The organism is Lachnospira hominis (ex Liu et al. 2021) (assembly GCF_014287955.1).
Classification (GTDB): domain Bacteria; phylum Bacillota; class Clostridia; order Lachnospirales; family Lachnospiraceae; genus Lachnospira; species Lachnospira hominis.
Window position 1 is genome coordinate 230,686 of the sequence record NZ_JACOPD010000004.1, and the last position, 57,671, is coordinate 288,356.

At 35.7% G+C, this 57,671-nt stretch carries 49 protein-coding genes (2 of these 49 only partly in view); 33 read left to right on the plus strand and 16 right to left on the minus strand.

From position 1 onward, the window contains the following. From H8S01_RS07155 to gltX, 8 genes are all read left to right on the plus strand, one after another. Positions 1-1,004 carry the 3' portion of an acetyl-CoA carboxylase biotin carboxylase subunit gene (locus tag H8S01_RS07155; protein WP_186836705.1) on the plus strand. Its footprint begins 346 nt before the window's first position, so the window shows 1,004 of its 1,350 coding nt (coding positions 347-1,350); the start codon falls outside the window, past its left edge; its stop codon occupies positions 1,002-1,004. Between the two features lie 72 nt (positions 1,005-1,076). Beyond that, positions 1,077-2,786, plus strand: a complete 1,710-nt coding sequence (locus H8S01_RS07160; RefSeq protein WP_186836706.1) for an acetyl-CoA carboxylase carboxyltransferase subunit alpha — start codon at positions 1,077-1,079, stop codon at positions 2,784-2,786. Continuing rightward, positions 2,764-3,867, plus strand: a complete 1,104-nt coding sequence (locus H8S01_RS07165; protein WP_186836707.1) for an NAD(P)H-dependent flavin oxidoreductase — start codon at positions 2,764-2,766, stop codon at positions 3,865-3,867. The genes H8S01_RS07160 and H8S01_RS07165 overlap by 23 nt, the downstream gene beginning before the upstream one ends. A 91-nt stretch (positions 3,868-3,958) precedes the next feature. After that, positions 3,959-5,836, plus strand: coding sequence for a hypothetical protein (locus H8S01_RS07170; protein WP_186836708.1), 1,878 nt, complete (start codon positions 3,959-3,961; stop codon positions 5,834-5,836). Positions 5,837-5,973: 137 nt separating this feature from the next. Beyond that, positions 5,974-6,747, plus strand: coding sequence for a pyruvate formate-lyase-activating protein (gene pflA, locus H8S01_RS07175; RefSeq protein WP_186836709.1), 774 nt, complete (start codon positions 5,974-5,976; stop codon positions 6,745-6,747). Positions 6,748-6,886: 139 nt separating this feature from the next. Further along, on the plus strand, positions 6,887-7,903 hold the full coding sequence (gene add / locus H8S01_RS07180; RefSeq protein WP_186836710.1) for an adenosine deaminase: 1,017 nt from the start codon (positions 6,887-6,889) through the stop codon (positions 7,901-7,903). Between the two features lies 1 nt (position 7,904). Beyond that, positions 7,905-9,737: a hypothetical protein gene (locus H8S01_RS07185; RefSeq protein WP_186836711.1), complete on the plus strand. Its 1,833-nt coding sequence runs from the start codon at positions 7,905-7,907 to the stop codon at positions 9,735-9,737. A 51-nt stretch (positions 9,738-9,788) separates the two neighbouring features. Further along, complete coding sequence (gene gltX, locus H8S01_RS07190; protein ID WP_186836712.1) at positions 9,789-11,447, plus strand: glutamate--tRNA ligase; 1,659 nt, start codon at positions 9,789-9,791, stop codon at positions 11,445-11,447. 351 nt (positions 11,448-11,798) lie between these two features. On the opposite strand, the gene H8S01_RS07195 is transcribed toward gltX, so the two are convergent. Beyond that, positions 11,799-12,479 (minus strand): GntR family transcriptional regulator, encoded by a 681-nt coding sequence (locus H8S01_RS07195; protein ID WP_186836713.1) that lies wholly within the window; start codon positions 12,477-12,479, stop codon positions 11,799-11,801. Positions 12,480-12,732: 253 nt separating this feature from the next. Between H8S01_RS07195 and H8S01_RS14290 the strand changes: the two genes are divergently transcribed. After that, positions 12,733-13,584 carry an NUDIX domain-containing protein gene (locus H8S01_RS14290; RefSeq protein ID WP_186836714.1) on the plus strand — a complete coding sequence of 284 codons (852 nt, stop codon included), beginning with the start codon at positions 12,733-12,735 and terminating at the stop codon, positions 13,582-13,584. A gap of 34 nt (positions 13,585-13,618) precedes the next feature. After that, a complete protein-coding gene (locus H8S01_RS07205; protein WP_186836715.1) occupies positions 13,619-14,161 on the plus strand; it encodes a prolyl-tRNA synthetase associated domain-containing protein in 543 nt (180 codons plus the stop codon). An 83-nt stretch (positions 14,162-14,244) separates the two neighbouring features. Here H8S01_RS07205 and H8S01_RS07210 read toward each other — a convergent pair whose 3' ends face one another. Next, complete coding sequence (locus tag H8S01_RS07210; protein ID WP_186836716.1) at positions 14,245-15,567, minus strand: MATE family efflux transporter; 1,323 nt, start codon at positions 15,565-15,567, stop codon at positions 14,245-14,247. Between the two features lie 193 nt (positions 15,568-15,760). Between H8S01_RS07210 and thiE the strand changes: the two genes are divergently transcribed. The 9 genes from thiE to H8S01_RS07255 all read left to right on the plus strand — a co-directional run bounded on the left by thiE (position 15,761) and on the right by H8S01_RS07255 (position 28,702). Further along, positions 15,761-17,038 carry a thiamine phosphate synthase gene (gene thiE, locus H8S01_RS07215; RefSeq protein WP_186836717.1) on the plus strand — a complete coding sequence of 426 codons (1,278 nt, stop codon included), beginning with the start codon at positions 15,761-15,763 and terminating at the stop codon, positions 17,036-17,038. Next, on the plus strand, positions 17,032-18,108 hold the full coding sequence (mnmA, locus tag H8S01_RS07220) for a tRNA 2-thiouridine(34) synthase MnmA (protein WP_186836765.1): 1,077 nt from the start codon (positions 17,032-17,034) through the stop codon (positions 18,106-18,108). The genes thiE and mnmA overlap by 7 nt, the downstream gene beginning before the upstream one ends. Beyond that, positions 18,105-18,539, plus strand: a complete 435-nt coding sequence (locus tag H8S01_RS07225; protein ID WP_021866305.1) for an RrF2 family transcriptional regulator — start codon at positions 18,105-18,107, stop codon at positions 18,537-18,539. Before mnmA ends, H8S01_RS07225 begins: the two co-directional genes overlap by 4 nt. A gap of 153 nt (positions 18,540-18,692) precedes the next feature. Beyond that, a complete protein-coding gene (locus H8S01_RS07230; protein WP_186836718.1) occupies positions 18,693-20,003 on the plus strand; it encodes an O-acetylhomoserine aminocarboxypropyltransferase/cysteine synthase family protein in 1,311 nt (436 codons plus the stop codon). Between the two features lie 394 nt (positions 20,004-20,397). Next, positions 20,398-22,164, plus strand: a complete 1,767-nt coding sequence (thrS, locus tag H8S01_RS07235; protein WP_186836719.1) for a threonine--tRNA ligase — start codon at positions 20,398-20,400, stop codon at positions 22,162-22,164. Between the two features lie 67 nt (positions 22,165-22,231). Continuing rightward, positions 22,232-23,740 carry a glycerol kinase GlpK gene (gene glpK, locus H8S01_RS07240; protein ID WP_186836720.1) on the plus strand — a complete coding sequence of 503 codons (1,509 nt, stop codon included), beginning with the start codon at positions 22,232-22,234 and terminating at the stop codon, positions 23,738-23,740. A 167-nt stretch (positions 23,741-23,907) separates the two neighbouring features. Continuing rightward, entirely contained in the window at positions 23,908-24,795 is an 888-nt protein-coding gene (locus tag H8S01_RS07245; protein WP_021866301.1) for an ABC transporter ATP-binding protein, read from the plus strand. Positions 24,796-24,812: 17 nt separating this feature from the next. Then, positions 24,813-25,934, plus strand: coding sequence for an exonuclease SbcCD subunit D (locus H8S01_RS07250; protein WP_186836721.1), 1,122 nt, complete (start codon positions 24,813-24,815; stop codon positions 25,932-25,934). Then, on the plus strand, positions 25,931-28,702 hold the full coding sequence (locus tag H8S01_RS07255; protein ID WP_186836722.1) for an AAA family ATPase: 2,772 nt from the start codon (positions 25,931-25,933) through the stop codon (positions 28,700-28,702). The genes H8S01_RS07250 and H8S01_RS07255 overlap by 4 nt, the downstream gene beginning before the upstream one ends. A 92-nt stretch (positions 28,703-28,794) precedes the next feature. Here the strand turns inward: H8S01_RS07255 and H8S01_RS07260 are convergent, their stop codons facing one another. Next, the gene (locus H8S01_RS07260; RefSeq protein ID WP_186836723.1) at positions 28,795-30,033 is read right to left on the minus strand and encodes an NAD(P)-dependent oxidoreductase; all 1,239 of its coding nucleotides are present in this window, start codon (positions 30,031-30,033) and stop codon (positions 28,795-28,797) included. Positions 30,034-30,167: 134 nt separating this feature from the next. Next, a complete protein-coding gene (locus tag H8S01_RS07265; protein ID WP_186836724.1) occupies positions 30,168-31,568 on the minus strand; it encodes an MATE family efflux transporter in 1,401 nt (466 codons plus the stop codon). A gap of 176 nt (positions 31,569-31,744) precedes the next feature. Here H8S01_RS07265 and H8S01_RS07270 point away from each other — a divergent pair, with 176 nt between their 5' ends. The 6 genes from H8S01_RS07270 (at position 31,745) to H8S01_RS07295 (ending at position 37,024) form a co-directional block, all read left to right on the plus strand. Next, complete coding sequence (locus tag H8S01_RS07270; RefSeq protein ID WP_186836725.1) at positions 31,745-32,899, plus strand: AI-2E family transporter; 1,155 nt, start codon at positions 31,745-31,747, stop codon at positions 32,897-32,899. Positions 32,900-32,919: 20 nt separating this feature from the next. Beyond that, entirely contained in the window at positions 32,920-33,483 is a 564-nt protein-coding gene (locus H8S01_RS07275) for a DUF5662 family protein (RefSeq protein ID WP_021866295.1), read from the plus strand. An 11-nt stretch (positions 33,484-33,494) separates the two neighbouring features. After that, positions 33,495-34,292, plus strand: a complete 798-nt coding sequence (locus H8S01_RS07280) for a class I SAM-dependent methyltransferase (protein ID WP_186836766.1) — start codon at positions 33,495-33,497, stop codon at positions 34,290-34,292. Positions 34,293-34,492: 200 nt separating this feature from the next. Beyond that, a complete protein-coding gene (locus tag H8S01_RS07285; protein ID WP_021866293.1) occupies positions 34,493-34,711 on the plus strand; it encodes a cation transporter in 219 nt (72 codons plus the stop codon). A gap of 26 nt (positions 34,712-34,737) precedes the next feature. Next, positions 34,738-36,600: a heavy metal translocating P-type ATPase gene (locus tag H8S01_RS07290; protein ID WP_186836726.1), complete on the plus strand. Its 1,863-nt coding sequence runs from the start codon at positions 34,738-34,740 to the stop codon at positions 36,598-36,600. A gap of 25 nt (positions 36,601-36,625) precedes the next feature. Next, entirely contained in the window at positions 36,626-37,024 is a 399-nt protein-coding gene (locus tag H8S01_RS07295) for an ArsR/SmtB family transcription factor (protein WP_021866291.1), read from the plus strand. Positions 37,025-37,135: 111 nt separating this feature from the next. Here H8S01_RS07295 and H8S01_RS07300 read toward each other — a convergent pair whose 3' ends face one another. Beyond that, positions 37,136-38,458, minus strand: coding sequence for an MATE family efflux transporter (locus H8S01_RS07300; protein WP_186836727.1), 1,323 nt, complete (start codon positions 38,456-38,458; stop codon positions 37,136-37,138). Between the two features lie 172 nt (positions 38,459-38,630). Between H8S01_RS07300 and H8S01_RS07305 the strand changes: the two genes are divergently transcribed. From H8S01_RS07305 to H8S01_RS07315, 3 genes are all read left to right on the plus strand, one after another. Continuing rightward, positions 38,631-40,028, plus strand: coding sequence for an NCS2 family permease (locus tag H8S01_RS07305; RefSeq protein ID WP_021866289.1), 1,398 nt, complete (start codon positions 38,631-38,633; stop codon positions 40,026-40,028). Positions 40,029-40,184: 156 nt separating this feature from the next. Beyond that, positions 40,185-41,963: a bifunctional homocysteine S-methyltransferase/methylenetetrahydrofolate reductase gene (locus H8S01_RS07310; RefSeq protein WP_186836728.1), complete on the plus strand. Its 1,779-nt coding sequence runs from the start codon at positions 40,185-40,187 to the stop codon at positions 41,961-41,963. A gap of 372 nt (positions 41,964-42,335) precedes the next feature. Continuing rightward, on the plus strand, positions 42,336-42,503 hold the full coding sequence (locus H8S01_RS07315; RefSeq protein WP_186836729.1) for a hypothetical protein: 168 nt from the start codon (positions 42,336-42,338) through the stop codon (positions 42,501-42,503). A gap of 90 nt (positions 42,504-42,593) precedes the next feature. Here the strand turns inward: H8S01_RS07315 and H8S01_RS14230 are convergent, their stop codons facing one another. After that, positions 42,594-42,716, minus strand: coding sequence for a hypothetical protein (locus H8S01_RS14230; protein WP_279287871.1), 123 nt, complete (start codon positions 42,714-42,716; stop codon positions 42,594-42,596). Between the two features lie 59 nt (positions 42,717-42,775). Here H8S01_RS14230 and H8S01_RS07320 point away from each other — a divergent pair, with 59 nt between their 5' ends. After that, positions 42,776-42,931, plus strand: a complete 156-nt coding sequence (locus H8S01_RS07320; RefSeq protein WP_186836730.1) for a TnpV protein — start codon at positions 42,776-42,778, stop codon at positions 42,929-42,931. 22 nt (positions 42,932-42,953) lie between these two features. On the opposite strand, the gene H8S01_RS07325 is transcribed toward H8S01_RS07320, so the two are convergent. From H8S01_RS07325 to H8S01_RS14295, 3 genes are read right to left on the minus strand one after another with little or no spacing between them, the layout of a single operon-like run. Next, positions 42,954-43,547 (minus strand): DUF4230 domain-containing protein, encoded by a 594-nt coding sequence (locus tag H8S01_RS07325; protein ID WP_207723036.1) that lies wholly within the window; start codon positions 43,545-43,547, stop codon positions 42,954-42,956. Further along, positions 43,541-44,092 (minus strand): DUF4230 domain-containing protein, encoded by a 552-nt coding sequence (locus H8S01_RS07330; protein ID WP_186836731.1) that lies wholly within the window; start codon positions 44,090-44,092, stop codon positions 43,541-43,543. Before H8S01_RS07330 ends, H8S01_RS07325 begins: the two co-directional genes overlap by 7 nt. Positions 44,093-44,141: 49 nt before the next feature. Continuing rightward, positions 44,142-45,074: an SHOCT domain-containing protein gene (locus tag H8S01_RS14295; RefSeq protein WP_186836732.1), complete on the minus strand. Its 933-nt coding sequence runs from the start codon at positions 45,072-45,074 to the stop codon at positions 44,142-44,144. Positions 45,075-45,458: 384 nt separating this feature from the next. On the opposite strand from H8S01_RS14295, the gene H8S01_RS07340 reads away from it, so the two are divergent. Together H8S01_RS07340 and H8S01_RS07345 are read left to right on the plus strand one after the other, a co-directional pair. Beyond that, positions 45,459-45,710, plus strand: a complete 252-nt coding sequence (locus tag H8S01_RS07340; protein WP_243204273.1) for a Mor transcription activator family protein — start codon at positions 45,459-45,461, stop codon at positions 45,708-45,710. Positions 45,711-45,726: 16 nt separating this feature from the next. Then, positions 45,727-46,575, plus strand: a complete 849-nt coding sequence (locus H8S01_RS07345) for a hypothetical protein (protein WP_186836734.1) — start codon at positions 45,727-45,729, stop codon at positions 46,573-46,575. Here H8S01_RS07345 and H8S01_RS07350 read toward each other — a convergent pair. The 6 genes from H8S01_RS07350 to H8S01_RS07375 form a co-directional block, all read right to left on the minus strand. Then, positions 46,493-47,374, minus strand: coding sequence for a hypothetical protein (locus tag H8S01_RS07350; RefSeq protein WP_186836735.1), 882 nt, complete (start codon positions 47,372-47,374; stop codon positions 46,493-46,495). The genes H8S01_RS07345 and H8S01_RS07350 overlap by 83 nt on opposite strands. A gap of 174 nt (positions 47,375-47,548) precedes the next feature. Continuing rightward, on the minus strand, positions 47,549-48,556 hold the full coding sequence (trpD, locus tag H8S01_RS07355) for an anthranilate phosphoribosyltransferase (protein WP_186836736.1): 1,008 nt from the start codon (positions 48,554-48,556) through the stop codon (positions 47,549-47,551). Between the two features lie 429 nt (positions 48,557-48,985). Next, positions 48,986-50,197, minus strand: coding sequence for a flagellin lysine-N-methylase (gene fliB / locus H8S01_RS07360; protein WP_186836737.1), 1,212 nt, complete (start codon positions 50,195-50,197; stop codon positions 48,986-48,988). Next, on the minus strand, positions 50,190-50,678 hold the full coding sequence (ybaK, locus tag H8S01_RS07365) for a Cys-tRNA(Pro) deacylase (protein ID WP_021866603.1): 489 nt from the start codon (positions 50,676-50,678) through the stop codon (positions 50,190-50,192). The genes fliB and ybaK overlap by 8 nt, the downstream gene beginning before the upstream one ends. 72 nt (positions 50,679-50,750) lie before the next feature. Continuing rightward, a complete protein-coding gene (locus H8S01_RS07370) occupies positions 50,751-52,307 on the minus strand; it encodes an ABC-F family ATP-binding cassette domain-containing protein (protein ID WP_186836738.1) in 1,557 nt (518 codons plus the stop codon). 72 nt (positions 52,308-52,379) lie between these two features. Further along, positions 52,380-53,324 carry a tyrosine-type recombinase/integrase gene (locus H8S01_RS07375; protein ID WP_186836739.1) on the minus strand — a complete coding sequence of 315 codons (945 nt, stop codon included), beginning with the start codon at positions 53,322-53,324 and terminating at the stop codon, positions 52,380-52,382. A gap of 217 nt (positions 53,325-53,541) precedes the next feature. Between H8S01_RS07375 and H8S01_RS07380 the strand changes: the two genes are divergently transcribed. Then, on the plus strand, positions 53,542-54,939 hold the full coding sequence (locus tag H8S01_RS07380) for a hypothetical protein (protein WP_021866606.1): 1,398 nt from the start codon (positions 53,542-53,544) through the stop codon (positions 54,937-54,939). A 794-nt stretch (positions 54,940-55,733) separates the two neighbouring features. Then, on the plus strand, positions 55,734-56,954 hold the full coding sequence (locus H8S01_RS07385; protein ID WP_186836740.1) for a hypothetical protein: 1,221 nt from the start codon (positions 55,734-55,736) through the stop codon (positions 56,952-56,954). 669 nt (positions 56,955-57,623) lie between these two features. Here the strand turns inward: H8S01_RS07385 and H8S01_RS07390 are convergent. Next, positions 57,624-57,671, minus strand: partial view of a ParB/RepB/Spo0J family partition protein gene (locus tag H8S01_RS07390; RefSeq protein WP_186836741.1) — the end only. 1,149 nt of this gene lie beyond the right edge of the window; only the last 48 of its 1,197 coding nucleotides appear in the window; the start codon falls outside the window, past its right edge; its stop codon occupies positions 57,624-57,626.

Below are 57,671 nucleotides of genomic sequence, written 5' to 3' on the forward strand. Positions count from 1 at the left end.
AACAGGAAGCAAGAAATACTATGATAAAAGCAGGTGTTCCGGTTATTCCGGGAACTAAAGAACCTGTAATGGATGCCGGAAGGGGAAAAGAGATTGCCGCTTCAATCGGGTATCCTGTTATGATAAAAGCTGCTCTAGGCGGTGGTGGCAAGGGCATGCGTGCTGTATATGATGAAAAAGATTTTGAAAAAGAGTTTAATAATGCACAACGTGAAGCCATAAATGGATTTGCCGATGGTACTATGTATATTGAGAAGTATATAGAGAATCCACGTCATATAGAATTTCAGATACTTGCTGATAATTATGGAAATGTAATTCATCTTGGGGAGAGGGATTGTTCGATACAGAGAAATCATCAGAAAATGGTTGAAGAATCACCATCTGCTGCCCTTGACGAAAAAACGAGGCAGCAAATGGGCGAGATGGCAGTAAAAGCAGCGAGAGCAGTAGGATATACTAATGCCGGAACTGTAGAATTTCTGCTTGATAAAAATAAAAATTTTTATTTTATGGAAGTAAATACGAGAATTCAGGTTGAGCACGGCGTCACAGAGATGATGACAGGCGTTGACCTTATAAAAGAACAGATAAAAATAGCATCCGGGGAGCATCTTGCAATAAAGCAGCAGGATGTAAAGCTTTCAGGTGCTGCAATAGAAATGAGGATTAATGCAGAAAATCCTTATAAAAAATTTGCTCCATGTCCGGGAAAAATCAGTGATTTGCATATTCCGGGAGGAAATGAAGTGCGGATTGATACGGCAGTGTATACAGGATATACAATTCCACCGTTTTACGACTCAATGATTATGAAAATTATAGTTCACGATAAAGATCGCAGACAGGCAATCAATAAAATGAAAAGCGTTCTGGGTGAAGTAGTTATAGATGGTATTACAACAAATCGTGATTTTCAATATGAAATCTGCAATAATAAGCGGTTTGAGACAGGTGATATAACAACTGACTTTATTGCACAGGAATTTCCTGACTTTATATAATATATATCAGTATTATTTTATACCGGTATATTGTATACATGAATTTTGATGTTGTGAAAAGGAGAGAACATCATGCATCTTAATTTTTTATTTAAAAAAGATAATGATAATATATCAAAAAAAGGAAAAGTTAATGTTCCGGACGGGCTGTTTACCAAATGTCCGAAATGCTCAAAGATGATACTTACAGATGAGCTTTTCCTTGATAATTGTGTGTGCCATTCATGCGGATATTACTTTAAAATAGATGCGAAAACAAGAATATCAATGGTTATAGACAAAGACACGTTTGAAGAATGGGACACAGGCATAGAAGAAAAAAATCCGTGTGATTTTGAAGGATATATACAAAAAACGGCTGATTTAAAGTCTAAAACAGGGCTTGACGAAGCAATAGTTACAGGAAAAGGGAAAATAGACGGAAAAGATACAGTAATAGGGGTCTGCGACACACGTTTTCTTATGGGAAGCATGGGAAAAGTTGTAGGTGAGAAGCTTACAAGGGCATTTGAAAAGGCTACACAATTAAAACTTCCTGTTATTGTATTTACATGTTCAGGCGGTGCAAGGATGCAGGAGGGCATAATTTCTCTTATGCAGATGGCAAAGACAAGTGCTGCAATAAAAAAACATGATGAGGCAGGACTTTTGTATACAGTGGTGCTTACTGACCCGACAACCGGCGGCGTTACGGCAAGCTTTGCAATGCTTGGAGATGTCATTCTTGCGGAACCGGGGGCTCTTATTGGGTTCGCAGGACCGCGTGTAATAAGACAGACAATAGGACAGGAACTTCCTAAGGGATTTCAGCGTGCGGAATTTCTTCTTGAACACGGAATTATTGACAATATTGTTGAAAGAAAAGATTTAAAGCATACACTGTCGCTTATAATAAAGCTTCACAGTAAATGCGACAATAAAATGGAAGATTATAAAAAATATCTCAGTGATAAGATGAATGAACTGAAATATAAATATGAATATGATGAAGATAAAAATAATTTGAATTCATGGGAGAAAGTGCAGGCGGCAAGAAGCAGCATGCGTCCTACGGCTCTTGAATATATTGACAGGCTCACAAAGAATTTTTATGAACTTCACGGAGATAGATTGTATGGAGATGATAAGTCTGTAATTGGGGGAATTGCAATGTTCGGCAAACAGCCCGTTACTGTTGTCGGACTCCAGAAAGGTATGGATACAAAGGATAATATATACAGAAATTTTGGAATGCCACAACCGGAGGGGTATAGAAAATCACTGCGTCTGATTAAACAGGCGGAAAAATTCCACAGACCTGTAATATGTTTCGTTGATACACCGGGTGCATATCCGGGAATGGGAGCAGAAGAACGTGGACAGGGTCGTGCAATTGCTGATAATCTATTTGAAATGTCAGATATAAAAACGCCTGTACTTACAATTGTGACAGGCGAAGGCGGAAGCGGTGGTGCATTGGCACTGGCTGTTGCTGATGAAGTATGGATGATGGAAAATTCCATTTATTCAATACTATCGCCTGAAGGATTTGCAAGTATTCTTTATAAAGATGCAAAAATGGCAGAAAAAGCAAGCGAAGATATGAAAATCACAGCAAAAGACCTGTTTGACATGGGCGTGATAGAAAAGATAATTCCCGAATATGGAATCATGACAAGAGAAAAATTAGGTTTTATTGGATTATATATGAAAACCGCTATAGCGGATTTTCTTATAAAAATACAGAAAATGACGCCGGAGGAGCTTATTTGTAAAAGATATGACAGATTTAGGAAGTTTTAATAAACATATTTTACTAAAAGAAAAAAATATTATTCCGCTTATGCAGGGCGGGATGGGCGTAGGAGTAAGTTTTTCGGGGCTTGCAGGAGCAGTTGCATCATGTAATGCCATAGGAATTATATCAACTGCACAGGCCGGTTTTGCAGAACCTGATTTTGAGACAAATACGCTTCAAAGCTGCCTTAGGGCAATAGACAGACAGATAAAAAGAGCAAAAGAAATAGCACAGGGACGTGGACTTGTAGGTGTGAATGTGATGACTGCGTTAAGACATTACAAAGAGCATGTAGCACAGGCAGTAAGAAGCGGTGCGGACATTATTGTATGCGGAGCCGGGCTTCCGCTTGATTTGCCGGGAATTGTCCGTGACGAATGTGAAATGTCGGGTGTTAAAAAGCCTCTTATAGCACCTATTGTATCATCTCAGCGTGCGGCAAAGCTTATATTGAAGCACTGGAGTGCAAAATATAATGACAGTCCGGATATTGTGGTTGTCGAAGGCCCTCTTGCGGGAGGACATCTAGGTTATACAAAGGATGAAGCACAGAATCCCGCAGCAGTTGATTTTTATAAGATAATAAAAGATGTAGCGGAATGTGTAAAAGAATATAGTGAAAAATTTTCAAAAAAAATTCTTATAGCAGCAGGAGGCGGCATTTACACAAAAGAAGATGCACAGAAAGTATTAGAGAGCGGTGCGGATATGATTCAGGTTGCAAGCCGTTTTGTTGCCACATACGAGTGTGATGCTGCACCGGAATATAAAAATGCTTATATAAATGCCACTCAAAAAGATATCCAGATTATAAAAAGTCCGGTTGGCATGCCGGGCAGGGCGATAAGAAATAAATTTGTCCAAAGAATCGAAAAAGAAAATGTACCTGTAAAAAAATGTCTTTCGTGTCTTTCACACTGTAACCCATCGCAGATACCATATTGCATAACCAATGCACTTATCAATGCGGTAAAAGGTGATGTGGATAACGGACTTATTTTCTGCGGAGGCAGAGTCGGAAGCATTGGCAGGCTTCAGACGGTAAAAGATGTAATTGAGGAACTTGGGATAAATGTATCACAGTAAATATGCGGGTTGATACATATGTCACCTGTTATAAATCTTCCTTTTTTTGTAATATTCTATTGTAAAAATTACAACAAAAGGAGGATTTTTTATGTGTGCAAAAAACAAAAAATTAAAAAAATTTCTTTGCTTGTCTGCGGCGGCCATGCTGGCATTTTTAATGTGTGCAGCATGTCTGTTAGTTCCTGCAAAGGGAGAAAATGGTCCGTGTGATACGGGTGATCGGGCATTTGCTTATATTTCAGTCGAAAACGATGGAGATTCGAGCAATCCGCAGGGAGAATACAAGACTATCTATTCTGTCAACTCAAAAGATATTTCAACAGTGGAAGGAATATCTTACGACAGAGCTTCAAACACCCTTACAATCGAAAATTACAATAATACAAAAAACAGAATTGCAATGAATATGATGGGTGATGATTTCAAAATCAACATAAAAGGTGAAAATCATATCGGAGAACTTACTTCATACGGTGATGGCTGGGGAGGAAGCATAACGCTTACCGGAAACGGTACATTGTACATTAATGAAAACAAGTACTACGAAACAGGTATTTATATGAATGCCGAGAATACAAAATCAGTGATTACTGTCGGACCTGAATGTAGTGTATATGTATATTCGGGACAAAATGCCATCGTATCTTCATCAAATACTACAAGTGATATAATAAAAGCGGAAGGCAAAATTAGTACACAGCTTCAGACAGAAGTAACTCATCCTGTAAAAATGACAATGATATTTGCAGGTTATTTCAGCGATACATTAGAACCTTGGGAAGGTAATGTGTATACAAAGGAAGGCGACAGTGCAAAATATGACTGTATACAATCAACAAAATCTGACGGAACAGTAACTTATTGTTATTATGAATTAAAGAAATACGACGGTTTCGACAAAGGCTATATAGGCGTTAAAAAAGAAGAGTTAAGCGAAAAGTCATCTGATTATAAGATGACAGACGAGATTGTAAAATGGTATAGTGCAGATTCTCTCAGCGGTTCTACTTCAACTCTCGTAAAAGATACAAAGACAGGCGAAGAAGCATATGCCGTAGTATCAAAATATGACAGTGCAACAGGAAATTCTAAGGGCTATCTTTGCAAGATAATCGCAAATTTCGGTATTGATGAATATAATCAGGAGACATGTCTTGTTGATATTGATAATCCTGTTGCTGATATTGCAAATCCTAACGAATATTATGTTAAGCTTCCTGACGGTTACGAGGCTGTCGGCGAGGAGATGACCAATATTTATAATGTGTCTGTAAAGAATGAAAAGGTAGAGTTTATCGGTTCATCTGCAGCTAAGGATGATAAAAATAACGATGTCAAAAAAGATGAAGAAGTAATTGAAATTCCGTCAGATGACAAGACTGTCGAAGCGGACGATTTCAACGAGATAATCAACAAAAATCAGGATTCTGATGTAATTATCAATTCTAATAACGATATTTCGTTTAAGTTTGAAAAAGGTACTATGAATCAGATTGATGGTGTTGATAAATACGATTTTACAACAGAAGTTGTAAAGGAAGTTGAAAATGCCGGAAAGCTCCCTGCCGGGGTAACATCAGAAAACTTTATTCAGAAAATTGATTTCGCATATTCGGGACAGCTTCCTGCAAAGGCGGAAATCAAGATACCTGTAGGAACACAGTATGCAGGTCGTACACTTTATTACAGCAGACTTTACGATGACGGCACAATCGAAAATATTATGTCGGCAGCAGTTGATGAAAATGGTGTTATAACAGTTGAACAGGATCACTGTTCTGTATATCTTCTTACAACAACAAAGCTTACACAGACTCACGTGAGCGGTTCAGGTACGCAGGCAGCTGCACCTAATACGGGGGACAGTGCACCTTTAGCGTTTATGTTACTCGCAGTTGTTATCAGCAGCTTTGTATTAACTGTTATTGGCATTGTAAAGAAACACAAAAATTCAGTTTTTTATTAAAAACATTGTCTGATTCAGTTTTAGCATACAAAAATATATGATATACTCTGATTAAAGCGACAACAGTGTTAAAGTTCGTGTATGTACGGACTGTGCGGCTGTTGCCGACTATGTAAAACTGAAAGGGACAATAATTAATGGAAAATAAAGAGATAAAAGGTATCATTCATTCAATTGAAAGTTTTGGCTCCGTAGATGGACCGGGTGTGAGGTATATCGTATTTTTGCAGGGCTGCCGTATGCGTTGCAGATACTGCCACAATCCCGACACATGGGCTTTAAATGACAAGAACTCCTATGAGGAAACTCCGGCCGAGACATTAAAGAAGGCTATGAGATTCAAGGCTTATTGGAAGGAAACAGGCGGAATAACTGTGAGCGGCGGAGAGGCACTTTTACAGATTGATTATGTGACAGAGCTTTTCAGGCTTGCAAAAGAACAGGGAGTTCATACGACACTTGACACATCAGGTAATCCGTTTACAAGAGAAGAGCCGTTCTTTAGCAAATTTAACGAACTTTTGAAATATACAGATTTATTCCTTCTTGATATTAAGCATATTGATCCTGTTAAGCACAAGGATTTAACACAGTGGGATAACTCTAATATTCTTGATATGGCAAAATATCTTTCTGATAACGGCAAGAAGATGTGGATTAGAAATGTATTAGTTCCGGGTTATACTGATGGTGAAGAGGATTTACAGAAATTAAGCGACTTTATCTCTTCATTAAAGACAATTGACCGTGTTGAGGTACTTCCATATCATACACTTGGCGTATTTAAGTGGAAAGAATTAGGAATCAATTATACACTGGAAGGTGTCAGTCCACCTGATGGTGAGCTTATCAAAAAAGCAAACGATATTTTAAAAACAAGTGAATACAAGGGCTACCTTAACAGACAGTAAAATTATTAGCCCATTTTCAGCTTCCCGGTCATTTCATATGGCCGGGAAGTTGATTTATATCGGTAAAAAATGTATAATATAAATATTATAACCTGATACAGAATTTTTTAACAATATATTGAGCAGGAGTGCAAAAGTTATGGAGAGATTAGTGGATTTACATGTGCATCTTGATGGCTCGCTCTCACTTGAAACTGTAAAGGAGCTTGCCGCAAGACAAGGAATTGAGATTCAAAACGATGACATACTTATTAAAAAACTTCAGGTTTCAAAAGATTGCCGTGATTTGAATGAATATCTTACAAAATTTGAATATCCGCTTATGCTGTTACAGACCATTGATTCGATAGAATATGCGGTTTATTCGCTTATGAAAAGGCAGTCGGAACAGAATCTTTTGTACAGTGAGATTCGCTTTGCACCGCAGCTTCACACAAAAAAAGGACTTTCACAGGAAGAAGTTGTAACAGCTTCCCTGAAAGGAAGACAAAAATATTTCGATGAATTAAGGCAGAAAGAAAATATAAAAGAAGGTGACATCCCCTCTTTTTACAGTAATATTATATTGTGCTGCATGAGAGGAAACAGCAACGAGAGGGAAAATGAGGAGACAATAAGGATAGCCGCAGAGTTTCTCAGTGATTCGGATGGGGTTGTTGCAGTTGACCTTGCGGGCGCGGAAGCCCTGTTTCCCACATCGGATTATGAAAAGCTGTTTGCACATGCGAGAGCTGAGGGGATTCCTTTTACAATACATGCGGGTGAGGCGGCAGGACCCGAAAGCATCAGACAGGCTGTTGATTACGGCACTGCAAGGATAGGTCATGGGGTAAATTGTATACATGATAAAAATTTGATGAATATTATTGCAGAAAAAGGCATAACATTGGAGTTATGTCCGACAAGCAATCTTAATACCAAAATTGTCAATGATATAAAAGACTATCCTATAGATAAAATTATAAATAATAAAATTAAAGTTACGATAAATACCGACAACATGACAGTTTCGGGAACTGATGAGGCATCGGAGATGAAGCTTATATGTGATACGTTCGGTTATGATGGGAATATGAGAAGAATATTTGTAGATAATGCGATAGATGCCGCATTTTTATCAAATGAAATGAAAGAGAAATTAAGGGGTAATTTATAAAATGAAGGTAAATGAACTTTTTTGCAGGGAGTGTGTTGAGCAGATATATGTACCTGATGTAGTCAGAGTTGATTTATTAAGTATTATTGAAGAAAAGTTAAAAAAAGCGGGATTTTACTACAGAATTGCCTACAGGGTGAAAGCGGTAGATTCTACAGTTGATAAATTGCAGTTTAAAGATTACAGACGGCCGGGGACGGAAAATGAAGATAAAAAGATGCAGGATTTAATCGGTATAAGAATCATGCTTTATTTTGTGGATGATGTACCAATATGCCGCAGTCTTCTGGATACATTATTTGCTACTCCCGGTGTGTGGGAGACGACAGAAACAAATGAATATGAATTTAAAGCGATGAAAATAAATGGTATTTTCAAGCTTCCGGGTTATCTTGCAAAAACAATAGTTAATCCGATGCTTTCGGATTATATAGATGACACGTTTGAAGTCCAGGTAAGAACCAATTCATTTGAGGGCTGGCATGAGATAGAGCATGATTTAAGATATAAAGGTTCGGCTTTCGGTGAAGGCAATGAAGCTCTTGCAAGAAAAATGAACAGTATTCTTGCAACTCTTGAACTGTGTGATGATTCGGTTGTCAAGCTTCTTGAAGATCTGGGCCATCAGCATTACAAAGATCATAAGTGGGGCGACATGATAAGGTGTCATTACAGACTCAAGATGACAAATGAGCTTATACGTCCAGAGCTTAAAAAGGTGTTTGATGAAGATACAGAACTTGCAAAAATATTTTTCAAGTTTGACAGAAAGCTTGCTATAAGCAGATTGTGGAATAATACGGCAGATAAGATACCTGAGCTTACAATCAATTACATAATAAAGATTGTCAATCAGATAGGACCTGATGATGAACGTCTTAATAAGGCCTTTGAACTTATAGATAATGAGTCAGGAACAGAAGATAATTTTACAAAGAGAAAGAAGTTTGAGCCGTTCCATATGCTTGGAAGTTACAAAGTATTTACGGCAGATACATATCTTGATACAACGAATCTATCTGAGAAAGATGCTTTTAAAAAGGCATCTTCATACATATATGCATGGATACATTCAAGATATTGTGAGGCATTTTCTGATTTACCTGATACAGTTGATAATTATTACCGCAGTGTTCCGGGATATACTGTCAATGTAGAATATAATGAAGATAATATGCACTTTTATGAATGTTCAACGCATATAGATTCAAAGATTGCAAGCAGGATATGGGTATCGAAAGCATCTTTGGTAAAAAATGATAATGGTATAGAATTTAAGGTGAGCAACGAGTATGCCGAACCAAAAGACAGGTACAGGGATAATGAAAATGTTCTGTTTTCACGCCCTAATTTTTATGGTGAAATTGCTGACAATATAGGTATCTGCGATGTTGTAAGACTAAAAGAAAATGTAAAATATGTTAGCAGTGATAATTATGATGAGATGTGCAGTCTTATAAATAATAAAAACAGAAAATTTCCTGTCATAGTATTTATGGCAAAGGATAATTCATGGATTGACAAGTTTGATGTTAATTATTTTGCATATCTTGTTGGATATTATGCACATATAAAAATGATTGACGGTGATGAGTGCTGCAGAAGATTTATAGAAGAATATGGACTTGATAAGGAAAGATGTGAAGATTCAATCACTGTTTTCTATGACACAGATAATCCGAAAACAAGTTATAAATCCGATATTATTGACACTACATTTGAAGTTATTAAGCTTGAACAGAAGAAGTATTGGAATGAAAATGGCTGCAGGGCATACAGACGCCAGCTTGTTGCTGAAATAAGAGAGAAAAATATTGAAAATGCGGACCTGTAATGATATAATAAATAGGTTTTGTATATGAATAAACGATAAATGGAGGAAAAAATGGATTATAATAAACTTGCACAGATGCTTTTTCCGGATGTAAAGAATTCACCGGAATATTACGAAGAAAAGTTCCCATACAGAAAACTTCCTGCAAAGGCTCAGGTTACACGTATGGCACCAAGTCCTACTGGATTTATACATCTTGGAAATCTTTACAGTGCACTTGCTGACGAGCGTATAGCACACAGACATGGCGGTGTATTTTATTTAAGAATTGAAGATACTGATGAAAAGCGTAAAGTTGACGGAGCAGTTGAACTTATTATTGATACACTTCGTTATTTCGATATCGAATTTGACGAGGGTGCAGGTTTTCCTGATGACGCTCCACAAAATATATACGGACCATATTTCCAGAGACAGAGAGTTGAGATTTATCATGCTTATGCAAAGAGTCTCGTAGAAAAAGGTCTGGCTTATCCTTGTTTTTGTACAGAGGAAGAACTTGAAAGCGTAAGACAGAAGCAGGAAGAGAATAAGGTTCTTACAGGATATTATGGTGAATATGCTGTATGCCGCAATCTTTCTCTTGAAGAGATTGAAAAGAACCTGAATGAAGGAAAGTCTTATGTGTTAAGACTCCGTTCACAGGGCAGTCCTGACAAGGAGATTACATTTGTTGACAGTATTAAGGGTGAGATTAAGCTTCCTGAAAATATACATGATATTGTTTTATTAAAACGTGATGGTATTCCGACATATCATTTTGCACATGCAATTGATGACCATCTTATGCGTACAACAGTTGTTGTAAGAGGCGGAGAGTGGCTTGCATCTGCACCAATCCATTATGAGCTTTTCCATGTGCTTGGGTTTAAGATGCCTGAATATGCCCATACTGCCCACCTTATGAAATTCGACGAGGAGACAGGTGGTAAGAGAAAGTTATCAAAGAGAAAAGATCCGGAACTTTCACTTGATTATTACAGACAGGATGGATATCATCCATATTGTATGAAAGTTTATCTTATGACACTTCTCAATTCTAATTTTGAAGAGTGGCATGAGCAGTTCCCTGATAAAGATATTAATGAATTTCCATTTTCAATTGAGAAAATGAGCCAGTCAGGTGCTTTATTTGATAAAGATAAACTTCATAACATCTGCAAGAATGAACTTTCAAAGCTTTCAGAGGATGAACTTTATGATTTCCTTTACAACTGGGCGTCAGAAAATGCACCTGAAAAGAAGGATATGTGGTTTGCCGATAAAGAAAAAATGCTTGCAATATTAAGACTCTACATGGGTATTGGCATGAAGAGAAGAAGAAAAGATTTTATGTATGCAAAGCAGATATTTAACATGATTTCATATTTCTTTGACGGGGAAAGCACTGACGAAAAAGATGAGTTCAGACTTGATATGTCAGAGGTTAAGAATATTCTTAATGATTATATGGCAGCATATAACCATGATGATGATAATTCAGCATGGTTTAACAAGCTTAAAGAAATTGCTGACAAGCACGGCTATGCATCAGATATGAAAGCTTATAAGGCTTCACCTGAGAGTTTCAAGGGTAATGTGTCTGATATAGCTGAAGTTGTAAGAATTGCTGTTACAGGACGTGCCAATACACCTGATTTGTGGTCAATTGTTCATATAATGGGTGAAGAGCAGATGAAACAGAGAATTGAAAAAGTTATTAACAGATAAAGAATTATGAAATTTATAAGACATTGAATTATAATGGGAAAGCCGTTTATTTGGCTTTCCTTTTTTTGTCAGGCAAAGCCGATATAAAGATAAAAAAATAACAGCATCAAATGCTGTTTTGTAAAATAAATCTTAGGAGATATAGCCTGCAGCCGCCGGTATAAGAGGGGGGATGTGTAGGCGGCTGCCGCTATAATCAAAAATGAGAGGTTGTCATAATTATTGTTGCAGGTGGAGCAACATAATAATGAGGCGTAATATATATCAGTGAATGAGATATATTACGTTATTAATGTTATACCACTACACAAAAACATTGTCAACACTTTTTGAAAAAAATTTTGTTTTTTGTCATTTTTTGAAATAATTTGGATATTTGACAAGAAATTCATCCAAATGTTCTATGTATCTTTTTGTATGGCAAAGTGAAATTTCAAAAGCTTTTTCTTTGTCATGTGCTTCAAATGCATCTACCATGTCAGAGTGATCTTTTACCAGCTTATCTGTATTAATTGATGAAAACATAAGAATTACGATTCTGTCAAACTGGTATGCATTTTCGCGTATTATATTATGCCAGAACTGCTTGCCGCAGGCACAATAGATATACTTGTGGAATTCTTTATCACATGCCTGTGTTTTTGCAAGATTATCATTTTTGAGATGATGTTTCCACTGGACAATATTTTCACGAAGATATGCAATATTATCAGGTGTAAGTTTTTCACATGCAAGTTGTGTTACTGATTGTTCCATTAGATTACGGAGTTCAAGAAATTCATCAATTGCAGCTGTATCTATGTACGATACGAATGTACCCTGTTTTGGATATATGTCAATCATATTCTGCTGATGCAGTTCCAGAATGGCTTCTCGTATGGGGGTTCTGCTTATACCATAAAGCTCACATAAATCTGATTCTGTAATTTTATCTCCTGGCTTCATTTCGAGATTTACAAGATTATATAGAAGAGCTCTTTTAGCGTAATGCTTGGCATTTTCTCCGGGTAATTGTTCAAATACTTCCATCATTAGCACATCCTTTTTCAAGTTTTATAATATATTACATGTATTTTAAGCCTTATAAAGAGCCAATGCAATAGCGTTCATGTTAAAAAAACTGTATTTTGTGTATTTTTTTTTGTAATTCTGTAAAATGCAAGCAAAATAAAGTAATAAAATTTAACAAAAGAAAGTGACATTTTAAATTTTGTGATGTAAAATGTAAAGCGTATTAAGAAAATCAGATTTATAAATACAGCTATAATTGGATAAAGGAATAAATGTGGAAGAAGAAATATTTAACGTAACGATAGACCGGCCAATAGGAAGTTCACATCCGGATTATCCTTCTTTGGTATATCCGGTGAATTATGGTTATATAGAAGGAGTTATTGCACCGGATGGAGAAAATCAGGATGCGTATGTAATTGGTGTTGATACACCGGTTGACCATTTTACGGGAAAGAGGATAGCTATTATTCACAGAAGGGATGATGTGGAAGATAAATGGGTTATTACACCGGAAAATGTCCCATATAATAAACAGCAGATTGAGGATATGGTATATTTTCAGGAACAGTATTTTGACAGTTATGTGGAAATGCTTGATGAAGAAATGTGGGATGCATATAACTGTAAAGGTGAAAAACTTGGATATCAGATTCCCCGAAGTATGGCAAAGTCATTAAGTGAAGGTGTATATCATATTGCAGTTATGATATATGTTAAGCGTGCTGACGGATGCATTCTTGCCACTCAGAGATCAAGAAATAAGACTAATCCTTTAAAATGGGAGGTTACCGGTGGTTCAATTATTGCCGGTGAGACACCTGTTGAAGGGGCAGCAAGAGAACTTGCAGAAGAAACAGGAATAATAAAGAAAATATCTGAACTTCGTGAAATTTATAACTGTTATGATGTCAAAAGACATTGTATATATTATATTTATCTTGCAGAGGTTCCATCTGATATGCCAATACACCTTCAGATAGGTGAGACAATGGATTATGCATTTCTGCCATATGATGAGTTCAGGGAACTTGTATGTTCTGACAGATTTGTGGCTTCTGAACAGGGAAGATTTATTGCACATGAAGAGCTTATGAAAAGTGTGCTTGATACAAATAATATATAATATAGATTTATTATGAATAAAGGAAGTAAATGATATGGAATTATATGATGGCAGACCGGATAATACGGATGGCAGGCAGGATAATGAAATAAGAGTATATGATTTGCTTGACAGTCTGGGAATACAGTATAAGCGTACAGATCATGAACCGGCAACGACCATGGAAGTCTGCCGCGATATAGATGCTGTACTTGATACGCTTATCTGCAAAAATTTATTTTTATGTAACAGACAGAAAACAGCATTTTACTTGCTTATGATGCCGGGTGACAAGCCGTTTAAGACGAAAGAGCTTTCATCGCAGATTAACAGTGCGAGGCTCTCGTTTGCAGACCCGGAATACATGCAGGAATATCTTGATATAAAACCTGGTGCCGTAAGCGTAATGGGGCTTATGAATGATAAGGAAAATCATGTAAGGCTTCTTGTTGATGAAGATGTTTTAAAGGGTGAAAACGTAGGATGCCATCCGTGTGTCAACACATCAAGTCTTAAAATAAAGACAAAAGATGTATTTGATACATTTTTAAAAAGTGTAGGACATGATATGACTGTTGTACATCTTACAGGAGAATAAAATATAATGACAAAAATGGAAGCCGGACATGTTGTCGGACTTCCATTTTGATTTATTTTCTGCAGTCGCTTTAAAAATTATATTTAATAAAGCTTATATGTTTTTACAAGAAGCGGAACTTCCGCAATCAGCATGCCAACCCAGCCTGCAAGGTAAGAAAACGGAAGAGCTTCTATGCCGAGACCAAATATAAATACAAGTGGAAGTGCTGCAAGTACACGCACACCCATATTTACAAAACTGCTTATAAGTGTAATCTTCAAATCGCCTATTCCTCTGAAATATCCCTGGATACCATTGGTTAATGCCGGAAGAAGATACATTATTGAAATAAGATGAAGATATGTAACGCCGTGGCGTATGACTTCCTCGTCTTTGACAAACATAAGCATAAGAGGTCTTGCAAATATGAAACATATAAGGAATATTGCTATTCCGTAGATTATTTCGAGTGTTAGACCGCATCTGAAGCCTTCACGCAGACGGTCATTTTTTCCAGCACCCTTGTTTTGTGCCATAAGTGCGGTCATAGCATGTGCAATATTCTGTTCGGGTGTGTATGCAAAATCATCGATTCTGTTTACGACTGCAAAAGCTGCTGCAACAGAAACACCCATTGTATTGACTATAGCCTGAATACCGATTTTTCCAAGCTGTACAGTGGCCTGCTGCATCGCTGAAGCCCAGCCGTATGCAATTGTGCGTTTTAAAAGGTTCATGTCAAATACAAGCCATTTTTTTCCGAGACGTAAAATTGGCACTTTTTTCTGTATATAAATTATACAAAGCAGGCAGCACAGAGCTTCACTGATAACAGTGGAAACAGCACAGCCGTTGCTTCCGGCTTTGAGTACAACTACAAAGAACAGGTCGCCGAAAATATTTAATACGGCACTTGCAATAAGAAAATATAGCGGTGAGTTGCTGTCGCCGAGTGCTCTCAGTGTACTCGAGAAAAAGTTATATAAAAATGTAAATACCAGACCGATAAATATAATTCGGAGATATTGTGTTGTCATATTAAGAATTGATTTGTCAACTTGCAAAAGTGTCAGGATTGGAACTGCGAATATAATGCATAGCAGGCTTAATATAATTGAAAATATTACGCCAGAAATCATTGTAGTGCTTATCTGACGGTGAAGTGTGTCATAATCTTTGGCACCAAACTGCATGCCCATAAGAATACTTGCACCCATACACAATCCGTTGAGAAACAGAATCATAAGAGTTGTGACCGGATTGCATATTCCGACTGCTGCGAGAGCTTCTTTTCCGACGAAATGTCCGACAATAATACTGTCCACGGCATTGTAAGTCAGCTGAAAAAGGTTGCCAAGTACAAGTGGAATTGTAAATTTTACAAGTATAGGCATGATTTTACCTGTGGTTAAATCTTTTGTCATATTAAATTTCCTTCTGCTTTCATTTGAAATTGTCAAACATATATTATGTATAAAAATTTATGAAAGTCAAGAAAAACAGACAAAATTAAGGATTTTAGAAATAAATTCCCAATTCTCTTACAATTCCTATTTGACTTGTAGGAATTATTTGTAGTATTATAATAAAGAACGATAGAAATGGAGTTGTAAAACTATGAAAGTTTCGTATAAAGATATGGAGTTGTATGCCATAACTGATAACAGATGGCTTAATGGAAGAAAATTAAGTGAAGTTGTTGAGGATATTTTAAATAATGGTGCAACTTTTTTACAGCTGCGAGATAAGGAAGCAACACATGAAGAGCTTGTTGCAGAGGCTAAAGAACTTAAAGTGATTGCAGCAAAATATAAAGTTCCGTTTGTGGTTAATGATGATGTGCTTGCTGCAAAGGAAGCTGATGCCGATGGTGTCCATATCGGACAAAGCGATACCGCTTATGAAGAAGCAAGAAAGATTCTTGGACCTGATAAGATTATAGGTATGACGGCGAAGACTGTTGAACAGGCACAAATGGCTGAAAAACTTGGTGCTGATTATATAGGTACCGGGGCAGTATTTCATACAAGTACCAAAACGGATGCAAAAGATATGAAATTAAAAACACTTGTTACAGTTGCGGACAGCGTTGATATGCCTGTTGTTGCAATTGGCGGTATAACCTATGATAACATGGACAAAGTCAAAGATACGGGAGTTTCCGGAATTGCAGTTGTTTCGGCTTTGTTTGGTGCAGATAATCCGGGAGCAGCGACTCGTAAGATGAAAGAAAAATGCGATAAGATATTTAATTATAATCCGCGTAATATAATTTTTGATATGGACGGTACGCTTCTTGATTCAATGCCTTACTGGAGACATCTTGCGAGAGAGTATGCATTAAGCCATGTGGAAAGTTTGCCAGATGATTTTGATAGTATGACTTATACGATGGATATGGTAGAGTGCGGAAAATATTTTCAGGATGTACTTGGGATTAATGTTCCATATGATAAAATGCAGGAAGAAATACTGGGGATAATGGGAGAACATTATAAGAATGATATTCCTATGAAACCCGGCATGAGAAGGCTGTTGATTACAGAAAAGGCAAATGGAAGTACGATGAGTATATTTACCAATTCAGATATAAAATGTGCACAGGATGCAATGGAAAGGCTGGGACTTTCAGATTGTTTCCGCTTTATGACTACATCATACATTATAGGAATTAATAAAAAATATCCGGAAAGTTATATAAAAGTCTGCGATATGATGGGATGTAACCCCTGTGATATTTATATTTATGAGGATGTCCTTCACGGCGTCGAAAATGGTAAAGCAGCTGGATGTAAAGTTATTGCTGTATATGATGAAGATTCAAAAGACCATTGGGAAATAATAAAAAATACAGCTGATGATGTAATTGATATCCAGCAGAGGGAGGAATCATGAAAAAGAAAGTTGTAGTTGGAATGTCAGGAGGCGTCGATTCGTCAGTGGCAGCATATCTTTTAAAAGAGCAGGGATATGATGTCATTGGTGTTACAATGCAGATATGGCAGGACGAGTCACAGGAACAGATAGAGGACAACGGAGGCTGCTGTGGGATTACGGCGGTCGATGATGCAAGAAGAGTAGCGATGCAGCTTGATATTCCTTACTATGTTATGAATTTTAAAAATGAATTCAAGAAAAATGTAATAGATTATTTTACTGATGAATACATTCATGGAAGAACGCCAAATCCATGTATTGCATGTAACAGACATGTAAAATGGGAATCTCTTTTAAAGAGAAGCCTTGAAATAGGTGCAGATTGTATCGCTACAGGACACTATGCAAGAATAGCACAGCTTGAAAATGGCAGATATGCGATAAGAAATTCAGTAACTGCAAAAAAAGACCAGACATATGCTTTGTATAATCTCACACAGGAACAGCTGTCACATACGCTTATGCCGGTCGGTGATTATAATAAAGATGAAATAAGAGCTATCGCAGAAAAGATAGGTATTCAGGTAGCACATAAGCCTGACAGCATGGAGATATGTTTCGTGCCTGACAATGATTATGCAGGATTTATTACACGCGAGACAGGATATGTGAGCAGACCTGGTAATTTTGTCGATTTACATGGCAATATTCTTGGAACACACAAGGGTATAATTCATTATACAGTCGGACAACGAAAGGGGCTTGGCCTTGCAATGGGACATCCTGTTTTTGTTGTTGCGATAAGACCGGAGACAAACGAAGTCGTAATCGGTGAAAATGATGATGTATTTTCAACAAAACTATATGCAAATAATATTAATCTCATGTCAGTTGACAAAATTGAAGAACCAATACGTGCAAGAGCTAAAATCAGATACAGCCATGAAGGTGCTGACTGTACAATACGGATGGCTGATGACGGACTGCTGGAGTGCGTATTTGATGAAAAACAGAGAGCTGTAACGCCGGGACAGGCACTTGTAATATATGATGGAGACTATGTTTTAGGAGGAGGAACAATAATATGAAAATATCAACAAAAGGAAGATATGCAGTAAGACTTATGCTTGATCTTGCCATGCATAATACAGGAGAAGCAGTAAGCATAAAAGATATATCAAAGCGTCAGGGGGTATCTGATAAGTATCTTGAGCAGATTATTTCTGTTCTTAACAAAGCAGGATATGTGCGAAGCATAAGAGGTGCACAAGGCGGATACATGTTAAAGAAAGATCCTAAGGATTATACTGTAGGCATGATTTTAAGGCTTACTGAAGGTTCACTTGCACCTGTATCGTGTGTTGATGATGACGATATGGTATGTGAAAGAGAAAACGGCTGTGTTACGTTTTATGTGTGGAAAAAACTGAATGATGCAATTAATGGAGTTGTCGATTCGATAACACTTGCGGATTTAGTAGAAATGCAGATGCAGATGAGCGATAATTACGTCATTTAAAAAATATATAAAAATTTTCATTTTTTTATTGACATAAAAAGTGAAAATTGTTATATTATGGTTAATTCATAGCAAACCACTATGAAAACAAGGATATTAATAATTAAGAATATAACAGCGATGTTTTAATTACTCGCGGAAAAGAGGAATGTTATGGCAAAGAAAGCATACAAAGACAGAGATTTAAAATTTGAAACATTACAGCTTCATGTAGGACAGGAAACTGCAGACCCGGTTACAGATGCAAGAGCAGTACCTATTTATCAGACATCATCATTTGTATTCCACAATTCACAGCATGCGGCTGACCGTTTTGCGTTAAAGGATGCAGGTAACATTTATGGCAGACTTACAAATCCTACAGAAGATGTTTTCGAGAAGAGAATGGCTGCTCTTGAAGGCGGTGTCGCAGCTCTTGCTGTAGCATCAGGTGCAGCAGCTGTTGCTTATACAATTCAGAATCTTGCATTTGCAGGTGACCATATCGTAGCCGCAAAGAATATTTATGGTGGTACATATAACTATCTTGCACATACAATCGTTGATTACGGTGTTACTACAACATTCGTTGATCCTCTTGATGTTAAGAATTTTGAAGATGCAATCCAGGATAACACAAAGGCTCTTTATATCGAGACACTTGGCAATCCTAATTCAGAAGTTGCAGATATTGAAGCTATTGCTAAGATTGCACATGCTCACAACATTCCGCTTGTAATCGATAGCACATTTGCAACTCCATATCTTGTTCGTCCATTTGAATATGGTGCTGATATCGTTATTCATTCAGCAACTAAGTTTATCGGCGGACACGGTACAACAATCGGTGGTGTAATTGTTGATGGCGGTAAGTTTGACTGGAAAGCATCAGGCAAATTCCCACAGTTTACAGAGCCTAACGAAAGCTATCACGGAATCAGCTTTGTTGATGCAGCAGGCCCAGCAGCATTTATTACAAGAATTCGTGCCATTATCCTTCGTGATACAGGTGCTACAATTTCACCAATCCATTCATGGATTTTCCTTCAGGGACTTGAGACACTTTCATTAAGAGTTGAGCGTCACGTTGAGAATGCATTGAAGGTTGTTGATTACCTTTCAAAGAATCCGTTGGTAGAAAAAGTAAATCATCCGGCAGTTACGGATGACCCTGAACAGCAGAGACTTTATAAGAAATATTTCCCTAACGGCGGCGGCTCAATTTTTACATTTGAAATCAAGGGTGATGCTGAGACAGCTAAGAAGTTTATCGATAATCTTGAATTATTCTCACTTCTTGCCAATGTAGCCGATGTTAAGTCACTTGCTATTCATCCGGCTTCAACAACTCATTCTGAGCTTAACGAAGCAGAGCTTCTCGATCAGGGAATCAAGCCTAATACAATTCGTCTTTCAATTGGTACAGAAAATATTGATGATATTATTGAAGACCTTGACGAAGCATTTAAGGCTATTTCAGAATAAGATTCTGACCGGGACATTTTATCGTAATAATTGAATATTTAGTCTTGTCTTATAAAAACATATGTGATAATATGTACTCAAATATTGAAAAGACTTTGACGGAAAGAGTAGTGTATTTAAGCCATACAGAGAGGATTACATCTGCTGAGAGTATTCCATGAAACTGATTACATGAAAACCACTCCTGAGTTGTATGCGAAAGATTACCGGTTGGTTCCGTTTTCCCAAGCATTACCGCATAGCTGCGTTAAAGGTGTAAGGAATATGTGTTAGTATTCCGTGAGTGAAAGATAAGGTGGAACCGTGTTATATGCACCCTTGGTTAAGCATTTAAGCTTGACTTGGGGTGCTTTTTTCAATATTAATTTTTATTAATTTAAGGAGCAGAGTTAAAATGGTAAATTTTAAAGAAGATGAAAATTTAAAAACACTGAATCATTCATGTGCACATTTGATGGCACAGGCTGTAAAGCATCTTTATCCTGATGCAAAGTTCTGGGTAGGACCTGTTGTTGCAGAAGGTTTTTACTATGATATCGACCTCGGAGACAGAGTTATAAGAGATGAGGATATTGCAGCTATAGAGAAAGAAATGAAAAAGGTTGCAAAGACAGGTAAGAAGATTATCCGCCGTGAGATTTCAAAACAGGAAGCTATGGAACTTTTTAAGGATGATGAATATAAGATTGACCTTATTTCAAACCTTGAAGACGGTACTATTACATGCTACGATCAGGGAGATTTCACAGACCTCTGCCGTGGACCTCATGTTGATAATGTAAAGCTTTGCCGTAACTTCAAGCTTATCAAACATTCAGGCGTTTACTGGAAGGGTGACAGCAAGAATAAAGTATTGCAGAGAATTTATGGTGTATGTTTTCCTACAGCAGAGGAACTTGAGGCTCATCTTGCACTTCTTGAGGAAGCAAAAGAGCGTGACCACAGAAAAATCGGTAAGGATATGCAGCTTTTCATGTCTGATGACCTTATTGGACGCGGTCTTCCGATGTTCCTTCCAAAGGGTTATGTAATATGGCAGGAACTTGAAAATTATATCAAGGCAAAAGAAAGAAAGAATGGATATCTTCACGTAATGACACCTTGTGTTGGTACTGTAAACCTTTATAAGACATCAGGCCACTGGGATCATTACAAAGAAAATATGTTCCCTGCAATGGAAGTTGAAGGCGAATCATTCGTATTAAGACCTATGAACTGTCCTCATCACATGATGATATATGCTAACAGAATGCACTCATACAAGGATTTACCTATAAGAATAGGTGAGATTGCACACGATTTCAGATTCGAGGCAAGTGGTACACTTAAAGGTATCGAGAGAGGCAGACATTTTTGTCAGAATGATGCACATCTTTTTGTTACACCAGAGCAGATTGAAGATGAGTTCAAGAAAGTAGTTGATCTTATTTTCAGCACATACAAGGATTTCGGAATCACAGATTACCGCTGTGTACTTTCACTCAGAGACCCTGAGGACAAGGTAAAGTACCATGATGATGATGAGATGTGGAATAATGCAGAAAACGCTCTCAGACGTGTTCTTGATGATATCGGAATTGAGTATACAGAAGAAATCGGTGAGGCTGCATTCTACGGTCCTAAGCTTGATGTAAATGTTAAGCCGGCTATCGGTAACGAATATACACTTTCAACATGTCAGCTTGATTTCTGCCTTCCGGCTAAGTTTAATCTTTCATATATTGACAAGGACGGCGAGAAAAAGACACCTGTTGTACTTCACAGAGCTATTCTTGGTTCTCTTGACAGATTTATGGCATATATACTTGAGGAGACAAAGGGTAACCTTCCGTTATGGCTTGCTCCTGTTCAGGCAAGAGTTATGCCTGTAACTACAGATAACGAAGAACTTGTTGCATATGCACAGAAAGTATGCGACGCACTTGAAGCTGAGAACGTAAGAGTAGAGCTTGACGCAAGAGCAGAAAAACTCGGATATCGTATGCGTGAAGGACAGGTTCAGAAAGTTCCATACCTTCTTGTAATCGGTAACAATGAAAAAGAAGAAAATACAGTATCTTACAGACTTCACGGTGAGCAGAAAACTACAACGGTATCACTTGATGAATTTGTCGAAAAAGTTAAGACTCAGATTGCAACAAAGGCATTAGAGATTAACTAATACGTATGTCTTTATGAAAGCCCTGCCTTTTGAGCAGGGCTTTTTTGATAATAAATCAGGAGGAGTTATGGGCAGATATATTATGGCACTTGACCAGGGGACAACAAGCTCAAGGTGCATTTTATTTGATAAAAAGGGAAATATTATATCAAAATCATCAAAAGAATATGAACAGATTTATCCGAAAGAAGGCTGGGTTGAGCACAATCCGATGGAGATATGGTCATCACAGCTTGGTGTTGCCATTGAAGCTATGGCAATGGTTAATGTTCCGGCAGATGATATTGAAGCAATAGGAATTACAAATCAGAGAGAAACGACAATTATATGGGATAAAAAGACTGGAAAACCTGTATACAATGCGATTGTGTGGCAGTGCAGAAGAACAGCTGATTCAGTTGAAAAAATAATGCATGATGATAATATGGCAGATACTATCAAAAAAAAGACAGGGCTTATTCCTGATGCGTATTTCAGTGCGACAAAGATTGCATGGATATTGGATAATGTTGACGGAGCAAGAGAAAAAGCAGAAAATGGAGAACTTGCATTTGGAACAGTTGATACATGGCTTATCTGGAATCTTACTAAGGGAAAAGTTCATGCGACAGATTATACCAATGCTGCAAGAACAATGCTGTTTAATATTCATACACTTGAGTGGGATAAAGAACTTCTGGAATATTTTAATATTCCTGAAAACATGCTGCCGCAGGTTAAGCCATCAAGCTGTATATATGGTGAAACTGATAAATCAGTATTTGGCAGTTCAATTATAATTGCCGGTGCTGCAGGCGACCAGCAGAGTGCATTGTTTGGACAGTGCTGTTTTAATCCGGGTGAAGTGAAAAATACATATGGAACAGGATGTTTTTTGCTTATGAATACGGGAAATAATCCTATTTATTCAGATAACGGACTACTCACAACTCTTGCAGCCGGAAGTACAAAAGATAAACCTGAGTATGCACTCGAGGGAAGCGTATTTGTTGCCGGAGCAGTTGTACAGTGGCTCCGTGATGAATTAAGGATGATTAAAGATGCAGCATCAACAAAAGAGTATGCCATGAAAGTTGAAAATACGGCCGGAGTATATATTGTTCCTGCATTTTCAGGGCTTGGTGCACCATATTGGAATCCGTATGCAAGAGGAACGGTTGTGGGTCTTACAAGAGGTACAAAAAAAGAACATTTTATAAGAGCTGCACTTGAATCAATAGCCTATCAGGCTGATGATGTTATACGTGCAATGGAAAAGTCAGCAGATATTAAGCTTAGTGGACTTAAAGTAGATGGTGGTGCCAGTGCAAATGAGTTTCTTATGCAGTTTCAGTCTGATATAACAGGTGAGAGCGTAATACGCCCATCATGTATAGAGACAACAGCTCTTGGTGCAGCATATCTTGCAGGTCTTGCAACGGGATATTGGAAAGATAAAGATGAGATAAAGAAAAACTGGCGTCTTGGTGCAGAATACGATGCCCATATGAGTCCGGATGAAAGAAGAAAACTTCTTAAAAACTGGAAACATGCTGTTAATTCGGCTTTGTTCTGGGCAGAGGCAGCTGAGAAATAGTCCGTAGGTATGTGAGAATGTAATAATTAGTAAGAAAATCCGCTGGACAAATAATATTATTATTGCTATACTGTTTATAGTAACTATTGAACGTGATTATTTGGGGAGGGTAAGTCCTTTCACCGAAAAATTGGGATTTTGCTATGCAAAATAAGGAGGGTTTTTGGATGGAATTACAATTAGAGCATTTAAGCAAAACATATGGAACAGTTCAGGCACTTAAAGATATCTCTTATACTTTTAAGCCGGGAATATATGGAATTCTTGGTGCTAATGGTGCCGGTAAGAGCACGATGATTAATCTTATTACAGATAATGTCGCAAGAGACAAAGGAAGTGCCGGTGGAAGTATACTGTATGATGGTCAGGATATATTAAAGCTTGGCAGCAGATTCAGGGGCATAATCGGATATATGCCACAGCAACAGGGATTTTATGAGGATTTCTCGCCTAAAGCATTTTTAAGATATATGGCTGAGATAAAGGGAATAAAAGGAAAGAATGAAAAAGGGCAGACGGTAAAAGAACAGATTGATGAGCTTCTTGAAGTTGTTAATCTGACCGGTGTTGCATATAAAAAAATCGGTGGATTTTCAGGAGGCATGAAACAAAGAGTCCTTTTGGCACAGGCACTGCTAGGTGATCCTGATATTCTTATTCTTGATGAGCCGACTGCCGGTCTTGACCCTAAAGAGAGAATTGCAATCCGCAATTATATTGCAGAACTTTCACGCAATAAGATTATACTTTTTGCAACACATGTTGTAAGTGATATAGAATGTATAGCTGATTATGTTCTTCTTCTGAAGAAAGGTGAGATTATTGCAATGGGAACACCTGTAGAACTTATAGAGAAGATGCATGGAAAGGTAGCAGAGATTACATGTACTCTCGATGAAGTTGGCAAACTGCAGGAGAAGTATCATATTGGTAATATCAGACAGAGAAAGAATGGTATTGCATTACGCCTTGTTGGAGATGAGCTTCCGGATGAGGCTGTTATGGTTGATGAAAATATTGACCTTGAAGATGTTTATTTATATTACTTTGAATAGAAGAGGTGTTTGGTAAGATGAAGTTTGCTCATATAGCTGATTTACATATAGGTAAAAGAGTAAATGACTTTTCCATGCTTGAAGAACAAAGGTATATTTTTAAAGAAATAATTGAAATCATCAGACATGAAGATGCAGATGCTGTGCTGGTGGCTGGAGACATATATGATAAGTCACAGCCATCAGCGGAAGCTGTAGCATTGTGTGATGATTTTTTTTATTCTCTATCCAGGCTGGATAAGGATATTTTTATAATAAGTGGTAACCATGACTGTCCTGAAAGAATTGCATATGGTGCAAGACTTCTTGAAAATACAAAGTTTCATATAGCTCCTGTATTTAATGGCGAGATGAAAAGAACCGAACTTTTTGATGAATTTGGGAAGGTTAATGTATACATGCTTCCGTTTGTAAAACCTGTCGGAGTAAGAAAGTATATTGGCACAGCAGATAACTATACACAGGCGGTTAAAGCTGTCATTGACAAAGCTGATATTAATCAGGAAGAGAGAAATATTCTTGTTGCACATCAGTTTGTTACAGGTGCATTAAGATGTGACTCCGAAGAACTGACAGTTGGAACACTTGATAATGTGGATGCAACAGTTTTTGACAAATTTGATTATGTTGCACTTGGACATATTCACAGACCGCAATGTGTTGGAAGAGAAAGTATAAGATACAGCGGTTCGCCGTTAAAGTATTCATTTTCTGAGATTAATCATACGAAGTCTGTAACGATAGCAGATGTTGGAGACAATGATATTACAATAAAAACAGTACCACTGAAACCATTCCATGACATGGTTCATCTTAAAGGTGAATTTAAAGAATTGATGACGCCGGGCAGCCACATTTTTAATACAGATGATTATATATATGTTACACTGACAGATGAGCAGGATATACCTGATGCAATTGGAAGACTGAGAATATTATATCCGAATATAATGAAGCTTGATTATGATAATACAAGGACAAGAAAATATAATGATTCATTTGAGGATGATATTGAGCAAAGACAGGAAAAACAGCCAATTGAACTGTTTGAAGAATTATATGAACTTCAGAATAATCAGCAAATGGATAATGAGCAGAGAGAATATATCAATCATATAATAGAGGAGATCTGGGTATGAGACCATTATATTTGGAAATGTCTGCATTTGGACCATATGCAGATGTCACAAAACTTGACATGGACAAGCTTGGAAATAAAGGAATTTATCTGATAACAGGTGATACAGGAGCAGGTAAGACTACAATTTTTGATGGAATTACATATGCATTATATGGTGAAGCAAGTGGAAGTAACAGGACATCAGCAATGTTAAGATGCAGGTATGCCCGACCTGATATTGCAACATATGTTGAGATGGAATTTGAACTGCGTGGTGAAAAGTACCGTATAAGACGTAATCCTGAATACATGCGTCCATCAAAAAGAGGACAATCAGAAGGCAGGATGACAAAAGAACCGGCAAGAGCAGAAATCTCACTTCCGGATGGAAGCATAGTTACAGGGATTTCTAATGTCAACAGACAGGTTATTGAACTTATGGGTTTGGATAAAAACCAGTTTACCCAGATTTCGATGATAGCACAGGGTGATTTTATGAAGTTGCTGTTAGCCGGTACTAATCAGCGTATGGAGATTTTCCGTGAAATATTTAAGACAAAACCATATCTTGATTTACAGGAACGATTAAAGCAGGAATCACTTGAATTAGGGCGAAAAATGCAGGAATCATCAAGGATGATCAGTCAGTATATGTCATCAGTTATGCCGGATAGTGAAGGGTATGAGCTATCTACAGATTCAGAGATAAGTACAATTATTGCAAGGGATAAAATGCGTCTTGGTGGTCTTGAAGAAGAAAAGGCTGCAACAGACAGAAGAATAACAGAATTAGATGTTTATTCCGGTAAGCTTACACAAGCTGTCAATGTTCTTGAAAATTATAATAAAGCGAGCAATGATTTAAAAAAGTATGAAAAAGAATATAATAACGTTGAAGAAGAATATAAAACATATGATGAGCGTGCAAAGATAAGCAGCCGTATGGCACTTGAAGTGAGTGAGCATACAAAAGACCTTGAAAAATACAATAAGGCAGCAGACCTTAATCGGGATAACAGACAGCTGGAAAATGAGATAAAAAAAGAAGAAAATAATCTTATTGATGAATCTGAAAAGATGAAAAAAATGGTTGAAAAACTTTCAGAGTATGAGACATTGTATAAAAAACTTGATGATTGCAATGCAATGCTTGAGAAGGAAAATGCTGTTTATGAAAATTTGAATCAGCGAAGGCAGGTAATTGCAAAGGTTATTCTTAATTGTGATGCTGACAAAGAAAATATTAATAGTGCCTATAAATATGCAAAAAAATATAATGAGGCGGATGAATCATTAAAAAAACAGCAGATAAAATATACAATGCTTGAGAATGCATATTATGACGGACAGGCGGGAATTCTGGCTCAAAGATTAAAGGATAATGAGCCATGTCCTGTATGTGGTTCTACAGTTCATCCTGATATTGCAAAGCTTGCAGATGATATTCCTGATAAAGATACTCTGGACAATGAAAAGAAGAAAACAGATGAATTATCGAAAATACGTTCTGAACTCAGTTCAAAATCAGGAGTCGCACAAGGAAAAGCAGAAACTTCACATAGTACACTTTTGCTTGAATGGAATTCGATTTCCGGTGAAACTGTGCCGGGAACTATGGTTGAACAGACGCGTGCTATATCAGATGGTCTTATAAGGTATGAGAATGAAAATAATAATAAAATAAAAGAGAGTGAAAATAAGATTGCTGATATAAAAAGACAGGTGCTTCTAAAGCAGGAATATGAACAGACAATTACAGAATGTAAAGATAATATTGAAAAAAAGAAGCAATTTATTTCATCGCTTGAGAAATCTCTGGAAGTAAAAAAAGAGACGTTAAGACAGCAGACCGGACAATATGTTGAGATTGTAAAAATGCTTAAATATGAGGATATTGAAAAGGCTAAAAAAAAGCTTGAAGAAGAAATTGCGGCAAAGAAGTCTTTTGACGAGGAACTTAATAAGATAAAAAGTGATTATGATAATGCTAAGTTTAATTTTATTACATGCAGACAGCGTGCGGATGATTTGAAAAAACAGATTGAATCATTTGATAATATTGAGAATATTGAGCAGAAAGTCAGCGATTGCAACAGAAAAAGAAAAGAAAATGCAGACTTATCATCAAAGCTGGGAGAGCAGATTAATACAATAAAATTAAGAATAAGCACTAATACAAAGATTTTATCAGAAATTGAAAAAATTAATAAGAACATTGAAAATACAAGCAAAAAGTGGCAGATAGTAAATTCATTGTCTTCGACTGCAAACGGAACAATATCGGGAAAAGAAAAAATACTCCTTGAAACATATGTGCAGATGTCATACTTTGACAGAATTATTAAAAAAGCCAATATCAGGTTTATGATGATGACATCAGGAAGGTACGAGCTTGTAAGAAGTGTCAATCCTGAGAATTTACGCAGTCAGAGCGGGTTGGAACTCGATGTTTATGACCATTATAATGCTGTTGTAAGAAGTGTTAAGACATTGTCAGGTGGAGAGTCGTTTATGGCATCTCTTTCACTTGCACTTGGTTTATCTGATGAGGTTCAGTCGTCATCTGGTGGTATTCAGGTAGATACGATGTTTGTAGATGAAGGATTTGGCTCGCTTGATGAAGAATCTTTAAATCAGGCATTAAATGCTCTATGGCAGCTTGCAGATTCAAACCGTCTTATCGGCATAATATCACATGTTGGTGAGTTGAAAAACAGAATTGAGAACCAGATTATAGTAAAGAAAAAAAGAACCGGTGGAAGCGAAGCAGTTATAATAACTGGTTAGAAAAAATACAGGATTGTAATGATGTGGCTGCACATTACAGTCCTGTATTTTCATAATATTTATGGCTCTAAACTTTATCTGGTTGTAAAGTTTTAGAGACTTTCATCTTTTGGAAGACTTTGCATATATTCGTGCATTGATTCTGCAACAATTTTGCTGTGTGCAACTGCTTCAACAACAGTTCGTGCACCATTGACAACATCACCGGATGCAAATATTCCCGGGCGTGATGTATGTCCTGTCTCGTCAGCTTCAAGAAGTCCTCTTGCATTGGACTTTAATCCGTTTGTGTTGCTTACAAGACGATTCTGAGGTCCCTGGCTTATTGATATAATAACACTGTCAGATTCGTATAATGTTTCGGTTCCGTCCACTTCTGTAAAAGAACCATCATCATTTTCTATTACATCTTTAAATATTACACCATTGTCTTTGATTTCTATTGGCTTTTTATTATATTCAAACTGGACACCCTCAAGCTGAGCATAGCTGAATTCATAATGACTTGCTGCAACTTCTTTTGTAATAGAAAAGCATGTAAGATGGCGAACCCCTTTTCTTATGGCTGTTCTTGCAACATCCATGGCTGCATTGCCGGCACCTATTACGATAACACGTTCACCAAGCCTGTAGCTGTCGGGGTTATTAAGATAATTAATGCCAAAATGAACATTTCCGAAAGTTTCACCCTTAATATGGAGTGAATTAGGTTTCCATACACCTGTTCCAACGAAGATTGATTTGTAACCGTCACGGAATAAGTCATCAATGCTTATCGCACTTCCGATAAGCGTGTTAGGACGAATTTTAATTCCTTTTAACTCAAGGTGTCTGTATTCTATATCATCAAGTACGCTCTTTGGGAGTCGGAATTCTGGAATTCCATAACGAAGAACACCGCCTATTTTGTCTTTACCTTCAAAAATAGTAACCTGATATCCATATCTTGCAAGTATAATTGCAATAGTAATTCCGGCAGGACCGGAGCCTATGATTGCAACACGCATGCCGTTAGACTTTGCAGGACCATTTGTCATCATATTTGCATATGTTGTTGATATGTAATTTTCAATTGATGAAAAATGAACAGGAGCACCTTTTCTTCCGAGAACACAATGACCTTCACACTGTTTTTCATGATTGCATACAAGACTGCATACAGTAGTCAGAGGATTATTTTCAAAAAGCATTTTACCAGCTTCGTTTAATTTATTTTCCTTTAAAAGTCTTATTGCTACCGGGATATTGGTATTGATAGGACATCCTTTCTGACATTGTGGAACTTTGCATTGGAGACATCTGTTTGCCTCATCCATAACATGTAATGCCATGTAAAAACCCTCCTGATATAATTAATTTGTGCAGTCAAAAGCTTGTCCACACATATAAATAAAATCTTATTTAATATAATTATATGCCATATGTTTTAAAAATACAACGAAGATATTTATTTAACAAAGCTTGGTCATTTTTTAACAATGTTGGTAGACAATTTACGATAAACTGTAAAATACATAGTTGTAAAACATGCAATTCCGCCGATGAAATTAGAAACAGGTTCTGCCATAAACACACCGTTTACACCAAGATTTCCAATATGCGGTAGAATATATATCAGTGGAATTACGATAACAACTTTTCTGAATAATGAAAAGAAAACCGCCTGCTTTGAGCGTCCGAGTGCTGTGAATGTTGATTGTCCTGCAAACTGGAATGACATCATAAAAAATCCCTGAAAATATATATGCATGGATGTTACTGTAACATTCATAAGAGCCGGATTATCATTAAAAAGCAGAATAAGCGGCTTTGAAAAAAGCATTACCAGTATCCATGCGGACACAGTATAAATAAGCAAGGCAAAAGACATATAACGTATGGCTTTTTTAACACGTTCGGGTTCGCCGGCACCATAATTAAAGCTTATGATTGGCTGTGAACTGTTGGAAATTCCCTGAACAGGCATATGTACAACTTCACGTATTGAGTTAATAACAGTCATTGCACCTATGTATAAGTCGCCGCCCCATACAGAAAGAACAGCGTTGTTGACCATCTGTACGGCACTGTTTGTAATTGACATTGTAAAGCCTGAAAGTCCGAGTCCAAATATTTTCATTGTCCTTTTAAAGTTAGGTATAAGACAGTCTTTTTCAATTTTTATAATAGTTTTTTTACCTGTCAGAAATGTAAAAGTCCATAAGGCAGCTATAAACTGCGAAATAATGGTTGCGAGTGCAGCTCCTTTAACGCCCATTCCAAGGATGAAAATAAATACAGGGTCAAGAATCAGGTTGCATGCCGCTCCGATTGATACCGTCAGCATACCGGTTCTGGCAAATCCCTGTGCATTGATAAAAGAATTAAGACCAAGACTTGACATTACAAAAATTGTTCCGCAAAGATATATTGTTATATATTGATTTGCGTAGTCAAATGTTGCACTGCTTGCACCAAGAAGATATAACAGCGGTTTTTTGAAGATTAATCCTGTAACACCTGTAAGCAGCCCCAATATTATAAGAAGGGAAAATGAATTTCCGAGTAGCTTTTTGGCTTCATCTTCATTGCCTTTGCCTCGTTCAATTGAAAAGAGAGGTGCCCCGCCCATTCCAACAAGGTTGGCAAATGCAATTGTTACAGTACATATAGGAAATGCAACCCCAAGACCGGTAAGTGCATTAGTTGCATCATTTGGGATTTTACCTATAAAAATTCTGTCTATAATATTATAAAGAACATTAACGAGCTGTGCCAGTGTCATAGGTCCGGCAAGCCTAAGCATATGTCCTATGATACTTCCTTTTGAAAAATCATTTTCTTTTTTTGCATTGTTGATATCAGACATGATAACCCTCGATTCCATATATGTTTTAATGCTGTAAATATTTTATTATTTTAACACAGTTTTTGAATTTGTTTAATAAAAATTTTATTGACGTAGATTATGTAGTTTGATATTATTTAATAATACATATAATGTACTAATATTTTTTAACATATCGAAACTGATAAATTTATGTAATTATATATGGAGTTGTTATGAAAAAGCTGTTAAAAGATAACCTTGTTAAAAGAATAGTTTTCTCGGGTATTGTATTGATATTCGTATATTGGATATTTAATAATCTTGCTATGTTTGGTTCAGTTATTGGTAATTTTGTTGGAATTATAATGCCATTTATAACCGGACTTGTTATAGCTTTTATATTTAATGTTCCTATGCGTTTTATTGAAAAACATCTTTTCAAAGGAGAAAAATTTGAAAAAAAGCCGCGTATCAAAAGATTATGTTCGTATCTTATAACATTAGCTGCTATTATTTTCATAATGACAGTTGTGTTAATTGTGTTGATACCACAGATTGGAAAGACGATTGCAGAGATTATTAAGGTTATTCCGGTGGCGGCGGCTCAGCTTCAACAGTGGGCTGTTGGTAAGCTTGTTGAATTTCCTGAGATTGAAGAATATATAAAAGGAATCAATATTGACTGGTCAGCTCTGCTCAAATCCGTAGCATCTTTTCTTACAGATGGAACTAAAGGTGTCATATCCGGCGGCATTGATGCTGTCAGTGGAATAATATCAGGTGTTACAACATTTTTTATTGGATTTGTTTTTTCAATATATGTATTATTTCAAAAAGAAACACTTGCAGGACAATTGAAAAAAGTAATGTATGCACTTATGCCTGAACAGACCAATAAAAAGATTCTTGAAGTTATGCAAATTGCGGATACAACATTTTCCAATTTTCTATCCGGACAATGTCTTGAAGCATGTATACTTGGAAGCATGTTTGTTATAAGCATGACGATATTACGAATGCCATATGCAGTGCTTATTGGTGTTCTTATAGCAGTTACGGCTTTAATTCCTATTGTAGGTGCGTTTATAGGGTGCATAGTTGGTGCACTGCTTATATGTATGTCTAATCCGCTTCAGGCTTTGGCATTTATTATATTATTTCTCGTATTACAGCAGATAGAAGGAAATCTTATATATCCTCATGTGGTAGGCAGTTCAGTAGGACTTCCCGGGATATGGGTACTTGTTGCAGTTACAGTCGGTGGAAGTCTGTTTGGTGTTGCCGGAATGCTTACTTTTATACCATTATGTTCGGTTGCATATGCTCTTTTCAGGGTATATATTAACAGAAAAGCAGATGAAAAATCAGTTAAAAACACTGAAATATAGAGTTTGGTGGAAGAAATAAAATGAAGGTATCAAAAATTATCAAAAATTTTTTTGGACATTTGACAACAATTAATGAGCATAGATTTCTGGTTATGAAACATTGTTTCCGTGTCGGACTGTATAAGCAGGGGCTTACACATGATTTGTCAAAATATTCACCGACGGAATTTATACCGGGAGTTAAGTATTTTCAAGGAGACAGAAGCCCCAATAATGCACAGCGTGAGCATGAGGGGTATTCATCAGCGTGGCTTCATCATAAAGGAAGAAACAGACATCATTATGAATATTGGATAGATTATTCCTCAAAAAAAGATACACCTGAGCTTGTAGGAATGAAGATGCCGTTAAAATATGTCATTGAAATGTTTTGTGACAGGGTTGCAGCAAGTAAAACTTATAATAAAGAAAAATATACAGATGCAGATTCTTTAAAATATTATATGAGAGGAAGAGGGCATTATGTTATACATCCTGATACTGATGAACTTCTTCATAAGCTGCTTGAAATGCTTGCACAAAAAGGTGAAGATGAAACTTTTTCTTATATAAAAAAGGAATTACTTACTAAGAAAGGATATTGATTATGGCTGCAATGACAGAGATTGAAGCTTATTATAACAAGTTTAATGAAGAAAAAAGACTTGATTCGAGACATGGAAGAGTCGAGTTTAATACATCAATGAAGTATATACATGATTATATTAACGAGTGTAGATATAGAGGAATAGCTGACAGTAATATACATATATTAGATATAGGTGCGGGAACCGGAAGATATTCAGTTCCATTGGCAGATGAAGGCTATGATGTTACTGCTGTTGAACTTGTAAAGCACAATCTTGGAATTTTGAAAGCAAAGAAAAGTTCAGTAAATGCCAGACAGGGAAACGCATTAAATTTATCAAAGCTTCCGGAAAATTTTTATGATGTAACACTTTTATTTGGTCCAATGTATCATCTTTTTGATGAAAATGACAAGTTAAAGGCATTAAATGAAGCAAAACGTGTCACTAAAAAAGGCGGTGTTATTCTTGTAGCATATGTTATGAATGAATACGGGGTTATTACATATGCTTTTAAAGAACGCAATATACTTGATGTAATGAAAGATAAACGTCTTACTGATGATTTTCACACAATTAATTCAACAAAAGATTTGTATGATTATGTAAGAATTGAAGATATTGACAGATTAAACAGTAGGTGTGAAGGCATAGAAAGAATTAAGATTCTCTCGCCGGATGGTGCTGCAAATTATATGAGACCATTTCTTAATAAGTTAAGCGAAGAGGAATTTACGTACTTTCTTGATTATCAGCTTGCAATATGTGAGAGAGCTGATTTAATTGGTGCAGGTGCACATACAGTAGATATTTTAAGAGTGAAATAATTAAAAAAACAGGCAGAAAAAGTAAAGAAAAATATTGACTTATATATTCTAAGTGCTATAATACAATCAAACATATGAATAGTTGTTCATATGAAACAATGAATAAAAGTTAATCAGATTTTGCTTCGCAAAACAAGGAGGCTAAATCCTCTCCTCATCAGTGGATTCGGATTTTGCTTCGCAAAACAAGGAGGATTATTATGAAGAAGACTTACAAAATTGAGGTTGATTGTGCTAACTGTGCTAACAAGATGGAAGAAGCAGCAAAAAAGACTGCTGGAGTTAAAGACGCAGTAGTTAATTTTATGACTCTTAAAATGAATGTGGAATTTGAAGATGGTGCAGATGTAAAGGCTGTTATGCAGGATGTTTTAAAGAACTGTAAAAAGGTTGAAGATGATTGTGAAATTTACATTTAATCATTTCATTTGGAAAGGGTGATTGTATGACTAAAAAGCAGAAAAAGGTTCTGATAAGAATTATAATTGCATTTCTTTTGCTTGTTGTTTTACATTTTGTTCCGGTAAAAGGATGGCTTAGCCTGGTTTTATATCTTGTTCCGTATTTTGTAATAGGATATGACATTTTAAAGAAAGCATTTAAAGGTATTTTAAACAGACAGGTATTTGATGAGAATTTTCTTATGGCAGTTGCGACTGTAGGTGCTATTATTCTGGGTGAGTATACTGAAGGTGTAGCAGTTATGCTTTTTTATCAGATTGGCGAACTTTTTCAGAGTTATGCTGTAGGGAAAAGCAGAAGAAACATCAGCGAACTTATGGATATAAGACCTGATTATGCTAATATTGAAAAAGATGGAAAGCTTGAAAAAGTTGACCCGGATGAAGTTGAGGTTGGAAGTATTATCGTTGTTAAGCCTGGTGAAAAGATTCCTATTGACGGTATTGTTGAATATGGAACAACAACTCTTAATACGGCTGCCCTTACAGGCGAAAGTCTTCCAAGGGATGCAAAAGAGGGTGACGAGGTAATAAGCGGCTGTATCAATATGACAGGGCTTATAAAAATTAAGACAACAAAAGAATTTGGTGATTCTACAGTTTCAAAGATTCTTGATCTTGTTGAGAATTCAAGTTCAAAGAAATCACGTTCAGAGAATTTTATTACCAAATTTGCAAGATATTACACACCGGCGGTCTGCTATGGTGCATTGGCACTTGCTGTTTTACCACCGATTGTCAGTCTTATAATAGGATTTGACCCGGCGTGGAATCAGTGGATATACAGAGCACTTACTTTCCTTGTAATAAGTTGTCCTTGTGCTCTTGTTATAAGTATTCCGCTAAGTTTTTTTGCCGGAATTGGAGGTGCGAGCAAAGAAGGTGTTCTTGTAAAAGGATCTAACTATCTTGAGGCATTGTCAGAAGCAAAATATATTGTTTTTGATAAGACAGGAACACTTACAAAGGGTGTATTTGAAGTCGCTGGAATTCATGATGCAGTAATTCCGGAAGATAAGTTGCTTGAATATGCTGCTTATGCAGAAAGCTTCTCATCACATCCTATAAGCAGAAGTCTTTGTAAGGCTTACGGAAAAGAGATAGACCAGACCAGAGTTTCAGATGTCAATGAGATAAGCGGCGAGGGTGTTACAGCAGTTGTTGATGGAACTAGTGTTGCAGCTGGAAATATAAAGCTTATGAAGCGTCTTGGCATTGAATGTAAAGAATGTGGCAACGTTGGAACCGTTGTTCATGTGGCAGTTAATGGTTCATATGCAGGACATATCCTTATATCTGACCAGCTTAAACAGCATACAAAGCAGGCACTTGAAGAGTTAAAGAAACTTGGAATGAAAAAACTTGTAATGCTTACAGGTGATGCAAAGAGAGTAGCTGAAAGTGTTGCAAAGGAAGTTGGAGTTACAGACGTATACAGTGAATTGCTTCCTGCCGATAAAGTATCAAAAGTTGAGGAACTTCTTGAAAAGAAGCCGGCAAAAGAAAAACTTGTATTTGTCGGTGATGGAATAAATGATGCACCGGTACTTTCGCGTGCTGATATTGGTATTGCCATGGGTGCACTTGGTTCAGATGCAGCGATAGAGGCAGCTGATATTGTATTGATGGATGATGATCCTTTAAAAATTTCAAAAGCAATTCATATATCAAAGAAATGTATCAGAATTGTATATGAAAATATATATTTTGCTATTGGAATCAAGATAATATGTCTTGTGCTTGGGGCTTTAGGTATTGCCAATATGTGGGCTGCAATATTTGCAGATGTTGGAGTTATGGTGATTGCTGTATTAAATGCAATACGTGCATTAAATGCCGGCAAATGATAAGATTAAGAAACGGAGTGACTGGATGAGAACAGAGGATATTAAGCCTATTAAAGTTGGCAGAACTGAAGATGCAGAGACATGCGATGCAATTGAGGTTCACAGCGATTTATTAAAGATAGTCAACACAACACTTCCGGAAGAGACAGAATTATATGATTTGGCTGAACTGTTTAAGGTGTTTGGGGATTCGACCAGAATAAGAATACTGTTTGTATTGTTTGAAGCAGAAGTATGTGTATGTGATCTTGCAGCTGCACTGAATATGACACAGTCAGCTATTTCACATCAGCTAAAGATTTTAAAACAGAGTAAACTTGTAAAGAGCAGAAGAGAAGGCAAATCAGTGTTTTATTCTCTTGCGGATGGTCATGTGAGAACAATAATTGCACAGGGAAGAGAACATATAGAAGAAGATTTATAAAAACAAAAGTAAAATTTAAGATTATTATAAAAACGGCGTATCAGTTCACATCAGTGAGTGATACGCCATTTTTGTCATGGAGATAAGGAAAGTGCTGAGTATTAATATAATCTACATATGAAATTTTGCTTTTTTGTAAAATATGACGGAGAGAGTAGTTGCTATTGACCATCCTATCGGCCATGCACACCATATTCCGGTTGAGCCGAATTGTTTTGAAAGGATTATAGCAAGAACAACTCTTAATATGAGGTCAGTAAATGTTGTTATCATAAATCTGCTCATGAGTCCTGCACCTCTTAAAATTCCGTCAGCGACAAGTTTTGTCGATACAACAAAATAAAATGGTGATAATATACACAGAAACATAATTCCGGTATGAATTGCTGTATTTGTAGGATTATCAAGAAACAGATATAAAAGCTGTTTTCCTGCAAAGAAATATAAAAGTACCAGTGGTATGCTTATAATCCAGACCATTTTGAGCCCTGCCTTAAATCCATCACGGATTCTTTCGCTTTTACCAGCACCAAGATTTTGTGCGGTAAAATTAGAAATACCATTTGCGAGAGTTGTAAATGATGTTATGACAAGATTGTTTAATTTGACGGCAGCAGAATATCCGGCAATAGTTCCGGCACCGAATTCATTAATTACACTTTGGATAATGATATTGCCTATTGAGATAAAACTTTGCTGCAAAATACTTGGAATAGCAATTTTTAAAAGTTTTACAAGTATGATAAATGAAAAAACAGGACATCTTTGTAGGACTTTTATTTTTGATAATCTTAAAAATACTACAATTACAGCAAGGACGGCACTTATGCCCTGACATATAAATGTTGCCCACGCAACTCCGGCAATACCCATATTAAATGCTTTGACAAAAATTATATCAACAAAGATATTTGTTACGGAAGACACGACGAGAAAAATAAAAGGTGTTTTTGAATCGCCAAGAGCGGAGAATATTCCTGTTGCCATATTGTAAAAGAACATGAAGGGAAGTCCGTATATGTATATATCAAGATAAAGTTTTGAATCGTTAAGAATTGCAGATGGTGTTTTTATAAGTTTTAATAAGTTACCACAAAATAAGACACCGAAAAGCATAAGTACGGCACAAAGTACGGCAGTTGAAATCATTGCCGTGTAAACAGAAGTTTTCATGTTCTTGTAATCCTTCGCACCAAAAAACTGTGATACAATTACTGAACAACCGATATTGCAGCCGAATGCAAATGCAATAAATATAAGTGTGATTTCGTAGCTGTTACCGACAGCTGCAAGTGCATTTTCACCGATAAATTTGCCTGCAACGAGGCTGTCAGCGATGTTATAAAGCTGCTGGAATATGATGCTTGCAAATAGCGGCAGACAGAATTTCCAAAGGACAGATTCCGGTTTGCCTACAGTTAAATCTTTGTTCAATGTATTTTCCTCCTCATAATAAATAACAAATTATTTGTAGTTATATTAAAATGTTCTTAGTTAGTATAATTCATTCAACTTTTTTGTCAAATAAAATTATAAAATTGTTGAAAAATAGATGAAAAAATTATAAAATATATACGTATTTTTTAAATATTATATGGAGGAAAAAATGGAACAATTTTTTAAAGTCAAAGAACATGGCTCAACTGTAAAGATTGAGGTTATGGCCGGTATTACAACATTTATGGCCATGGCTTACATTCTTATGGTAAATGCCGGTATGTTCGCAAATCTTGAAGGAGTTTCATACAATGCAGTTTATATTGCAACAGCTCTTTCAGCAGTAATTGGTACATTTCTTATGGCATTTCTTGCAAATCTGCCATTAGGACTTGCATCAGGAATGGGGCTTAATGCGTTTTTCGTATATACAGCCTGTTTTACATTCGGACTTTCTTATGCTAATGCATTAGTATTAGTCCTTCTCGATGGTATTGTATTTACAATTCTTACAATTACTGGTATCAGAGCCAGATTATTCTCAGCAATTCCAGATTGCGTAAGAAAGGCAATTCCAGCAGGTATTGGTCTGTTTATTGCATTCTTAGGTCTTCAGAATGCCGGTATTGTTGTAAATGATCCTTCAACATGTGTTAATCTTGCGTCATTTAACGTATTAAATGGTAATGCAACATGGGCAACTATAATGCCGAGACTTGTTACTATCGCAGCAGTAATTATTATTGCAGTTATGACATACAAGAAAGTAAAAGGTTCAGTTCTCTGGGGAATTCTTGGAGGAACAGTTTTATATTATGTTCTTGGTATCACAGTTCCGGGATTTTATAATGGCTTTACACAAAATTTAAGCTTTAATCCATTTAGTGCTTTTGGTGCATGGGCTAATGAATCTTTCTTAAAAGTATTTACTGATGGATTTAATTTTTCTGGATACCTTGCAAATCATTCAACAGCAGACCTTATTCTTATCATAGCAACTACAGCACTCGCTTTTTGTATGGTTGATATGTTTGATACACTTGGTACACTTTACGGTGCATGTTCAAGAGGCGATATGCTTGATAAGGATGGTAATGTTCCTAATTTTGAAAAAGCTATGCTTTCAGATGCAATTGCAACATGTGCAGGTGCTATCTGTGGTACATCTACAGTTACCACATTCGTTGAGTCTTCATCCGGTGTTGCTGAAGGTGGTCGTACAGGTTTATCTGCATTTACAACTGGTGTTTTATTTTTTATTGCAATGTTTTTAAGTCCTGTTGCAGCTTTAATTCCAAGCAGTGCAACAGCAGCAGCACTTATTTATGTAGGTGTTCTTATGATGGGTGGAGTTACAAAGATTGACTGGAATGATATTTCAGTAGCAGTACCTTCATTTCTTACAATTGCATTTATGGCATTTACATACAATATCAGCTATGGTATTGCATTCGGTATGATTTCATATATTTTCATTATGTTATTTACCGGCAGAGCAAAGGAGATAAAGGCATTTGCATGGCTTATTGCTGTATTATTTACACTTATGTTCTTCCTTACTCACTAATTGAAGAACAAATATAATCATTTTAAATTTAAAGGCGGTAATCTTCAGAGAGATTACTGCCTTTAATAATTTATAATATCTGGGGACTTTCTTATGGTTTGACGTATTTCAAAATATTGGTATAATAAAAGATATAAATGAGATTGGAGAATTTGTATGTCTGCAAATGGAAAAGAAAAAATTATTGAATATCTGAAGAGTAATATTCTGGTTACTGATGGTGCAATGGGAACTTATTTTGCATCATTGTATGATACAAAAGAACCACCGGAATATTGCAATATTAAGGACAGTAAAAAAATATATGATATACACAGACAGTATATTGAAAATGGTGCTAAGATTATAAGAACAAATACATATGCATGTAACACATTTACACTTAATTATGAGATTGAAGATGTTAAAGAAAGTATTAAATGTGCATGTAAAATTGCAAGAGAAGCTGCAAAAGGACATGAAGATATTTTTATTGCCGGAGATATCGGACCTATAACATATAATCATAATGATATGCAAAAACAAGTTAGCGATGAGTATGTAGTTATTACAAAAACTATGATAGAATCAGGTGTTGATGCTATTGTTTTTGAAACATTTCCTGATATGGATGATATAAAAGAAGCTTTAAAATATATTGCAGAAAAAGGTAACATTTTTGTTATTGTGCAGTTTGCTGTAAATCAGTTCGGATATAGCAATTCGGGACTTTCTGCTAAAAAATTGATATCAGATGCATTAGACTGTGAATATACAGATGCTGCCGGACTTAACTGTGGTGTTGGTCCTGGGCATATGTATGGAATATTTGAAAAACTTGGGATTAATACCGCAAAATATCTTACGGCATTGCCTAATGCAGGCTACCCACAGTCAGTCAGCAACAGAATGGTATTTGCGGCAGATAATTCTGAATATTTTTCTATTAAAGCATCAGATATGGCAGAAAGAGGTATTAATATTGTAGGTGGATGCTGTGGAACAACACCTGAATATATAGCTAAACTTGAAAATGCAGTAAAAAATATGCATCCGGTAAAACATTTCAGCGAAGAGCATGAGAAAAAAATTATGTTTAAGCCGATAGATAAGTCATTTTATAAAGATAAATCAGGCAAAAAACTTATAGCTGTTGAGCTTGCACCGCCAGTTGACAGTGATGATGAAAAGCTTATGGATGCAGCACATATTCTGAAAAAGAGCGGTGTTGATGTTCTTACATTCCCTGATTCTCCGTCAGGACGAACAAGGGCAGATTCAATTCTTATGGCAGAAAAGGTTCATAAAGAAACAGGGATGGCTGTTATGCCGCATATATGCTGCCGCGATAAAAATGCTATTGCTATGCGTTCGCAGCTTTTAGGTGCACATCTTAATGATATAAATAATTTTCTTGTTATTACAGGAGATCCTATACCATCAATGGTAAGACAGTCAGTTAAGGCTGTTTTTAACTTTGATTCAGTTGGTCTTATGAATATAATTAAAGATATGAATGAGAGCCAGTTTGAAAATTCACCTATTGTATATGGTGGTGCAATTAACCAGACACGAAGAAATCTTGATGTAGAAATATCGAGGGTAAGAAAAAAGATGGATGCCGGAGCAACATTTTTCCTGACACAGCCTGTATTTGATGATAAAGGCATTGCACGTTTAAGGCAGATAAAGCAGGAAACAGGTGCAAGGATTCTTTGTGGAATAATGCCATTTGTAAGCCTGAAAAATGCCATGTTTATGAAAAATGAAATGACAGGAATTGAAGTATCGGATGAAATAATTGCACGTTATAAAGAATGTGTTACGAAAGAGGATGGCGAATCAGTTGGTGTTGAAATTGCAAAAGAAGTAATAGAAAAAACTTCAGATTTTGTAAATGGTTATTATTTTTCATTTCCATTTAACAGAGTATATCTTCTTGAAAGAATTATATAGAATTATAATAATTGCCAGGATGTTGTGTATACACATTCCTGGCAATTATTTTTTGACAAACTAAAAGCACTTCCCGGAATAGAAGTGCTTTTTAGTTTAGTGTTTATTATTTTCTAATAGGGAGGAGAAAAATCAAAGAACTATGTCTTTGAACAATTATTATAGTACAGTAGAAATATGTCTAAAATAAGACTTTTCTCTGAATAAAAAATAATAATGATTAAATTAATTATAAGAAAATCGTAAACAAATTATAAACTTTACTTGTAGAATATAGATATATTATGTTATAATAAACATAAATTAACGATTGTATTGTTACAATTGATGAGCGTGTTAGAATTAAATATTGATATAAGTGAGGTTTTTTTAATGAATGATGCACAGATTCGTTATTTTATCGAAATGGAAAGAAAAAAAGGCACAACTACGGATGAACTTATATTTATTCTGAGTGATAATGGAATTCCAATATATGAGATTTCTAATTATCTTGATATTTCAGTTAAGCATGTTGAAATGGTGCTTTCTGATGGCTAAGATTTATTTGTAATTGGATAACATATAACTTCGTCAAATCCGGGTTTAACGAAGTTATTATTGGATTAAATTATATAACCCTGCATTTTCTTAGTCTATTGTTAGATTTTTCTTATATCTGTTATATTGAACCTGCCTTAATGCAATCATGTTTTCAATTCCCATATTTTTAAGAGTTGCATTGAATGAATCAAGTTCTGTTAACGGCACCAAACAGTATAAATCCGAACTTCAATTCAAAACGCAAAAATTAAATTCGGAGGTTACTTATTATGAAAACAGAACTTAAAAACATCGGCACTTGGGGCAGACTGCATTATGATTTTCTTTACCGCAATAATCGGACGGTCATCAATGTTATGCGGCTAAACGGAACCCTAAACAATTATCTTGCTATGCACTCCGAACAGTCCGAAAAACAGGCTTAAGAAAAATGAAACCCATTTGCTCTTAGGCATTATTATCTACCATCCATTCGATTTCATATTCCACCCCAATAAGAGATCCTACATTTAATATGTAATCCTTAATGGTATCTTTGGCCCTTTGTGTAGCCTGTGACAACAAAGCGGTATTGCTTTCAGCTTTCGCTTTCATATCTTCCTGAGCTTTCTTTTGCGTCTCTGCACGCTCCTCGGTAGTTATTTTTGTGAACCAGCCTGTTTCGGAAACCGCCTCCGAAATAGACGCAACATCAACATCCACACCCAATATTGTTGCATTCGGGACATAAACTTTTACTTTATTACCGTTTGGCTCTATTTTCACCTTAGAAGCGTCAATGCCCAATTTGACTATCCCGTCATATTCGATCCACGCTTTTTTATACCCTATGTTTCCAAACCACTTTCCTATACCCGAAGAATCCTGCTTTAACTCGCTTGTGTTATGATAATAGCACTTTAGCGTCGCTAATTCGCATATTGCTTTTGTTTCTGAGAAATCCGCTTCCTTTTTTTCGCATCCTGCAAGCGGCAATGCTATTACCAACGATATTATTAACAAGAGTATTTTTTTAAACATTTCCTTTTCCTCACTTACCACATAATTTTGTATCCTGCTTCTTTTAAAAGCGGTGTTAAGAGTGCAGTTATTGAATCCTGTAAGTTTGATTTGGCAGTTTCTATAAGCTTTTCATTTTGATTGGCTTCTTTCAGTGCATCCTCTTTACAATATGATAATGTATCTTTTAACTTAGCCGTGGCGTTTTCAGGTATCGTGCTGATTGAACCATCATTGATTATAATGTCGTTAATTTTAATTTCGGGTATAATTGGCGTAACAGACTTATTTTTTCTATCAATTTTAAAGTCAATATCTTTGGCCTCTATTCCAGCCTTCACTGTGGAATCGTATTTTACAGAATAATCGTTTTTTTCCGGATTATCTTTTTCAGGTATGGAAACAACGCCGTTGTAACAAAACTCCCCCGTTGAAAGTTCGCTTATAGATACTACTTCCCGTAATGTTGAAGTCGTGATGATTGTTCTTTTAACCGATGGCCCAAAGAAAATGAAAGCAACAATGACAACGACTATTATCGCTACCGCTGCAATTATTGATTTTAATAGTTTTTTGCTGAGCTTCATTTGTTTTCCTCCTAAAAATTAAGTGATTATTGTTTTGAAATAATTGCAATTAAAGCTTAGTCAACAATTCTGCCTTTTTATTACTGAATTCTTCCTCTGTAATAATGCCATTATCCTTTAATTCAGATATCCTTTTTAGAGTTTCAAAGACATCGTTATCTCGTGAGGTTTCGTGCGGTTGTTTTTTTGTAAATAGTCCTGAAATGCCGCTTATTGCTTTTTTACCACTATCAACAAATTTGGATTTAATATCTTTTTCTTCAGCGGGATTATCAGCAGTAATGTTTTCGATTTCAATAATGTCTTTTTCCAAGTCTTCTTCTGTATATCCAAAAGCTGCACTGTCGAGCGTTTTTTGCAGACGATTGGTCATAGGCATCATGGACGCAAAATTTATACTGCCTGATATAACACCGCCAATTACTGGAATCGCTTTAGAAAAGCCTTGTGCCACGGTGGTTTTTGTAACCTTGACACCTATTGCTTTCCCGATTTGCTTAACAATTGGATACCAAAAAGTTTTTGTTAAAGCTTTTTGAGGTGATTTTTTAAGTGTTGTTTTTGCAATCTGTGTAGATAAAACCCGTACCCCCGACACAGCACCGGAAACGCCAAACATAACACCGCAATATAGCAGCAGTTGTTTTTTTACTTTTTCATCATCAACCTGACAATCTCGCCAAAGATCTTGTGCACCATATAGGTAAGACAATTCTTGCACCAACCTTAACGACATACCAAAAAACTGTAGTACATCGGCCGGTATAGTGGCAACCATTGCCAATCCACCGGGAAATCCGGCAGTAAACGAAGCAACGGAGGATTGGCTTGTGCGTTTCAATATCAGTTTGTTTGAAATAGCAGCTAATTTTTCTTTAGATACTTTTGCCTCTACCGGTCCGAAATCCAAAACATCTTGGATTATGACATCTTCTGTAGCAAAAGTTTCAGCCAGAAACTTATCACGGCTGACTTTCACCACGGGGATTTGTACCGCTGAAGTAATAATATTTTCTAATGCTACTTCTTTTCCTGCATTGTTTTATTCAGTCATTGTTAAGCTCCTTTTATATGTAATAAAACTGCAATATTACTAAACATATTATACCATATCGTTTTCTAAATAGCAAATTAGGTTACACTAAATCACTTATGGCTCATATGCATTCGCGAAAATTACAAGCTCTTTTTCGGACGAAAGAATTGTCCGGAAAGGAGCATTTTTTATGGAATTTTTCATTCACCGTAAACCATTATACTGCAAAATAAGTGACAAATACAATGACAATGTCATTTGTTATGCCGTGTCGGAGGTGGTACTATGTCATTAAACCGTTACTCGGTCGAAACTCCGGAGGTGGCATTCTTGAAAAAAAACCTTGACGGTCTTAATGATGTGTATAGAGATATTGCCGATGAAATCGGTGTTGAAAACGCATTGGCGATATACAGGCTGTTTCGCGGAACGCAAATTTCATTCCCGAGCAGATTGTTTTCAAAGGAATACACACACAAGGCAATTATCAGTGAATATGACGGCAATAACATACCGCAATTGGCACAAAAGTATAACTACTCTGAGCGAAGCGTATGGCGCATCCTAAAAACAATGAAATAAATCTTATGGGGATATTATGAAAAATAAAAAGAAAATCATTATTATATCGGCAGTTGGTGTTGCCGTTTTGGCGGTGGTATTGGTTTTAACGCTTGTGTGTTTTCACAGCTGGACCGATGCCACCTGTGATGCACCGATGACCTGCAAAAAATGCGGCAAAACAAAAGGTGAAGCATTATCACATGAATGGATTGCAGCAACCTGTAAGGAAGCAAAGCATTGTTCACGGTGGGCGCTTACCGACGGCGAACCGCTTTCACACAGCTTTAACGAAGCGACTTGTGAATTACCGAAAACCTGTTCGGTCTGCGGCACTACAGAGGGGGAGCCTATCGGTCATGCCGTCAACAACTGGAAAATGACCAAAGCAACAAGCTGTTCGGAAGAAGGAGAAAGAGTTGGCACTTGTGACCGCTGCAAAAAGGTGTGTACAGAAAAAATAGAAAAATTACCGCATACCAAAGGCGATTGGCAAGTTAAGAAAAATTTTATCATCAATTCCGACGGTACTGTAACTGATGGTACAGAGGTAATTGTTTGTACCGTTTGCAAACAGGAAGTTGAAAACCGCAAATATACAGCAAATTTGACCCAAAGCCAAAAGAATGCGGCAATTTGCACATACGAAGAGGTTAATGATTGGCATTGCGGACCGAGCTTTTTAATATACACTTTATTAGCTGATTTTGAAAGCTATCCGTTAGAAGACGCTAAATTTGTTGTGGCACATATAAATGTCAATTATGACGAGCAAGCAGTATTTTTTATTTCATTATTTTCATCTAAGAACTATTGTGATAACAATCTTTTGTTTTGTCATCTTTTGTTTCAGAGTAAGAGCCATCGGTACTTGTGGCAGTTATAGTACCTGTGGCTGAATACTGGCATCCGCCAAGAGTAATCTTTGTTGAACCGCTTACTGCTATTTCTAAGGCATTGCCGTCATTAAAACGTACCCCATGAGCTGCATCATTATATTTAAATGCATTTTTAGTTCCAACTTTGATTGTAAGTCCACCATAAGATATGTCTTTTTTTCCGTCTGTGTCTGTTGGAACGATTGAACCATCCCTGAAATCATAGAATTTCTTCAATGATTTTACAGAAAGACAAGGAACATATGTCTGACCTGTAAATGAAACAGTGATTGTTGTAGCTGTTTCGCCTGTATAATTAAATGAAACAGAGTAATCATCTTCATTAGTATAATTTGAAGCATTGTGATAACAATCTTTTGTTTTAGCTTCTTTTGTCTCTGTGTAAGAACCATCTGCACTTGAAGCTGTTATAGAACCAGACTGGGAATACTGACAGCCACCGAGAGTGATTTTTGTAGGACCGTTTACTTTGATTTCAAATGAATTACCATCCTTAAAAAGTGTACCATGGGAACTACCATGATAGTTAAATGCATTCTTTGTGCCTACCTTGATTGTCAGATTTCCGTAAGTAATGTCAGATTTACCGTCTGTATCGGTAGGAACGACAGAACCATCTCTGAAATCATAGAAAGCGTCACCGTCTTTCGTCTCGGATGTCAGTCCTTCGGCTTTGACAGTCTGTGACGAGAATGAAACTCCGGCAGGGATTGCCAGTGATACCGCCATAATCACGGCAAGTCCCGCAGAGAGTTTCTTTCGCAGATTTCTGCTTAATTTGCTCATAAAAAGCCTCCTTTTTTATAAATTTGGGTTCGCCGGATTCCTTTACGATTGGATTGTATTTATTGGCGTACCTGTTTTTATTAATATTATACAAGAAATTTTATATAGCAAAAGGTTCACTTTTTTCATGGTTCAAAATTTTCCAAAAATCTGCAAAGCCCTATATTTACTGCGTTAAGCGTTACTCTTTTCAACGAATCTTTCAAGCTGTTTTTTAGCCGCACCACTTGTGATTATATCTCTTGCCTTTTCTATTGCATCCTGCATTGTGAGGTTATCAGAGGCAAGATAGATTGCTGCACCGGCATTAAGAAGCACTGCATCCATTTTTGGACCTTCTTTCCCGTCAAGAATTTCACGGGCAATTTTTGCATTTTCTTCCGGCATGCCGCCGATAAGCTCTTCTTTTTTGCATCTTTTAAGTCCAAACTGTTCAGGTGTGATTTCATATGATTTGAATTCGTCGCCCTTGAATTCGCAGACCTTTGTAGGTGCAGAAAGCGAAATCTCATCAATAGAATCTGTTCCGTAAACAACCATAGCACGTTTTACGCCCAGATTTTTTAGAACGTGTGCAAGAGGTTCAACAAGATCTTCACTGTATACACCAAGAAGCTGCATTGTTGCACCGGCAGGATTTGCAAGAGGTCCGAGGATGTTAAAAAGTGTCCTGATTCCCATTTCTTTTCTGACACCACCGACAAATCGCATGGCTGTATGATATTTCTGTGCAAAAAGGAAACATATGTTAATTTCTTTTAAAAGCTGTGCACTGAGTGCAGGGGCGATATCAATTTTCACACCGAGAGCCTCAAGGCAGTCAGCAGTTCCACATTTGCTTGAAGCAGCTCTGTTGCCGTGCTTTGCAACAGGAATTCCGGCTGCCGATGTAACTAGTGCAGACAATGTTGATATGTTAAATGTGTTAGAACCATCTCCGCCGGTTCCCACAATTTCAAGTACATCCATATCATTTAAAAATCTTTCACAATGGGCACGCATAACCTTTGCTGCCGCTGTTATTTCACCGATAGTTTCGCCTTTCATGGCAAGAGCAGTTAAAAATGATGCTTTCTGTGCATCAGTTGCCTGATTTGTCATAATTTCTTCCATAACATCAGACATCATTTCAGAACTTAAATCCTTACGCTGAACCAATAAACTAATAGCTTCTTTAATCATAATAATCCTCCTGTTTTTTCCGAAGGAAAAATGCGACCACTCCTGGGAGCAGAGGATTTGTCCTCCTGGTTTTTCCGAAGCAAAATCCGTTTTTATGCAAATAAAAAAGTCCCTGACTGAAAAACATATACAATGCTTTCCAGTCAAGGACGGTTAAAATGTACACCGCGGTGCCACCTTGATTCATAATTACTTACACACTCATTAAGATACAAACATATCTTTGGCAATTAACGTATGCCTTACGTCATGGAATACTAAGATTAAGTAAAAATCCTTTGACCATGCCCTCCGTGGTCCATTTAATGAATTGTTGCTGCCAGGTTCTCAGCTTCCCTGACTCTCTGTAAGTACATCTTTCATTTTTATCTCCACTTCAACGGTTTGCTTTATTAAATTGTCTTTATTATACGCCGTGATTTATAATTGTCAATAACTAAAATTGAATAATTTTATAATATTTTCAGATTTGAATATATCATCAAATATGAACTCCTCGGCAAGTGTTTCAAGATTATCTTCAGAATATTCAACTTCACGCGAAAAGATATGAATAATATCCATTCGGTCATCAGATGAAAATTTGTTGCCATTTTGGATGAAACGATAAATTTCCATATCACGCAGAATTGCAATATTCGCAGCTGCAAGCTGTATTTTTCCGAATAAATCATGGTCATATGAGGCTTTTAACAGATATCTGAAAATATAATATTTTAAAATATTTTCAAGCTCAGCAGTATTTTCGGCATAATATGAATTAAGATATTTAGTATATTCTTCAAAAGCCTGATTGTACTGTATTTTCCTGCTTTCATGTTCGTTATTTTCAGAAGCATTAGAATTTTCGGGATGAAGAAAATCCATTATTTTATCTGTAAAATCAGGCCATTCATCTCCCAGAGTTTCTAGTTCAAGATATGCGTACCATACAGATGCCATATTTTGTTCAAGTTCATTAAATGAAATCTGGCGGAAATCGCTGATAAAGCAGCTATTGAAGTCGTGCTGTTTTATTTTTTTGTATAGTTTGTTCATTGAATTGTAATCATTGTTATTAATATGGTTTTGAAAATCTGCAGCTATATTAATAATGATTATCATTTTTTGATTAAAAGTATAATCAGTTTTTTCAATTACATACATAAATTCGTCACGTAACAGCATAAGCATATCTGCAAGACTGCTGTCAAATTCACTGTCATCAAAGACATCTTCGTCGGTATCTGTTTCTGAATAAGAAAAATTGCTGCGGTCTGTTAAAATTATTTTTGCAGCCTCTTCACAGGCAAGACCGATTCCGCGTTCTTTTACATTACCGAAATATTCTGTAAAACGTGGAAACTGATCACAGACAATTCCGATATGTTCTTCCCCCAGTTCTTTATAGATGCCACACAGATTATTATTGTCAAGAAAAGGACATTTTCCGTCTTTGAGTTTGAAGCAAAGATTATCATAATCAATATTGTCACGTAATTTTTTCCCGAAATCTCCGTTTACTGTGCTGTAATACTCTGCGGTTTCTTCGTCAATGTCAATCTGCCAGCCGCCAACACAGCAATTATCTTTACATTCTGAGGAAATGCAGTGAAAATTTTTATAGTATCCCGGAGTGCGTAATTTTATTTTATTATTCATTAACATTCTCCTCAATAACTATATCTGCTGTCTGATATCGGATTATTTTTGAAAGTGAAGATAAAGGCATCTCTACCTGATAGCCTATTTTTCCGGCACTGAATATTATTGTATCAAAGTTTTCGGCTTCATGTTGAAATGTTGTAGGGAAAACTTTTTTCATTCCGATAGGTGAACATCCACCATGAATATAACCTGTAAGAGGCAGAAGCTCCTTTGATTTTAACATGTCAATTGATTTTTCCCCAACAGCCCTGGCTGCTTTTTTCAAATCAAGTTCTTTTGCAACAGGAATTACAAAAACGTAATTTTTGCCTGATTTTGCAACTGTTACAAGTGTTTTAAAAACTTTATCCGGATTTTCATTTAAGGCAGCCGCAACGTCAACACCACTTACCGCATCAGTGTTGATATAGCTGTGTGCTGTATATTTTATTTTTTTTTGTTCAAGGATACGCATTACATTAGTTTTTTCTTCCATAATTGATACTTCTTTCTTTAAACTCAACTGTCATGCCGAAGCACATGAAAAATTACATTTTTGATTAATATTTTAAACTGAGAGTGTTGTCCATTTGCTGCAGTCCCATACTTCATTTACAAGACCATCGTAAAATTCAGGCTCGTGGCAGACCATCAGTATGCTTCCCTTATATTCCATTAAAGCACGCTTTAGTTCATCTTTGGCATCAACGTCAAGATGGTTGGTTGGCTCATCGAGCACAAGGATGTTGCTCTCGCGGTTAATGAGTTTACAAAGTCGGACTTTCGCCTGCTCGCCACCGCTTAATACACGAATCTGACTTTCAATGTGTTTTGTTGTGAGACCACATTTAGCGAGTGCCGAACGTACTTCATATTGTGTGTATGAAGGAAATTCTTCCCATATTTCATTGAGGCATGTATTTGTGTTATCAGGAGAACTTTCCTGTTCAAAATAACCGATTTCAAGGTAATCTCCAAGCTCAACTTCGCCGGAAACCGGTTGTATTATTCCAAGAATACTTTTTAAAAGCGTGGACTTACCAATCCCATTTGCACCAACCATGGCTATTTTACTGCCGCGTTCCATTGAAATATTGAGTGGAACCGAGAGTGGTTTGTCATATCCGATTACAAGATCTTTTGTTGTAAAAATGTATCGTCCCGGAGTACGGGCCTGTTTGAAATAAAATTCAGGTTTTGGTTTTTCAGCAGCAAGCTCAATTATATCCATATTGTCAAGCTTTTTCTGGCGTGACATAGCCATGTTTCTGGTTGCAACACGTGCCTTATTTCTTGCAACGAAATCTTTCAAGTCGGCAATTTCTTTCTGTTGCCTGTTGAATGCTGCTTCCATCTGTGCTTTTTTCATCGCATAAACTTCCTGAAATTTGTCATAGTCGCCAACATAACGGTTGAGCTGCTGATTGTCCATATGGTAAATCAGGTTAATTACACTGTTTAAAAATGGTATATCATGTGAAATCAAAATGAAAGCATTTTCATAATCATTTAAGTATCTTTTAAGCCATTCTATATGTTCGGCGTCAAGATAATTAGTAGGCTCGTCGAGAAGCAGAATATCAGGTTTTTCAAGAAGAAGCTTACCAAGTAAAACTTTTGTACGCTGTCCGCCGCTTAATTCTGTTACATCTTTGTCAAGCCCGAGGTCGAGAAGTCCTAGTGCCCTTGCAACTTCTTCAACTTTGGAATCTATCATATAAAAATCATGCATTGTGAGCATGTCCTGAATTACGCCGAGTTCTTCCATTAGGGAATTCATCTCATCCTCGTCTACATCACCAAGCTTTGCACATATTTCATTCATGCGTTCTTCCTGGCTGTAAAGAAAATCAAATGCTGATGCAAGAACTGAGCCAATAGTCATTCCCGGTTCAAGTACGGCATGCTGGTCAAGATAACCGACACGCACATTTTTCGACCATTCAACTTTTCCTTCGTCAGGCATAAGCTTTCCTGTTATTATATTCATAAATGTGGATTTACCCTCACCGTTAGCACCAACTAATCCGATGTGTTCACCTTTCAGCAGCCTGAATGAGACATCTGAAAAGATTGCTCTGTCTCCAAAACCATGTGAGAGATGTTCTACGTTTAAAATACTCATAAATACCTTACCTTTTTATTATTTGTTATGTCTTTTTAACCTATAGTATCATATTAAATATTGGAATAAATATCAACTTAAATTTTTGTACACAGCTGGTTTTATGGAAATTGTACTGTAATCTGCAGCATAAAGCTTTGCACTGTCATTTACTACCTGACGATAACGGTGCATCCATTTTGTTGTTATCCCTCCATATTTTGCAACATCATCCTCGCTTGCACCACCACTTAACATGTATTTAAATGCACAATGTCTCATATCCTGCATTGTAAAATCCGGAAAATCATTATTAGATTTTTTGGCCTGTGAGATATATTTTTTTAAAAGGCGTTCAGCATCACGTATTTTTAATACAGTTCCTCTTTTGTTGAAAAATATATGTCCGTCAGCTATTTTATGTATTTCAAGGTACGTAAGCAGCATTTGTGAGACATCGTCAGGTAACTTTATAATACGTGATATTCTTTTCTTTTCCGGAAAATGTATACAAAGACATTCATTTGAATCATATAATATGAAATTTGTCATCATACTGCATATTTCACCGGAAGTAAGACCACATTTTAATACTAATGAAAAAATCATATATGCCATATCGTCGCCTGCTTTTGATGAAAGATCAAGAATTGTTGATATATCATCTTCACAAGGAAGTTTATCAGTTGTAATTATTTTATCTTCATCAGGTAATATATAATCTTTAAAGTAATTAATATAATTTCTGCCGGCGTTATTTTCACGTACACGTATATATTCGCATAACGTACGCATTACGGACATACGCATCAGTGCCGTTGAATATGATAATCTTTTGCTTTGTATTTTTTCTGTTAAATCATTGAAGTACTTTTCTGTATCAGATTCTGTCAGCTCAAGAGGAGAGTGACCTGTAATTTTTATATAAGCTTTTATAACATTATAATAATTTTTTCGTGTCTTTTCTGACAGGCTGGCCGCAAAAAAATTCCATATTGAATAAAGAAATTCATCATTTTTATTTTTTGTTTCGTTCATAACGTGTATCCTCAAATTATTTAATTATTTTATATTTTACCACTATTGACGACATATGTCTATATTCCAACCAAAAAACCATACCACCACTCTACTTCAAAATAAACAAATAATAATTAAGAAAGGCTTCCTGACCACAACTTCTATTTGCATTTATTTCTTATTTTGATTATAATAAATATAATATTTTGCAATTTTACTAATGCGAGGTTATTAAATGGAACAATATTCAAGACAGTTTATCGAAGAATTGGCTAAGCACATAGATCCTGCTATTGCCGATTTTTTTAATATGAAGCATGAAATTTTCAAATTTCCTGCAAAAACTTTTACAGAATTAATTGACGAAACACTTATGGACTATCTCGAAGGCAAAACAAGCCGTGAAGATTTGATTCCTATCGTCAACAAGATTAAAAAATCCCGTCTGCAAAAACGTGCCAGATGGTACAAGTCATACATTAATGATGTTGACACAATAAGCATTGATGACCCTAAACATCCACTCTCCCATATTATAAATATGGCACGCTCACTCCCTATTGACCAATATGTCAATATGTTCGGAAATATGGAGCTTGACGAAATTATTGCACAATATAAAACAAAAGCAACCGAGTGGAAAGATAACTCGAACAGCCTTCTGATCGAATTTCCGGGACTATCAACTTTTACAAATAATTCAATTTTTAATTCATTAAAAAATGACCTTATAATAAGTGCCTGGAAATATATAGAGGCAGACCTGGCAGGAAATATTGATTCATATATGAGAATGTTCCCGGAGCAGCTTCTCAACAGACCACTCTTCTCTCCATCTTCATTTACACTTATGATGGACACAGCATCAAATAATCTTCTTAAAGAAATTATTACAGATGAAAATGGACAGGAACTTCTGGAAGTTACTGTAAATACAGGTAAGCTTACTCCTCCAAAGTCAATGGATTCTAATGATTTAAAACTTATTAATGCTTTTATCTCGAACATTAATATGCAGGAATTTTCAAGAGAAAAATCTGTTATTGTCGATCTTAATACTTTGGGCAAGGAGGTTGTTGATTATCATGTCGGAAAAAATGTACTTAACAAAATTTCCAATTCATGCCGTAAGCTTGTCGAATATAACTTCTCTTACGAAGAAGAAGGCAGCAAAATGTATTTCAACCTCTTTGATAATATTGCAATAAAGGAAGATGCCGAGCGACCATATGCTATTGCACAATTTGGTGAAATATTAAGCAATGCCATAATCCAGAAAAAATTAATCTCAATAACCTCATCTTCATACGATGTACTGCAGAACAATCTTTCAAAGATTATTTGTTATGCATTAAAACGTGAACAGATTGCTAATCAGGAAAGCCTGACTAATGAATACAGTTATACATATTTCCAGAAGATTGTACGTTTCAAACTAAAAAATAAGAAGAAAAATCTTCAGCTTATACAAGAAAGTCTTCAGGAATTTGTAGATAACAAAATTGCTATCGAAAGTTTTGAATTAAAAAATGGTGTTTTTGTAATTCATTTTCTTCCTCTTTCACCGGCAGAAATCGAAGATTTACATTTTGATAATACTAAGGCTGTTTCGGTTTCTGATAAACTTAAATAAGCGTATTGTCTACATTTTGCTTAAAATATCGTTGTCAAAACAGTCACTTAACATATCACTAAAAAAGAGAGTATTGTATTTATTACATGCTCTCTTTTTTTATGCAATGTACTTTAACGCTCTTTTTCAATTATATTTGTCGTTATTATTTTGTTTTTACATGTCATTTATTTATAAATATGGCATTTTTACTGGCTCTGTCTCATTTTATTTTATTTTTAATTATCTTTTTATCAACTGCAAATATGCTATCAGTTTGACGTTATAAAAGAAATGTAGATAATTTTGGAGTAAAATTCTACGTAGATATATATTTAAATATCAAAAAGTAGACTAATTTGGAGTAAAAAAATGATATGTAGATAATTTTAGAGTAAAAAAGGCAATTTTTATTGACGATATTTGTCATAAATCATTTTATATGTTAATTTTATATATAATTAATCTCCTTTTTCTACATTTTTTTTCGAAAAAAAAATTTTTGATGTCTACATTTTTGGCTTAAACACTGGTTTTTTTACAAAAATATGCTACTTATAGAAAACATTAACTTATTGATGTAGATAAATTTAGAGTAAATCATGCAAAAATCTCCAGAAGACTCTACATAAAAAAATTTAAAGAAATTATGTAGATAAATTTGGAGTAAATCGCATCAAAGTTTCAAAAATGTAGACATGTATATTAAAAAAAATTCAAAAAAAAACAAAAAGTGGATAAAAACCGAGTAAAAATCCCGATTTGATTTTTTCCTTCAAAAATTGTTAAATAATGCAAGAAAGGTGGTGAGAACTGTGGATTTATTTGCTAATATCGGCAAAGCCGTGCTGATTCAATCTCTTGGTTTACAAAAAAATTATACAGAGACTGCATCAGAATCAATTAATGTTATAGATCATGATAATAACACATGTCATAATTGTAAATACTGTGATATTATAAACAGTTTTGACACAGATTCTGATACATATAAAGCGGCTCAGGTAATATGTGAAAGTTGTCCACATAAAGTTCTTACTACGAAGACTGTATATAAAAAGATATACCATAATGAAAAGAATCGTTATGGTTATAAGCCACGCTTAAAATCCAATTCAATAAAACTGCTGTTACTGCTCCATTTCTATCATCCAGATAAATTTGGTGTTATTTGTAATGTCAATTCATTACAACTGGCTAAAGAATTAGGCTGCGACATAAAGACAATTTTTAATAATCTCGAAATATTAAGCAGGTACAATTATATTTCATATTGTAAAAGTTCTACATATAATATTACCGTATGTCTTAATGATTACGAAAGTTATTATCTTCCTGCCAATAAAGGCGGCAGGGGGTTTTTTGTCATGTCTTTAGATTTATTGAAACAGATTATTCAACTTGAAAATCTGCTTACATTAAGAATTCATCTAAGAGAATTAATTGAAATTGACAATCTCAATATCAAAGCTCCTTTCACAGCTGTATCAAAAACATTTAAAGAAATTAAGCTTGTACTTCCTGATTATTGCAGACCTTGTATTATCAAAGATGCTATAAGTAAAAAATCAGATATTTTTGACATTTCAGTTAATGACAAAGTAATTCGTTTTGAGATCAATGACAACTTTAACTGCAGGCGAAGAAAAGATGAATGTTTTAATCAGTATATATCACTATTCAAAGAATTTATAGCTGATTTTAATCAGACTGTAATTTCAGTCAACAGCAGTAATGTCTTTCCTGATGACAGCTTTGATTTCTTTTCAGCTCAAAATGAAAAACAGGATATTCATTTCCAATTTATAAAAATAAAGGATTATGAATATGATGATCTTGCTCAGCTTGCAATGCAGTACTCTTATAATTATGTAATTACCGCATTGTCAACTGTTTATAATAATTACATATTACACGAACGTGAGATTACAAATCTTGGAGGTCTTTTAAGAACAATTATAATTTCTTTGATTAATAATTCTACCGGACCAGGTTCATCGTCTTCTACAGGTTCTGATAATTTTTCGGCTGCTTAACCACAACAGCCTTATTTTTGTACACATTTTTCTGTTTTTATTGTCTGTTTTTTATCACACAAAATAAATTGTTCGTTTTTTATTTATTATCTGTTTTTTCTGATATTAACTACTTCCTCTTTGAATACATTTATGATACCGGCTATACCTTGATTGTAAAATATATAAAAAAATTGGGAAAGTTTTCAACATAAAAAAGAATTAATTCAACTTTATATAGATAAAAAAAAACATAAATATGAAAAAAAAATGCTATAAAATTTAAAAAATAAACACATTATTTTAAATAAACGACATTACATATACAAAAAGCAACTTGTAATAAGAAAAAAAATAACATTAAAAAAAGCAGGTAATGCCCATAATTACTGCTCTCCTGCCCTTCTTAGTTATCAATATCTGTTTTTTATATATGTATATATATATTAAATTTATAATTAACAATCATATTTTTATGAGTTATTTCATTTATACTTATTATAATAAATATTTGATAATACTTAAAATTACATATATTATAAAAATGAAATGTAGGTTTAGAAAATATGCGTTAATTTCCTTAAAATGACATTTTTTTATCTTATTTGATAAAATCTTCATATAACATAAAAACGCTGTAATATTGCAATATACAGCGTTTTACGATATATACATTAATTAGAAGATAAATCATATATTTGATAATAAATCATCCATACGATTTTTTAAAATTTCCAA

What these genes read in the sequence shown, in the direction of transcription:
- H8S01_RS07160 (WP_186836706.1), top strand. Translation starts at nt 1,077, where the DNA reads ATGCATCTTAATTTTTTATTTAAAAAAGATAATGATAATATATCAAAA.
- H8S01_RS07165 (WP_186836707.1), top strand. Translation starts at nt 2,764, where the DNA reads ATGACAGATTTAGGAAGTTTTAATAAACATATTTTACTAAAAGAAAAA.
- H8S01_RS07170 (WP_186836708.1), top strand. Translation starts at nt 3,959, where the DNA reads ATGTGTGCAAAAAACAAAAAATTAAAAAAATTTCTTTGCTTGTCTGCG.
- pflA (WP_186836709.1), top strand. Translation starts at nt 5,974, where the DNA reads ATGGAAAATAAAGAGATAAAAGGTATCATTCATTCAATTGAAAGTTTT.
- add (WP_186836710.1), top strand. Translation starts at nt 6,887, where the DNA reads ATGGAGAGATTAGTGGATTTACATGTGCATCTTGATGGCTCGCTCTCA.
- H8S01_RS07185 (WP_186836711.1), top strand. Translation starts at nt 7,905, where the DNA reads ATGAAGGTAAATGAACTTTTTTGCAGGGAGTGTGTTGAGCAGATATAT.
- gltX (WP_186836712.1), top strand. Translation starts at nt 9,789, where the DNA reads ATGGATTATAATAAACTTGCACAGATGCTTTTTCCGGATGTAAAGAAT.
- H8S01_RS07195 (WP_186836713.1), bottom strand. Translation starts at nt 12,479, where the DNA reads ATGATGGAAGTATTTGAACAATTACCCGGAGAAAATGCCAAGCATTAC.
- H8S01_RS07205 (WP_186836715.1), top strand. Translation starts at nt 13,619, where the DNA reads ATGGAATTATATGATGGCAGACCGGATAATACGGATGGCAGGCAGGAT.
- H8S01_RS07210 (WP_186836716.1), bottom strand. Translation starts at nt 15,567, where the DNA reads ATGACAAAAGATTTAACCACAGGTAAAATCATGCCTATACTTGTAAAA.
- thiE (WP_186836717.1), top strand. Translation starts at nt 15,761, where the DNA reads ATGAAAGTTTCGTATAAAGATATGGAGTTGTATGCCATAACTGATAAC.
- H8S01_RS07225 (WP_021866305.1), top strand. Translation starts at nt 18,105, where the DNA reads ATGAAAATATCAACAAAAGGAAGATATGCAGTAAGACTTATGCTTGAT.
- H8S01_RS07230 (WP_186836718.1), top strand. Translation starts at nt 18,693, where the DNA reads ATGGCAAAGAAAGCATACAAAGACAGAGATTTAAAATTTGAAACATTA.
- thrS (WP_186836719.1), top strand. Translation starts at nt 20,398, where the DNA reads ATGGTAAATTTTAAAGAAGATGAAAATTTAAAAACACTGAATCATTCA.
- glpK (WP_186836720.1), top strand. Translation starts at nt 22,232, where the DNA reads ATGGGCAGATATATTATGGCACTTGACCAGGGGACAACAAGCTCAAGG.
- H8S01_RS07245 (WP_021866301.1), top strand. Translation starts at nt 23,908, where the DNA reads ATGGAATTACAATTAGAGCATTTAAGCAAAACATATGGAACAGTTCAG.
- H8S01_RS07250 (WP_186836721.1), top strand. Translation starts at nt 24,813, where the DNA reads ATGAAGTTTGCTCATATAGCTGATTTACATATAGGTAAAAGAGTAAAT.
- H8S01_RS07255 (WP_186836722.1), top strand. Translation starts at nt 25,931, where the DNA reads ATGAGACCATTATATTTGGAAATGTCTGCATTTGGACCATATGCAGAT.
- H8S01_RS07260 (WP_186836723.1), bottom strand. Translation starts at nt 30,033, where the DNA reads ATGGCATTACATGTTATGGATGAGGCAAACAGATGTCTCCAATGCAAA.
- H8S01_RS07265 (WP_186836724.1), bottom strand. Translation starts at nt 31,568, where the DNA reads ATGGAATCGAGGGTTATCATGTCTGATATCAACAATGCAAAAAAAGAA.
- H8S01_RS07270 (WP_186836725.1), top strand. Translation starts at nt 31,745, where the DNA reads ATGAAAAAGCTGTTAAAAGATAACCTTGTTAAAAGAATAGTTTTCTCG.
- H8S01_RS07275 (WP_021866295.1), top strand. Translation starts at nt 32,920, where the DNA reads ATGAAGGTATCAAAAATTATCAAAAATTTTTTTGGACATTTGACAACA.
- H8S01_RS07280 (WP_186836766.1), top strand. Translation starts at nt 33,495, where the DNA reads ATGACAGAGATTGAAGCTTATTATAACAAGTTTAATGAAGAAAAAAGA.
- H8S01_RS07285 (WP_021866293.1), top strand. Translation starts at nt 34,493, where the DNA reads ATGAAGAAGACTTACAAAATTGAGGTTGATTGTGCTAACTGTGCTAAC.
- H8S01_RS07290 (WP_186836726.1), top strand. Translation starts at nt 34,738, where the DNA reads ATGACTAAAAAGCAGAAAAAGGTTCTGATAAGAATTATAATTGCATTT.
- H8S01_RS07295 (WP_021866291.1), top strand. Translation starts at nt 36,626, where the DNA reads ATGAGAACAGAGGATATTAAGCCTATTAAAGTTGGCAGAACTGAAGAT.
- H8S01_RS07305 (WP_021866289.1), top strand. Translation starts at nt 38,631, where the DNA reads ATGGAACAATTTTTTAAAGTCAAAGAACATGGCTCAACTGTAAAGATT.
- H8S01_RS07310 (WP_186836728.1), top strand. Translation starts at nt 40,185, where the DNA reads ATGTCTGCAAATGGAAAAGAAAAAATTATTGAATATCTGAAGAGTAAT.
- H8S01_RS07315 (WP_186836729.1), top strand. Translation starts at nt 42,336, where the DNA reads ATGAATGATGCACAGATTCGTTATTTTATCGAAATGGAAAGAAAAAAA.
- H8S01_RS07320 (WP_186836730.1), top strand. Translation starts at nt 42,776, where the DNA reads ATGAAAACAGAACTTAAAAACATCGGCACTTGGGGCAGACTGCATTAT.
- H8S01_RS07330 (WP_186836731.1), bottom strand. Translation starts at nt 44,092, where the DNA reads ATGAAGCTCAGCAAAAAACTATTAAAATCAATAATTGCAGCGGTAGCG.
- H8S01_RS07345 (WP_186836734.1), top strand. Translation starts at nt 45,727, where the DNA reads ATGAAAAATAAAAAGAAAATCATTATTATATCGGCAGTTGGTGTTGCC.
- H8S01_RS07350 (WP_186836735.1), bottom strand. Translation starts at nt 47,374, where the DNA reads ATGAGCAAATTAAGCAGAAATCTGCGAAAGAAACTCTCTGCGGGACTT.
- trpD (WP_186836736.1), bottom strand. Translation starts at nt 48,556, where the DNA reads ATGATTAAAGAAGCTATTAGTTTATTGGTTCAGCGTAAGGATTTAAGT.
- fliB (WP_186836737.1), bottom strand. Translation starts at nt 50,197, where the DNA reads ATGAATAATAAAATAAAATTACGCACTCCGGGATACTATAAAAATTTT.
- ybaK (WP_021866603.1), bottom strand. Translation starts at nt 50,678, where the DNA reads ATGGAAGAAAAAACTAATGTAATGCGTATCCTTGAACAAAAAAAAATA.
- H8S01_RS07370 (WP_186836738.1), bottom strand. Translation starts at nt 52,307, where the DNA reads ATGAGTATTTTAAACGTAGAACATCTCTCACATGGTTTTGGAGACAGA.
- H8S01_RS07375 (WP_186836739.1), bottom strand. Translation starts at nt 53,324, where the DNA reads ATGAACGAAACAAAAAATAAAAATGATGAATTTCTTTATTCAATATGG.
- H8S01_RS07380 (WP_021866606.1), top strand. Translation starts at nt 53,542, where the DNA reads ATGGAACAATATTCAAGACAGTTTATCGAAGAATTGGCTAAGCACATA.